The sequence below is a fragment of the Sphingomonas sp. S-NIH.Pt15_0812 genome (assembly GCF_003951315.1).
Classification (GTDB): Bacteria; Pseudomonadota; Alphaproteobacteria; order Sphingomonadales; family Sphingomonadaceae; genus Sphingomonas.
In genome coordinates, this window is the sequence record NZ_QLJH01000026.1 from 1 (window position 1) to 48,305 (window position 48,305).

The window sequence follows — 48,305 nt, forward strand, 5'->3', positions numbered from 1 at the left end:
TTTACCGGCGGCTGACGGTCCATCCCGTTCCAAACGCCGGAGACTAGCCCGCGATCCCGCGCGGCTGGCGCAGCCGACCGTGCATGATCGTCGGGAGCGTCGACCAAGGGCCGATCAGCGCATCGCCGCCCGCCACCATCGCCGCATAGCTGGCGCGCACCCGCTGTTGCAGCGCCTGGTCCGCCTCATAGGCGTCGAAGGTCGCATCGGTATAGCTGCGCTGACGCTTGCGGCGGATCAGGTCGCGCGCGACATCGGCGGGCGTGTCGAGATAGATCGACAGGTCGGGGCGCGGCAGGCCGAACTGCTCGACCTCCAGCCGCGCGATCCAGTCCATCAGCGCGGGCGCCTCCTCGGCCGGCACCTGTGCCGCCTGATAGGCCATGTTGGAGGCGATGTAGCGGTCGAACACCACCAGGTCATGCGCCGCCGCCGCCGTGGCGATCGCCGCGGCCGACTCGAACCGGTCGAGCGCGTACAGCACCGCCGCCGCGCGCGGCGAGGCGGCATGGGGCAGACGCCCGGCCAGATAGTCGCCCAGCACATGGCCGCCGATCGTGTCGGCATAGCGGGGAAAGGACAGGAGGGTGGCGCTGCGCCCGGCGTCCCGCGCCAGCGCGACGATCTCCGCCGCCGTGGTCGCCTTGCCCGCGCCGTCGCCGCCCTCGATCGCCAGCAGGAAGCCGGTCATGACTGGGTCTGCGACTGGTGGCGGGCGTGGTGGCGGATCACCTCGTCGATGATGAAGCGCAGGAACTTCTCGGAAAATTCCGGATCGAGCTGCGCCTCTTCTGCCAGGCGGCGGAGCCGGGCGATCTGCCGTTCCTCGCGCGCCGGATCGGCGGGGGGCAGGCCCTTTTCCGCCTTGTAGACGCCGACCGCCTGAGTGACGCGGAACCGCTCCGCCAACATGCACACCAGCGCCGCGTCGATATTGTCGATCGACTGGCGATATCCGCTCAGCACATCGTCGCTGGTGGACGGGGTCGGGGCTGGGTTCATGGCTCGGGCTCCTTCCGCCGCCCTTTGCGATATGTGACCTCCGGATTCCATGTTTTTCGTGTGACGGTAAAACTTGCGTTCGTGCGCGCGGACGGCCACTTGGGCGGGGATGACCGCGACCGTCCACCGCCTCAAGACCACGGCCCCCTCGCTGGAGCCGATGCTGCAGCTCGTCGCCAGCGACATGGACGCCGTCAACGCGGTGATCGTCGGCCGGATGCAGTCCGACATCCCGCTGATCCCGGAGCTGGCCGGCCATCTGATCGCGGGCGGCGGCAAGCGGATGCGGCCGATGCTGACGCTCGCGAGCGCGCAGTTGATCGGCTATACCGGCACCCGCCACCACCGCCTCGCCGCCTCGGTGGAGTTCATCCATACCGCGACGCTGCTGCACGACGACGTGGTCGACGGGTCCGACCTGCGGCGCGGCCGGCGCACCGCCAACATCATCTGGGGCAACCCCGCCAGCGTGCTGGTCGGCGACTTCCTGTTCAGCCGCTCGTTCGAACTGATGGTCGAGGACGGCAACCTGAAGGTGCTGAAGATCCTGTCCAACGCCTCCGCCGTGATCGCGGAGGGCGAGGTGAACCAGCTGACCGCCGCGCGGCGCGTCGACCTGGGCGAGGATCGCTATCTCGACATCATCGGCGCCAAGACCGCGGCGCTGTTCGCCGCCGCCTGCCGCATCGCGGCGGTGGTGGCGGAACGGTCGGAGGCGGAGGAGATGGCGCTCGACGCCTATGGCCGCAATCTCGGCATCGCCTTCCAGCTGGTCGACGACGCGATCGACTATGTCTCGGATGCGGGCACGATGGGCAAGGATGCCGGCGACGATTTCCGCGAGGGCAAGATGACGCTGCCCGTCATCCTGGCCCATGCGCGCGGATCGGCCGAGGACCGCACGTTCTGGAAGGACGCGGTCGAGGGGCGGCGCGACACCGATGCCGACTTCGCCCATGCCGTCACCCTGATCCGCCAGACGCGCGCGGTCGACGACACGCTGGCCCGCGCCCGCCACTACGGCCAGCGCGCGATCGATTCGATCGCGGGCTTCGCCGACGGCCGCGCCAAGGATGCGATGATCGAGGCGGTCGAGTTCGCGGTCGCCCGCGCCTATTGATCGATCCCGCCCCGCCGGTTGACAGAGCCGCCCCGGGGGACCAGAGGCCGGCTTCGGAGTGACGGTCACTCCGTTTCGGAAGCGAGAACATGTCCAGCGACAGTTCCAGTAGAGCCGCACGCTCCTCGGTGGTCGCCCGGTAGCTTTCGTCCGGCTCGCCCGCCCGCGGATCGTGCGGTGGCGAGGTTGAGACGATGACGAACGATCCCATCGCCGGCGCGCGGGCCGGCATTGCCTTTCTCCAGGCGGCGAACGGTCCCGCCCCCTATCCGGCCGATATCGCCGAGCATCTAAGCCGCGAAACGCCGCAGGCCGCCGCGGCGATGCTGCGCACGCTCGACCCCGCCGATGCGGTGCGGGTGCTGGAACAGCCCGAATATCATGGCGCGGCGCGCACGCTCGCCGCCCTGTCCTTCGCCGAGAGCGCGACGCTGATCGCCGCCATGGCCGAGGATCGCGCCGCCGACCTGCTCGCCGACCTGCCGCCCGGCGATGCGGAGGCGGTGCTGGCGCTGCTGCCGCCGCCGGTCCGCCAGTCGCTGCGCCGGTTGCTCGCCTGGCCGACCGACAGCGCGGGCGGGCTGATGACGACCGAGTTCGTCGCCGTGGCGGAGGGGATCACCGTCGCCCAGGCGTTGGACCATATCCGCACCGTCGAGCGCAGCCGCGAGACCATCTATGCGCTCTACCTGCTCGACCCCGCCGGCCGGCTGACCGGCGCGCTGTCGCTGCGCCGGCTGATCGCCGCCGAGCCCGATTCGATCGTCCACGACCTCGCCCCGCCCGATCCGGTGACGATCGCCCCCGATGCGGACCGCGAGGACGTGGCGCGCCAGATCGCGCGCCACGACCTGCTGGCGGTGCCGGTGGTCGATGCGCATCGCCGGCTGCTCGGCATCGTCACGGTCGACGACGTGCTCGACGTGATCGTCGCCGAGGCGACCGAGGACAGCGAGCGGTTCGGCGGCGTCGCCGCGCTCGGCCGCCCCTATCTCGACACCGGCTTCGTCGCGATGATCCGCAAGCGCGCCGGCTGGCTGTGCGCGCTGTTCCTGTCGGAGATGCTCACCGCCAGCGCGATGCAGCATTTCGAAAGCGAGCTGGAACGCGCGATCGTGCTGACCCTGTTCATCCCCCTCATCATGAGCTCGGGCGGCAATAGCGGCAGCCAGGCGACCTCGCTCATCATCCGCGCGCTGGCGCTGCATCAGGTGCGCTTGCGCGACTGGTGGCGCGTGGCGTTCCGCGAACTGCCGACCGGGCTGGTGCTGGGCGCGATCCTGGGGCTGGTCGGCATGGCGCGGATCGCGCTGTGGCAGGGGCTGGGATTCTATGATTACGGGCCGCATTGGCCGCTGATCGCCGCGACGGTGGGGGCCGGGCTGATCGGCATCGTCACCTTCGGCTCGCTGGCCGGATCGATGCTGCCCTTCGCGCTGCAACGGCTGGGCTTCGACCCCGCCAGCGCCTCCGCGCCGTTCGTCGCGACGCTGGTCGATGTCACGGGGCTGGTGATCTATTTCTCGATCGCGCTGGTCATCCTGCACGGCACGCTGCTGTAGCGTGCCGTGCCGGGGGTAATCAGTCCTCCGCCGCGATGCGGATGCGCAGGCCGTCGAGCGCGTCGGTGAAGGGGATCTGGCAGGACAGGCGCGAGGTGGCGTCGCGGTCGCTGGTCGAATCGAGCAGGTCGTCCTCGTCCATGCTCATCTTGGGCAGGCGGTCGGTGAAATCGGGGTCGACATGGACATGGCAGGTCGCGCACGAACAGCAGCCGCCGCACAGCGCCAGCAGCTCGTCGATGCCGCCGTCGCGGATCACCTCCATCACCGAAAGGCCCGATTCGCCAACCAGTTCGCGTTCTTCCCCTTCGCGCGTCGTGACGATAAGCGTGGGCATCATGCAGTCTCCAGATCTTCGCCGCCGTCATGGCGTCCGCATCGCCAGCGATCAAGCGTCATGGGGCTGAGCGCCGAGCAGCTTCGCGCCGGACTGGACGCGCTCGGGGCGATCGAGCCGGCGATCGCCGCGGCGATGGCGCGCATCGGCTATCCGGAACCGCGGATCCGCGAGCGCGGCTATGCGACGTTATTGCGCACGATCGTCGGGCAACAGGTCAGCGTCGCCTCCGCCAATGCGGTGTGGCGGCGGCTGAACGAAGTGCTGGGCGATGCCGGCGACCCAGCGCGGGTGATGGCGGCCAGCGACGAAGACCTTCGCGCCGCCGGCCTGTCGCGGCAGAAGAGCGGCTATGCGCGCAGCCTGGCGGACGAGGTGACGAGTGGCCGGCTCGATCTCGCCAACCTGCCCGAGGATGACGAGGCGGCGATCGCGGCGCTGGTCCGGGTGAAGGGGATCGGCCGCTGGTCGGCCGAGGTCTATCTGCTGTTCGCGGAGGGGCGACCGGATATCTGGCCGGCGGGCGACCTGGCGGTGCAGATCGAGATCGGCCGGATCCTGGGCCATGACGCACGGCCGAGCGAGGCGCTGACCCGGTCGCTGGCGGAGGCGTGGCGGCCGCATCGCGGCGCGCTGGCGATCTTCACCTGGCACCATTATGGCGCCGGCCCGGACGCCGCCCCCGTCTGATCGGGCAGGCGGCGCGCCGGGGGATGCGGTTCAGCCGAAGGCGACGGTGGCGCGGCGGCGGCGATAGCGGACGCCGGCCCCCAGCATCGCGAAGCCGACCAGCATCATCGCCCAGCTCGACGGCTCGGGCACGGCGGTGGCATAGCCGATGACATTGTCGATGCCGAAGGCGGTGCTGGCATCCGCGCCGCCCTCATTGTCGAGGCGGTAGAAGCCCAGCGCCTCGATCGGCGTGTCGAAGCTGAAACCCAGGAAGCCGGCCTCGTTCAGGCTGCTCAGCGTGAAGCTGCCCGTCTCGCCCGTGTCGGTCAGGAAGCCGACGGTTTCGCCCGCGTCGCTGCTCGCGCCCAGGAAATAGGGACGCAGGTCGAAGCCGAGCGCCTGGGTGGTCGAAGTGAAGCTGAAGACGGTGGTGATCGCCGTATCCGCCAGCACCTGGACGAAGGCGGAGCCGTTGACGCTGCCGAACGTGCCGGCATCGATACCGGTCACCGGCGCGACCTGATCGACATTCTCGCCGTTCTCGCCCGACACCTGGAAGATCATCAGCGGATTGGTGCCGCCGGAGAAATCGGTGGTGTAGGCCGGCGTGCCGCCCAGGGCGACGAACTGCGCACGATCGGTGAAGATGGTGGCGGCCTGCGCCGTCGCGGGCGCGATGATCGCCGCCGCGCCGATGGCGGCGATCGCCCATGGCTTGAAATTCGTCATGTCCGACTCCCGTGTTGCTGGAGCCGTTAATGCCGGGGAAAGGTTAATTACCCGTTACCCATCTGGAACGACTGGCTATTCCGCCGCCCAGCGGGTCAGCAGGCTATGCGCGATGGCATAGGGCGGCGGCGGTACGAAGGGGCCGGGCGCGCCCGCCAGCACCGCCCGCACCACCGAGCGGGGAACCCAGATCGCGTCCTCCAGCTCGGTCGTGTCGATTGCCAGCCGGTCGCTGGTGGCGGTGGCGATGCAGGCGATCATCAGCGATGACGGGAAGGGCCAGGGCTGGCTGGCGACGTAGCGGACATCGGTGACGGCGATGCCCGCCTCCTCCGCCACTTCGCGCGCCACCGCCTCCTCGATCGATTCGCCCGGTTCCAGGAAGCCGGCCAGCGCCGAATAGCGGCCGGGCGGAAAGGCGGGCTGACGGCCGAGCAGCGCGCGGCCGTCATGCTCGGCGATCATGATGACGACCGGGTCGACGCGCGGGAAATGCTCCGTCCCGCAATGCGGGCAATGCCGTCCCCAGCCGGCGCGGAACGGTGCGGTGGCATGGCCGCAGACCGCGCAGAAGCCATGCCGCGCATGCCAGTCGAGCACCGAGCGCGCCGCCGCATAGGTCGCAGCCTCGCCCGCCGCCAGCGCGTGGAGCGCGGCGATCATCTCGAACGAACGGCCGCGTGCGGGCCGGCCGGTGATCGCGGCGAAATGCGGCACGCCCGCCGCGTCCAGCCCGAGCAGCACCAGCGACTCCGCCGCCCGGTCGCCCAGCGTCGCCCAGCCGAGCCGCCCGCCGTCGATCGCGGGGGCGTAATCGTTCAGGACCAGCAATCGCGCGCGGGGATCGGCCATCGCCGCCGCGAAGCGGGCCGGATCGTGGCGGATCGGATCGGCGCGGTCGAGCAGACCGCCGGTGAAGCCGATCATTCGCCGTGCAACCGCTTGGCATCGCGGAGCAACGCCGCGCCGACCTGTGCCGCCAGCGGCACGTCGCCGCCCATGATATTGACCATCACCGTTCCTCTGATTCCCCGGGTCGGATCGACCCAGCCGATCGATCCCGCCGCCCCGGCCCAGCCGAATGTACCCTTGCCCGGCCCCCCGGCTTCGTCGGCCAGCCGCACCGATCCGCCCGCGCCGAAGCCCTGGGCCGCGCCCGGCCTGTCGCCGGTGACCATGCCCGCGCCGCCGAAGACGACGCCCGCCGGCAGCAGGTTGGACAGGGCGAGCCGCACCGTCTCCGCCTTCATCACCCGCACGCCGTCCAGCGTGCCGCCATTCTGGAGCATGTGGAGGAAGCGGTCGTAATCGCGCGCCGAGGAGACGAGGCCGGCCCCGCCATAGGGGAAGCTGGGGGGCATCAGGAACACCGATGTCCGGCCGGGATCGAGCGGCGCCAGGGTCCCGCCGATCACGGCGTAATTGGTCGCCAGCCGGCCGGCATCCCCGGCCGGAACGGTGAAGACGGTCGAGTCCATCTTCAGCGGCGTGAAGAAGCGGGTCCGGAGGAAGCGGTCGAACGGCATCCCGCTCGCCACCTCGATCACCCGGCCCAGCACGTCGAACCCGATCGAATAGCGCCAGCGCGTGCCCGGCTCGGCGACCAGCGGCACGGTCGCGACCCGGTCGGCGAATTCGGCGAGCGTCGCGGGACGGGTCGCGCGCATCTTGGCTTCGGCCGTCGCGTTGATCGCTAGCGGCACCAGGCCCAGCCGCTCATATTCGCGCAGCAGCGGCCCATGCGCGTTGATCGAATAGCCCAGCCCCGATGTATGGGTCAGCAAATGCCGGATGGTGATCGCCTGCCTGGCCGGCACCGACTCGAGGCTGGTGTCGGGATGGGTCAGGACGCGCATCTTCGCGAAGGCCGGGATATACTTCGCCACCGGATCGTCGAGGCCGATCCGCCCCTCCCCGACCAGCTTCATCACCGCCATGCCGGTGATCGGCTTGGTCATCGAATAGATGCGCCAGAGCGTGTCCGGACCGGCGGCGGGCGCAGCGGGCGTATCGGCGATCCGCCCCGCGGTCACGAACAAGGTCGCCGAGTCGCCGCGCCCGAACGCGCCGACGATCCCCGGCATCCGACCCTCGCGGACATAGGAGTCGAACACGGCCTGCGTATCGGCGAGCAGCGGCCGGGCCGGCGCCGGGCCGGTCGGCGATGTCTGTGCCACGGCCGGCGCGGCGAGCGTCAGCAGCAGGGGAAGCAGGCGGATCATCCCGGTCACGTCATGCTCCCATCATCCAAGGCCTCCGCCGCCATGACCGCCTGCGCCGCCTTGGCGAACAGCGTCGGCAGGCCGGCGGCGGCGAGATCGGCGACCGGCCACCATTCGCCCGCGCCCTGCGCCTCGCCGCGCCCGACCGCAAGCGCCAGCGTCAGGTCGAAATGGGTGAAGCCATGTTCGACCTTGCCCTCCAGCATCCGCCAGTTGATCGCGGCGGGTGCCTCCGCCAGCGCGGGCGCCGGATCGGTCCAGGGACCGGTCGGCAGCGCGCGCATCCCGCCGAGCAGGCCCCTGTCGGGCCGCCGCACCAGCCAGACCGAGCGCGTGCCCTTCCGACGTTCCAGCCAGAAGATCGTGCCCTGGCGGCGCGGCTTGGCCTTCTTCGCCGCCTTGACCGGCAGGCGCGCGGGATCGCCCGCCGCAAAGGCCTCGCAGGATTCGCGCAACGGGCAGAGCAGGCAGCGCGGCTTGCGCACGGTGCAGAGCGTCGCGCCCAGGTCCATCATCGCTTGCGCGAAGTCGCCGGCGCGCGCGTCCGGGGTGATCCGGTCGGTCGCCCCCCGGATCGCCGGCCGCGCCGCTGGCAGCGGCGTGTCGATCGCGAACAGCCGCGCCACCACCCGCTCGACATTGGCGTCGACCACCACCGCCCGCTCGCCGAACGCGATCGCCGCCACCGCCGCCGCCGTATAGGCGCCCAGTCCCGGCAGTTCGAGCAGCCCCGCCTCGGTGCGCGGGAACCCGCCCGCCGCCGCCACCGCCCGCGCCGCCTTCACCAGGTTGCGGGCGCGGGCATAATAGCCCAACCCCGCCCAGGCGGCCATGATCGCCTCGTCCGGCGCGGCCGCCAGCGCCTCGACGCTGGGCCAGCGTTCGGTCCATTCGCGGAAACGCGGTGCGACCGCCGCGACCGTGGTCTGCTGGAGCATCACCTCCGACAGCCAGACGCGATAGGGATCGGGCGTCTCGCCCGGTTTCGCGCGCCACGGCAGGTCGCGGGCGTGCGCATCATACCAGTCGAGCAACCGGTCGGCGATCGAAGAGCGCTTGGCGTTCACCGCCCGCCTATGGCATGGGACACGCCATGAGCAAGCATCCCGGCACGCCCCCGGCCGGAAGTCCCCCGAAAACCGCCAAGCCTCCCAAGGCCATGAAGGCCAGGCCGGAGGCCGAACGGTCCAACCGCTCGCGCGCGGTGTCCGAACTGCTGCCCGCGATCGGCGGCGCGGCGTTCCGCCGCTTCGGCTTCGTCCAGTCCTCGATCGTCAGCCGCTGGCCGGAAATCGTCGGCGAGCGACTCGCCCGCGCCTCGATGCCCGAATCGATCCGCTTCCCCGTCGGGCAGAAGCAGGACGGCACGCTGACCCTGTGCGTGCGCGGCGCGCATGCGCCGATGATGCAGCATGTCATTCCCGAGATCGTCGAGCGGGTGAACCGCTTCTTCGGCTATGCCGCCATCGCCCGGGTGACGATCCGCCAGGGCGAGATCGCCGCGCCCGTGCCGCGCCGCGCCCCCGCCTCGCTCCAGCCGCGCGCCGTGCCGGTCGAGATGGGCGAGGGGCTGAAGGCGATCGCCGATCCCGAACTGCGTGCCGTGCTCGAATCGCTTGCCGCCGGTGTCGCCGCGACCCGGGGCCTACCAAGGGTGTCCTGATGCGTCTGTTGCCCGTTGCGCTTGCCTTGCTCGCCCTGCCCCTGACGCTGGCCGGCGCCGCGCCGGTGCGCGACTGGTCGAGGACCGCGACGATGAACGCGGACGGCGCCTATGTGATCGGCAATCCCGCCGCGCGGGTGAAGCTGCGCGAATGGGCCAGCTATACCTGTCCGCATTGCGCGCATTTCAGCGCCGAGTCGGAGCCGGTGCTGACCAACCGCATGATCCGCTCGGGCTCGACCAGCCTGGAGGTGCGGCACATGGTCCGCGATCCGCTCGACCTGGGCGCGGCGATCCTGACGCGCTGCGCCGGGCCGCGCGGCTTCGCGGGGGCGCATCGGGCGGTCTTCGCCGCGCAGGACCAGTGGTTCAAGAAGGGCGCGGACTATGCCCAGGCCCAGGCCGAGCGGCTGGAGAAGCTGCCCAATCTGGTCGCGGTGCGCCAGCTGGCCGATGGGGCCGGGCTGACCGCGATCCTGACCGCGCGCGGACTGACCCCGGGCGCGATCAATGCCTGTTTCGCCGACCAGAAGGCGGTCGACCGGCTGCTGAAGCTCAGCGACTCGGTGCCGGCCGAGGTCACCGGCACGCCCAGTTTCTACATCAACGGCAAGCTGATCCCCAACGCCACCTGGGTCCAGCTCGAACCCGCCCTTCGCGCCGCCGGCGCCAAGTAAATGCCAGGAGCCACCATGAAGTTCGCGCCCCTTCTTCTAGCCCCCCTTCTTGCGGCCGCCGCGCTCTCCGCCTGTTCGGGCCAGAGCGGCGGGGGCAATGACAGCGCGCCCGCCGCCCCCGTCGCCGCCACCGCGCCGCCCGCCGGCAAGCAGTGGACCGACGTCGTGTCGAAGACGCCCGAAGGCTATGTCGTCGGCAACCCCAATGCGCCGATCAAGGTGGTGGAATATGGCTCGCGCCTGTGCCCGGCCTGCCGCGCGCTGGCGACCGAGGGCTTCGCGCCGCTGATGAAGAACTATGTCGCGCCGGGCAAGATCAGCTTCGAATTCCGCGAGTTCCTGATCCACGGCGCGTCGGACCTGCCGCCGGCGCTGATCGGCGGTTGCGGCGGCCCTGCCCCCTTCTTCCCGATGCTGGAGCAGATGTACGCCAACCAGAACGCCTTCCTCGACAAGTTGCAGGCGCTGCCCAAGCCGGTGCAGGACCAGATCCAGGCGGCAAAGCCGCAGGATGCGATCCGGATGCTGGGCGAGCAGATGGGCATCATCGACTTCGCCAAGCAGCGCGGCATCCCCGAGGCGAAGGCGCGCCAGTGCCTGTCCGACATGACCCGGATCGACGCGCTGACCAAGCAGACCCAGGACAAGGGCGCGGACGGCACCGTCACCGGCACGCCGACCGTGATCGTCAACGGCACCAAGGTCGAGGGCTTCGGCTGGGCCGATGTCGAGAAGGCGCTGAAGCGCGCGGGCGCCTGATCGACCCATCCGGCCCTGCCGCCCCTGCGGCATGGCCGGCACCCGACGCCATGACTTCGACCCGACATCGTCCGCACGGCGCGGGGCGCGCGTGAGCATCGGCGCGCCCTCCCATTGGGCGGCGCGGCTGCACGCCTTCGGCACGCGCGTCCGCGCCACCGAATTGCTGTTCGTGCTGGTCGCGGTCGCCATCGGCATGGGCGCGGGCCTGCTCACCGTCCTGCAGGGCGCGCTGGCGCGGACGGTGCAGCATCTTCTCTACCGGATGCCCGGCCCCACGCGGCTGAGCGGCATGCCCCAGCTCGCCTGGTGGCAGTTGCTGATCCTGCCCGTCGGCGGATGCGTGCTGGTGGGGTTCAACCGACTGGTCGGGACGCAGCGCCGGGCGCTGGTCGACACGGTGGAGGCCAACGCGCTGCATGGCGGCGTGCTGTCCGGCCGGGACAGCGCCATCGTGTCGGGGCAGACCATCCTGTCGAACGGCTTCGGCGCGTCGGTGGGGCTGGAGGCGGCCTATGCGCAGCTTGGCGGCCTGATCGCCTCGCTGGCCGGGCGGTGGCTGCGGTTGCGGCGGATCGATATCCGCACGCTGGTCGGGGCCGGCGCGGGCGGCGCGATCGCGGCGGCGTTCGGCGCGCCGCTGGCGGGCGCGTTCTACGCATTCGAGGTGGTGATCGGCGCCTATACGCCCGCCACGATCGCCCCGGTCGTCGCGGCATCGCTGGCCGGCGCGCAGGTCGCCCGGCGCCTGGGCGTCGTTCCCTATATCGTCGATGTCGATCGGGGTCCGGCGATCCAGACCTTCGGCTATCTCGTCTACGGGTCGCTGGGCGTGCTGTGCGCGGCGATCGGCATCGCGCTGATGCGCCTGGTCGGGGCAACCGAGGCGCGCACGCGCGCGCATCTGCCCGGCTGGTCGCGGCCGATCGTCGGCGGCATGCTGCTGGCCGGGCTGGCGGCGATCTCGCCACAGGTGCTGTCCGCCGGGCATAGCGCCTTGCATATCGATCTGGTCCAGGCGCTGCCGCTGGCGGTCGTCGCGACGCTGTTGGCGACCAAGGCGCTGGCGTCGATCGTGTCGCTGGGTTTCGGCTTTCGCGGCGGCCTGTTCTTCGCCTCCCTGTTCCTGGGGACGCTGGTCGGGCATTTCTATGCCGACGCGCTCGCGGCGATCGCCGGCGTGGAGGTCCTGGACGCGGGCAATGCCGCGATGGTCGGCATGGCCGCGCTGGCGGTGGCGGTGATCGGCGCACCGTTCACGATGACGATGCTGGTGCTGGAGGCGACCGGCAATTTCAGCCTGACCGGCGCGGTGCTGGCCGCGTCGCTGGTGTCCTCGACGATCGTGCGGCAGTTCTTCGGCTATTCCTTCTCCACCTGGCGGCTGCACCTGCGCGGGGAGACGATCCGCAGCCTGCGCGACGTGGGATGGGTCAAGTCGCTGACGGCGGGGCGGATGATGCGGCGGCAGCCCAACATGATCGCCGGCAGCGCCACCGTCGCCGAATTCCGCCGCCGCTTTCCGCTGGGGGCGACCAAGCGCGTCATCCTGCTCGATGCCACCGACCATTATGCGGGCATCGTCGACCCGGTCGCGGTGCATGACGGTGCGGTCGGCGCGGACCGGCCGGTCATCGACCTGGCGCAGGGGCGCGACCAGGTCCTGCGGCCGGACATGGACATCCGGGCCGTCATGGCGCTGTTCGACGCGACCCGGCGCGAGGAGCTGGCGGTGGTCGACGATCAGGGTGCGGTGCTGGGCCTGGTGACCGAGGCGCATGTCCGCCGCCGCTATGGCGAGGAGGTGGAGAAGAGCCAGCGCGAGCTGTTCGGCGAGGCCTGACGCCCCGCCCGGCAGGTCCGCCCGGCCGATCGACTATGCCGCGAACAATTCCAGCTGCTGCTGCTTCTTCGGCGCGACCAGCGGCTTCAGATCCTCACGCTCGGCCAACGACACCGGCCGCCAGTCCTCGGCGATCAGGAACGGGCGCAGCTTGGCGATCGACACGGTCAGCCGCGCGACATCGTCCAGCCGCAGCCGCCGCCAGCGCCGGCTCGCCAGGATCGCGTCGACCGCCTTCACCCCCAGGCCCGGCACGCGCAGCAACGCCTCGCGCGGGGCGCGATTGACGTCGACCGGGAAACGGTCGCGGAACTTGAGCGCCCAGGCCAGCTTGGGATCGATGTCGAGCGGCAACATGCCCGTCTCCGCATCCGCCGCCGCGACCACCTCATGCGGCTGATAGTCGTAGAATCGCATCAGCCAGTCCGACTGGTAGAGGCGATGCTCACGCATCAGAGGCGGCCGTTGCAGCGGCAGCACCGCCGACGCGTCGGGGATCGGGCTGAACGCCGAATAATAGACGCGGCGCAAGCCGAAGCGGTCGTAGAGCGTCGACGCGCGCAGCACGATATCGCCATCGGTCGCGGCATCCGCGCCGACGATCATCTGGGTCGACTGACCGGCCGGGGCGAATTTCGGCGCGTTGCGATATTTCTTGCCCGCATCGCGCTGGTCGGCGATCGCGCCCTTCACCTCGGCCATCGCGCCCTCGATCCGGGCGCCGTCCTTCTCGGGCGCGAGCCGCTTCAACCCGCCCGCCGTCGGCAGCTCGACATTGATCGAGACGCGGTCGGCATGCAGCCCGGCCTGGTGGATCAGCTCGGGATCGGCGTCGGGGATGGTCTTGAGATGGATATAGCCGCGGAAGTGATGATCCTCGCGCAGCGACCGCGCGACCTCGACCATCTGTTCCATCGTATAGTTGGGCGACCGGATGATGCCCGAGGACAGGAACAGCCCCTCGATATAGTTGCGCTTGTAGAAGGACAGGGTGAGATTCACCACCTCCTGCGCGGAGAAGCGGGCGCGGCGGACGTTCGACGACTTGCGGTTGATGCAATAATGGCAGTCGAAGATGCAGCTGTTGGTCAGCAGGATCTTGAGCAGCGAGATGCAGCGGCCATCGGGCGCATAGGCATGGCAGATGCCCATTCCCTCGGTCGAACCCAGCCCCTTACCGTCGCGGCTGTTGCGCTTGGCGGTGCCGGACGACGCGCAGGACGCGTCATACTTCGCGGCATCGGCGAGAATCGCCAGCTTTTCACGGGTGTCGAGCTGCGCCATCCCGTTCCAAATATGTTCTGACGTCCCCGGTCGCAAGGCGCGACCCGCCCGCCCGGTAACCTGCTTTACCGCCGGGAAAGGCGGAAAAAAGGGGGGCGACCCGTGGGGCCGCCCCGTAGTTCAGGGAATGTGTCGCGCGGACAAAAGGGGGAGAACCGCGGCGACCTTCTCCTTCTGACAGCCAGATGTTGCGAAACTATGTCCGTGGCGCGGGAAAGTGTAACCGGATGTATCCTATTCGGCGGCGAGCAGCGTTTCCGCCGCCTGAAGATCGACCGAAACCACCCGGCTGACCCCGCGCTCGATCATCGTCACGCCGAACAGACGGTGCATCCGGCTCATCGTCACCGCATTATGGGTGACGATCAGGTAGCGCGTGTCGGTATCCTGGACCATGCGGTCGAGCAGCCCGCAGAACCGGTCGATATTGGCGTCGTCCAGCGGCGCGTCGACCTCGTCCAGCACGCAGATCGGCGCGGGGTTGGTCAGGAACAGCGCGAAGATCAGCGCGACGGCGGTCAGCGCCTGTTCGCCGCCCGACAACAGGGTCAGCGATTGCAGCCGCTTGCCGGGTGGCTGCGCCAATATCTCCAGCCCCGCCTCCAGCGGATCGTCCGAATCGACCAGCGCCAGATGCGCCGCGCCGCCATCGAACAGGGTCGCGAACAGCCGCCGGAAATGCGCGTCCACCGCCTCGAACGCGGCGCGCAGCCGTTGCCGCCCCTCGCGGTTCAGCGTCGCGATCGAGCCGCGCAGCGCCGCCACCGCCTCGCCCAGTTCGACGCGTTCCGCCGCGGCGCTGGCCCCCGCCGCGTCCAGTTCGGCCAGTTCGCGCTCGGCGACCAGATTGACCGGGCCGATCCGCTCGCGCTCCTGCACCAGCCGCTCATGCGTGGCGGTCTCCGCCACCGGATCGCCCACCTCCGCGCCGACGAACCCGAGTCGCTCGGGCAGCACCGGGGCGGGGCATTGGAAACGCTCGCCCGACAGGCGGCCGATCTCGACCCGGCGCTGCTCCTGGCTCTCCACCCGCGCCGTCGCCGCCGCCCGCGCCTCGCGCGCCGTGCCCAGCCGGTCGATCGCCTGGCGGTGCGCCGCCTCCGCCGCATGGAGCGCCGTCTCCGCGGTCGCCTCGGCGGTGGCGAGCAGGTCGGCCGCGCGGCGGTCATCGTCATGCGTGGCGGTCAGCGTGGCGATCCGTCCAGCCAGCGCGGCTGGCTGGTCGGCGAGCGACTCGGCTTCGATGGCGATCTCGGCATCGCGGCGATCCATCGCGACGATCCGCTTCGCCGCCTCGCCCGCGCGGGTGCGCCAGTCGCGCGCCTCCGCCTGCGCCGCGACCAGCCGCTCGCGATCGGCCGCCAGCCGCCGGTCGAGCGCCTGGCGCGCGGCCTGCGCCTCCATCACCGCCGTGCGCCGCTGCGTGGCCATGTGGCGCAGCGCCTCGACCTCGGCGGCGGTGGCGCGTCCGTCCGGCAGGGCGGCGACGGTGGTTTCGGCCGCCGCCTGATCCGCCGCCGCCTCCGCCCGCTCCCCGGCGATGCGCGCGGCACGCTGGTCCAGGTCGGCGCGCTGCCCGGCAAGCCGATCAAGCGCGGCGGCAGCGCTGTCCTCCGCCCGCCCCGCCTCGCGCATCGCCTGCTCGGCGCGCGCCAGCGCATCGCGGGCGGTGCGCGCCGCGATCCGCGCGGCCTCGATCGCCGCGTCCACCTGCGCCCGCGCCCTCGTCGCCCGGTCGAGCGCCTCGGTCGCCGCCGGACGGGCGTCGCGGAGCCGGGTCAGCCGGTTCAACCGTTCCAGCCGCTCCGCCGCCGCCGCGCCCTGCCCGCTGGCGCGATAGCCGTCCCAGCGGCGCAAGGTCCCGTCTCGCGTCACCAGCCGCTGCCCGACCGCCAGCGCCTGTCCGGCATCCGTCGCCGCCACCAGCACCTGGCGCAACCGGCGGGCGAGCAACGGGGGCGCGGCGACATGATCCGCCAGCGGCTCGGTACCCGGCGCGGGGCCCGGATCACCCGGCTCGACCGGCATCGGCATCCACACATCGGGACTGGATTCGAGATCGTCGCCCAGCGCCGCGCCCAACGCACGCTCATAGCCGGGGGCCGGCACCAGCTGGTCGATCAGCCGGACGCCGCCACTGCGCCTGGTCGCCCGTTCCAGCGCCGCCACTTCGCTGTCGAGCGCCGCCAGATCGGCGCGCGCGGTCGCGCGCGCCGTCTCCGCCGAATCGCGATCGGCCATGCCCGCCCGCTCGGCCGCCTCCGCCGCCGCGTGCGCCTCGCGTGCCGTCTCCGCCGCCAGCCCCGCTGCCACGCGACGCTCGGCCGCCGCCTCGCGCTGTGCGGTCAGCGGCGCGGGCAACGGCAAGGCGGCGAGCGCCGCCGCTGCCTGGACCGCCTCGCGCTTGACGCGCGCCAGCCGGGTCGCGGCGGCCTCGCCGGCGGCGCGCGCCACCCGCGCCTCCGCCACTTCGCCTGCCTGCCGGCTCATGCCCTGCGCCAGCGCGACCTCGGCATCGCGCGCGGCCCGCTCCGCCTCTTCCAGCGCGGCGCCCCGGTGCGGCGCATCCTGCTCGCCAGCGGCGATGGCGGCGGCCAGCGCCTCCCCCTCCGCCGCCAGCCGGGCGAGCGCCGCCGCCGCATCGCCGGCCAGCGATCCCTCGCGCGCACGGTCCTCCGCCAATCGCATGGCCGCCGCCGCCAGATCGGCGATGCGGCGCTCGACCGCCTGCCGCTCGCCGGTCAGCGCCGCCAGCGCATGCGCCGCCTCCGTCACCCGCTCCCGCGCCGCCAGCGCCGCGCCGCGCGCCGCCGCCACCTCGGTCGCCGCGCGACGCTGGGCGGCGGCGTCGGACTGTTCCGCCGCCGCCGCCGCCTCCACAGCCGCCGTACAGGCCCGCGCCGCCGCCTTGGCCGCATCCGCCTCGGCCGCGGCGGCGCGCCAGCGGGCGAAGATCATCCGCGCCTCCGCCAGCCGGATGCGGTCGGACAGTCGGCGATAGCGTTCGGCCGCCCGAGCCTGTCGCCGCAGCACGGCGGCGCGCGCCGCCTGGTCGGCGAGCACCGTGTCGAGCCGCTCCAGATTGGCCTCGGTCTGGCGCAGCCGCGACTCCGCCTCGCGCCGGCGGACGTGCAGGCCGGCGATCCCGGCCGCTTCCTCCAGCATCGCGCGACGCTCGGCCGGCTTGGCGGCGATCACCGCGCCGATCCGGTTCTGGCTGACCAAGGCGGGCGAATGCGCGCCGGTCGCGGCATCGGCGAACAACAGCCCGACATCGCGCGCCCGCACGTCGCGCCCGTCGATCCGATAGGCGGAGCCCGCGCCGCGCTCGATCCGCCGCACCACCTCCGTCTCGCGGCCGTCGACCTCGGCCAGGATCGACACTTCGGCGAAGTCGCGCGGCGGGCGCGTCGCGGTGCCGGCGAAGATCACGTCCTCCATGCCGGACCCGCGCATCGACCGGGCGCTGTTCTCGCCCATCGCCCAGCGCAGCGCCTCCAGCAGGTTCGACTTGCCGCAGCCATTGGGCCCGACCACGCCGGTCAGCCCGTCGCGGATCACCAGATCGGCGGGTTCGACGAAGCTCTTGAAGCCGGCCAGGCGAAGGCGGGTGATCCGCATGGGATGGGGATGTGGCGCATCGGCCGCCGGCCGTCGACCGCTTCTTTCACGGCGATGCTGCAACCTCCCGTCGCGGCGCGCGATTCTGTCCGCACCAGCAAGCGCAAAGGCCCCGGATGCGAGTCGTCACCCTGCCCGAACCCGACGATTTCGACGCCTGGCGCGCCGCCGCGCGCGATCTGGCCGCTGCCGACATGCCCGCCGATGCGATCGTCTGGCAGGTGGGATCGCAACCGACCGACCTGTTCGGCAGCGCGGAGCCGACCCCGGCGCCGGCCAGTCCCGCGCCGGGCGGCTTCTCCGTGCCGCGCGCGTTCCTCGACCTCGGCCGGCATGTCGTGATGGCGAACGACCCCGCCCGTTTCTCGCTGCTCTACACATTGCTCACCCGCCTGCGCCGCGAGCCCCGGCTGATCGAGGATCAGGCCGACCCGCTGGTCCGCAAGTTGGAGACGCTGGCCAAGGGGGTGCGCCGCGACATCCACAAGATGCGCGCTTTCCTCCGCTTCCGCGAAGTCGCGGACGAGGACGGCACGCCGCGCTTCGTCGCCTGGTTCGAGCCGGAGCATCATATCGTCCGCGCCAACGCCGCCTTCTTCGTCAACCGCTTCGCCGCGATGCGCTGGTCGATCCTGACGCCGGAGGTGTCGCTCCACTGGGACGGGCAGTCGCTGAGCGAGGGTCCGCCCGCGACCAAGGCCGATGCGCCGGACGGCGACCCGACCGAGGAGGTGTGGAAGACCTATTATAGCAGCATCTTCAACCCCGCCCGGCTGAAGGTCGGCGCGATGCTGAAGGAGATGCCGCGCAAATATTGGAAGAACATGCCGGAAACCGCGCTGGTGCCGCAATTGCTGGCCGGCGCGCAGGCGCGGGAGGCGAAGATGATCGAGACGGCCCCACGGACCGAAGGACGCGGCATCACCGGCGACAATCGCCGCCTGGCCTGGGAGGCACTGCGCGAGGAGGCGGCGGGCTGCACCCGTTGCCCGCTCTACAAGCCGGCGACGCAGACCGTGTTCGGCGAGGGGCCGGTCGATGCCGCATTGATGTTCGTCGGCGAGCAGCCCGGCGACCAGGAGGATCTGTCCGGCCGGCCCTTTGTCGGTCCCGCCGGACAGATGTTCGACCGCGCGCTGGCGGCGGCGGCGATCGACCGGTCCACCGTCTATGTCACCAATGCGGTCAAGCATTTCAAGTTCGAGCCGCGCGGCAAGCGCCGCATCCACGCCAAGCCCGGCGCCGGCGAGATCGATGCCTGCCGCTGGTGGGTCGAGCAGGAGCAGATGCTGGTCCGCCCGCGCGTCACCGTGGCGCTGGGCGCGACGGCGGCGCGCTCGCTGTTCGGGCGGGTGATGACGATCGGCAAGGAGCGCGGCCGCGAGTTGCGGTTGGCGGATGGCGGAGCGGCCTGGATCACCGTCCATCCCAGCTATCTGCTCCGCCTGCCCGACCCGGCTCAGGCGGAGGTGGAATATGCGCGCTTCGTGGAGGATCTGAAGCTGGCGGCGGCGGCGCTGGGGTGAGGGCGACCCGGCCGGAAGATTATCGCAGCCGTCTTGGGTCGATCTGAACCTTGATGCCATCGGTCGGTTGATGATCGTTCATGGCCAGTCCGGCGCGGCCGTCCCTCCGATGTCGTCGCCGGCTGCGATCGGGAGCGGGCACGATGCGTCACATCCAGCTTCTTCTCATCCCCGCCGCACTGCTCACGGCGATGCCCGTAGAGGCCGGGCCCAAGCCGGCCAGCATAAGCTGGGCGAAGCCGGGCGTATCGTTCGACGCCTATCGGCAGGACACGCTGGACTGCGCCAACCGCACCTATGGGTTGAACGTCAGCATGAAGCCGCGGACGGCATCGGCGCTGGCGGCGCTGAACAATGCGCAGCTCACCGCCATCGTGACCGGGCTGAACACCGGTTCGCAGGTCGGCAGCCAAGACTATCAGGGCGGCGCGGACGGCTATCGCGCGGTGATGAACGTCGTGGCCCCCGGCCGGACGCTGCTGCGGACCTCCACCTATACCGAGACCTTCCGCCATGCCGCCTATCGCGACGTGGTGGACCAGCTCCAGTCGGTGCTCGACTATTGCCTGATGTCGCGCGGCTATCATCGGTTCACGCTGCGCCGGTCGGACATGGCCGCGCTGCGCCGACTACCGACAGGGTCGGAGGAACGCGCCCGCTATCTGCACGGGCTGGCCGCCGCGCCCTCGCCCCCGTCGTGATCGGCGTTCACATCTCGCGCGGGTCCGGTCCCAACCGGCCGTCGGGCGAGTCGAGTTCGTCGATCGCGGCGATGTCCTCCGCGTCCAACGTCCAGTCGGCCGCCGCCAGATTGTCGCTCAGATGCTCGGCGCTCGACGCCTTGGGAATCACCGAATAGCCCTTGGCCAGATGCCAGGCGATCACCACCTGCGCCGCCGACCGGCCGTGCCGTTCGGCGATGGCGGTGATGCGCGGGTCGGTGAGCAGGGCCTTGCCCTGGCCGATCGGGCTCCAGCTCTGCGTCACGATGCCATGCGCCTGGTGATAGGCGACGCTGTCCCGCTGTTGGAAGGTCGGATGCAGCTCGATCTGGTTCACCGCCGGGGTGACGCCGGTCGCGTCGATGATCGCATCGAGATGCTCGGGCAGGAAGTTGGACACGCCGATCGACAGCGCCTTGCCCGCCTCGCGCAGGCGGACCATCGCCTGCCATGCCGCGACATAGAGGTCCGCGCCCGGCACCGGCCAGTGCATCAGATACAGGTCGACCGAGTCGCGCCCGAGCAGCGCCAGGCTCTCGTCCAGCGCCGCCTCGGCATCGTCCTGCCGATCGTTCCACAATTTGGTGGTGACCCACACGTCGCTGGCCTTCACGCCATCGCCGACGCCGCGCTCGTTGCCATAGATGGCGGCGGTGTCGACCAGGCGGTAGCCCAGGTCGATCCCCTGGCGGACGATGGCCGCCGCCTGGGGATCGGAAATCTGCCACGTGCCCATGCCCAATTGGGGCATGGCGCGGCCGTCGTTCAGGGTCAGATCGGTCATGCCCGCGCCAACCGACAGGCGTACCGACCAGTTCCCGCCCGGCTGATGCGGATTGACCCCTTGGACGCGCTCGGCCAAGCGGCGGGCCATGGTCGAAAAGATATTGGGGACGCTCGCCGCGTTCGTCATCGCGGTGATCTCGGGCGGCGGCTATTGGGGCATCGCGCTGCTGATGGCGATCGAGAGCGCGTGCATCCCGCTCCCCTCCGAACTCATCATGCCGTTCGCCGGCTATCTGGTGTCGACCGGACGGTTCGACCTGTTCCTGGCGGCGACGGCGGGGGCGATCGGCTGCAATCTCGGCTCGATCGTCGCCTATGAGGTCGGCAAGCGCGGCGGCCGGCCGGTGGCGGAACGCTGGGGCCGCTACCTGCTGATCGGCGCGGACGAGCTGGATGCGGCGGACCGCTTCTTCCGCCGCTGGGGTCCGGCGGCGGTGCTGATCGGCCGGTTGCTGCCGGTGATCCGCACCTTCATCGCCTTTCCGGCCGGCGTCGCGCGGATGCCGCTGATCCCCTTCCACCTCTATACCTTCATCGGCTCCTGGCCCTTCTGCCTGGGCCTCGCCTGGGTCGGCATGACATTGGGCGACAAGTGGAACAGCGATCCGCGCCTGAAGGCGGCGTTCCACCAGGCGGACCTCGCCATCGGGCTGGTGCTGGTCGCGGCGATCAGCCTCTATGTCTGGCACCGGGTGCGGGGCATCCGCAAGAACCGCGCCTGACCTGCCAGAGCAGCACCGTCATCAGCGGCAGCGCGACCGCCAGATAGGCGGACAGGCCGCTCCATGGCGACCAGCCCAGCCATTCGCTCGGCCAGGTCTGCAATGCGCCGGGGCGGAAGCGTTGCTCGATCACATAGGTCCAGACGGGCCAGCGATAGTCCGGCGGCGCGAAGATGTCGGCGGCGGCGATCACGAGGTTGACCGCCATCGACAGCGCCAGCAGCGCGGCGGTCGCGACCCGCCCCCACCGCTCCCGCTCCGCCCAAAAGGGCGCCAGCCCCAGCGCGAGCATCCCGATCGCCGGCACGGCATGGCGCGGCCCGGTGGAATTGCCGCCGTCCCAATAGAAATAGGCGGCGTTGACCAGCAGCACGATCGCCACCACGCCACCCGCCATGGCGGCGAGCCCGCGCGTCCGTGCATCATCCGCCAGCCGCGCCAGTCCCGGCACGCCGAGCACCAGGATCGGCGCGACCCAGACCAAGCCGCGTCGGTCGCCCAGCACGATCTCCAGCAGCACCTTGGGCCGGGGCCAGGTCAGGCCGAACAGCCCCTGCTGCATGCCCGCGAAACCGGTCACCCCGGCATAGGCGATTCGGAACGGCGTCCCGAAGGCGAGCAGGTTGTAGAGGGCCAGCGGCACCAGCATCGCCACGCCGCCCAGCGCCGCGAAACCGAGCACGCGCCAGCGCTCGGCGCATGGCCAGGCGCGCGCCGCCGCCCAGAGCGCGATCGCGCCGCCCGCCAGCACCGCCTGATATTCGACGACCACCGCCCAGCCCAGCGCCATGCCGCCCGCCAGCGCCAGTCCGACGCGGCGCTCGCCCGGCCCGGTCGCGCGCCACAGGCACCAGCCGGCGATGACATAGAGCGCCGCCACCACCGCATGGCCGGTGATCGTGCCCGACCATCCCCAGATCGGCGTGCCCAGAGCATAGCCCAAAGCCGCGACCAGTCCCGCCCCCGCCTGACCGGTCAGCGCCATGCCCCAGTCGAACAACAGCACCGCCGCCAATGCGGTCAGCCATGCCGGCCCCGTCGCCACCGCGACGCGCATCCGGAGGCGCAGGAAGCGGGCCAGGGTCGGATCGTAGAAGGAAAGATTCAGTCCGGCGGCGGTCGTGCCGCTCCACCGGTCGACGATAGCGACGGCGGGCAGCGCCATCAGCGTCATGCCGGGGGCCTTGTCGAGATAGGCGTGGGGGCCGAACTGCGCCTTGTCGATCGTCAGCGGCGCATATTCGTCGATCGTCGCATCGCCCTGTTCGACCAGGCTGAGCGCGGCGAACATCCGCGTGGCGTTATTGGGATTGAGCTCCCACGATCCGAACCAGGCGACCGACAGCCAGACCAGCAGGAACAGCAGCGGCCGGACGCCGCGCGGTGCCGTCGTTCCTCGATCCACCACGCCCTGCCCCCGCGATTTCGCTCGGCAGCATGGCTATCCGCCCGGCCGGCAGGGGTAAAGGGCGGTGCCGTCTATGCGAAGGCGGACATGCGGTGGCCGGCGAAGCTGTCGCCGGTCAGGCCTTGCAGGCGGCGGCGGGTATTGGCCGCCAGCAGGTTGACATAGATGCGGCACGTCTCGTTCAGCCGCTGCGCTTCCTCGGCCAGCTCGCGCAGGTCGATGCCGGCCGGACCGGTGCCCGCCGCGGCGACCGCGTCGATGCCAGACAGCTTGTCGGCGGTCGCCCGCTCCAGCGCGCGCGCGTCGTTCGCCTTCAGCGCGGCGATCTCGGCATGAAGGGCCTCGATCACCCGGACGAGCGCGTCACGCCTGTTCATTGGACTTCCACTCCAGCTTGAGCGCGATCAGCCGATCGGCGATGGTCGAGGGGGATAGCGGGAACTTGCCGTCCGCGATCGCCCGGCGGATCTGGGCGACGCGATCGGTATCGACCGGCGGCGCGGCGGCCATCGACTTGGCGAGGCGCGTCGATTCCGTGGCGACGGGCACGGCGGCGGGTTCGGGCGACGCACTGGTCACCACCTTCGCGACGGGCGCGATGGGGGTCGAAGCGGTGATCCGCGACGTCCCACCTGCCTTCCAACCAATCGAGTCCACCATGTCCAGCCTTTCGGGTTACACCGACAAGCCAGGAAACGGCCGGTCGCGCGCCGGCTTTAGCGAAATAATTCAGTCACCCCAGCTCGGCAGCGTCGCCCGGCCGGCCGCAAGCGCCATCGCCTGCACGGGCGCCTTGGCGTCCTCCACCCGGACCAGGAAGCGCGCGCCGGGCGCGGCATCGGCCATCGCCACGCCCTCGCGGCTGATCGCGAAGCCCTCCGACCCCGCCTCGATCACCACCGGGTCGCCGCGCCGGATCACCGGCTCCGCCTTGACCGGCGGGACGACGCGCGGCGCGGCGGCGGCGACGCTCACCACCGGCACGCTGCGACGGACCGGCACGAACAGCCGCCAGTCGGGACCGGTGCAGGAGATCGTCACCGCGTCATGCGCATCGCTGCGCCAGGCGATCGCCGCCATCGGACAGGCGCGCAGCCGCAGGCGCGCATCGATCGGGGTGCGCGCGCCACCCTCCTCGCCCAGCGCATGTCCGGTGAAGCCGGCGACCGCGCGGTCGAGCGCGGCGATATCCTGAAAGGCGGCGGGAGCAGCGGCGGCGAGCAGCAGGGCGACGATCATGGGTGGGTCCTTTCGCCGGTGAAGGCGAGGGTGAGGGTGACGGCGGCGGGCCCGGTCGCGGTGGCGACCGACACGCGGGCGGGATCGAGCGGGGCGACCTGCGCGGCGACGGCGCGGGCGCGATCGGCGGCGAGGAGCGCGGGCGAACCGGTCGCGGGATCGACATCGGTGGCGGCCGCCCCCGCCCCGCCGGTGACGGTGATCGAGACGCGCGGATCGGCCAGCGCCGCACGCGCCCATTCGCGCACCCCGTGCGCGGCACCGGGCAGCGCCGCCGAGCGGGGCGCGAAGCCATCGATCCGCATCGCCGCGACGGGCAGCGGCGGCGCCTCGGCGTCGAAGCCGGCGCGGACGCCATGCGCCAGCCGCGCGGGATCGACCTTGCCGGCCTGCAGCAGCACGAAGAAGCCGAGCAGCAACAGCGCCAGATCGGCCAGCGTCACCAGCCAGAGCGGCCGGCCGGGGATTCGTTCGGGAAAGTCGGTCATGCCACGCTCGCCAGCGCCAGCGGGGCCTCGCGCCGGGCGAGCGCCACCAGCGGCGCTTCCAGTCGCGCGCGTTCGAACGCCTCGGCCCGTGCCGCGCCGCGCAGGCGGCCGGCGATCGGTTGCAGCACTAGATTGGCAAGCACCGCGCCATAGAGCGTGGCGAGCAGCGCCACCGCCATGCCGGCGCCGATCGTCGCGACATCGTCCATGGCGGCGAACATGCGCGCCAGGCCGATCAGCGTGCCGACCATGCCCATCGCCGGCGCCGCTTCCGCCGCCGCCGCCCAGAGCTCCGCCGCCGCGCAATGCCGCTCGGCTCGGGTGCGGCGGCGATCGGCGACCAGCAGCGCCACCGCCTCGCTGTCCGCACCGTCGACGATCGCGGCGACGGCGGCGGCGACATCGGGGTCGGTCAGCACCGATCGGTCGAGCGCCATCACCCCGTGCCGCCGCGCGATCCGCGACAGGGCGGCGACCTGCTGGAGCAGCGGCTCGGCGGCGAACGGCGTGCGCGCCAGCGTGGCGAGCGCGCGTAGGCCGCGCGCGACGTCGCGAAGCGGCGTACGCAGCAGGGCGGCAAGGGTCGTACCGCCGCCGACGATCGCCAAGGCGACCGGATCGAAGAACATCGCGAATTCCATCGTGGGTGGATCAGCAAGGATCGGGCCAAGCAGGATTTCCAATGGCCTGGCAGGGACTTGCCCGCCAACCGGCAATAGGACCCGCGCCCGCTTGCCGCCGACCGGCAAATTCCTGCCGGAGGGGCGGAACCCTTCCCCCATGCTGTTCCCCGGCAAAGGCCGGGGCCCAGTTGGAAAGGTGGTTGTAACGGAGAGCCGAGCGTCATCGCTATCGTCTCCCAACTGGGCCCCGGCCTTCGCCGGGGAACAAGAGAGGATAGAAGACACCTCACTCAACAAACTGGCACGACCATTGCTTAGTCACTCTCGAACGCCAATCCGGGCGTCCAGGGAGGCCCAAGTGGCAGCAGACACATTGTTCGGCGTGCATGGAGCCGCGCTCCAGATACGGTCGCAGCGCATGGGCGTGCTGGCGTCGAACATCGCCAACGCCTCCACCCCCGGCTTCAAGGCGCGCGACATCGATTTCGGCGCGGCGCTGTCGTCGATGGAGGGCGGTAACCAGGGGGCGGTCGCGGGCGCGATGAAATATCGCGTGCCGCTCCAGACCTCGATGGACGGCAACACGGTCGAACTGAACGAGGAGCAGACCGCCTTTGCCGAGAATGCCGTCCAATATCAGACGACGCTCTCTTTTCTGAACGGCCGCATCGCCCAGGTCACCCGCGCGCTGAAGGGCGAATAAGCCATGTCCAACCCGCTCTCCATCTTCCAGGTTTCGGGCCGCGCCATGTCGGCGCAGCTCGTTCGGATGAACACCACCGCGTCGAACCTGGCCAATGTCGGCAATGCCGCCGGTTCCGCCGAGGCGGCCTATCGCACCATGAAGCCGGTGTTCCGCACCAGCTTCGACGCCGCCAGCGGCATGGCGACCGTCGATGTCGAAAAGGTCGTGACCGCGGGCGAAGCGCCGACCAAGCGCTACGACCCCGCCAATCCGATGGCCGACAAGGACGGCAATGTCTTCGACGCGGCGGTCGATGAATCGCGCGAACTGGTCGACATGATGGAGACCGCGCGCAGCTACCAGAACAATGTCGAGGTGATGCAGACCGCCAAGTCGCTGATCATCGACACCCTCAAGCTCGGGCGCTGACGATGACGACCTCGACCGCTTTCGACTCCACGCTCGCCGGCCTCGGCATTTCGCGCAGCAGCAGCGCCGCGAAGGTCCAGTCCTCGGCCTCCACCTCACTCGGCCAGTCGGACTTCCTGAAGCTGATGACCGCGCAGATGCAGAACCAGGATCCGTTCAACCCGGTCGACAATACCCAGATGGTCGCGCAGATGGCGCAATTCTCCTCGCTCGCCGGCATTTCCGAGATGTCGACGACGCTGAAGGCGATCCAGGACAAGCTGGGCGCGACCACCGCCTCGGACGCCATGGCCTATATCGGCAAGACCGTGCAGACGCCGGGCGGCACCGCCTATGGCCGCACCGGCGGCGGCCTGACCGGCGCGGTCGAGCTGGGCGACGCCGCCTCGCGCGTCACCGTCAGCATCGCCGACCCGAGCGGCAACGTGCTGAAGCAGATGGACCTGGGGGCAAGCCCCAAGGGCACCGTCGCCTATGACTGGGACGGCAAGACGCAGGATGGCGGCGAGGCGGGCAGCGGCCCCTTCACCGTCACCGTCGCGGCCCAGTCGGCGGGCAAGACCGTGCCCGCCACCAACCTCGTCTGGGCGCCGGTCGGTTCGGTCTCGACCACCAGCGGCGCCACCGTCCTCACGCTTCCCGGTCTCGGCGAAGTCCCCGTCAGCGCCGTTCGCCAGATCGGCTGAGCCCCTTTTCCAGGAGCAATCCCCATGTCCTTCTACACCTCGCTCTCCGGTCTCCAGGCGTCGCAGTCGGAGATGTCGACCATCTCGCACAACCTGGCGAACGTCGCGACCAACGGCTTCAAGAAGAGCCGCACCGAATTCGCCGACGTCATCGCCTCCTCGGTGTCGCTCAACCCGGCGCAGCAGGTCGGCTCGGGCACCGTGGTCAAGGCGAACCGCCAGCAGTTCGGCCAGGGCAACCTGATCCAGTCGGCCAACTCGCTCGACCTCGCCGTGTCCGGCGACGGCTTCTTCGTGGTGAAGCCGGAGGTCGGCGGCGCGAAGGTGAACTTCACGCGCAATGGCGGCTTCTTCGTCGACTCCAGCCGCTATGTCGTCGACTCGCAGGGCGGCCATCTCCAGGTCTATCCGGTCGACGGGTCGGGCGCGGTGGTCGCGACCGGCATCGATTCGGCAACCAGCCTCCAGCTGCCCGCCACCAGCGGCGTCGCGGTGCCGACCAAGAACGTCACCATGTCGCTCAACCTCAACGCCAATGCGTCGATCCCGACCGCCAAGGCGTTCGACCGGTTCGATCCGTCCAGCTACAACCAGTCGGCGCAGACCACCATCTACGACACCGCGGGCAACGCGATGACGCTGACCAACTATTTCGTGCGCGAGACGACGCCGCAGACCGCCAATGACGGTTCGACCTGGAAGGTCTACAGCTTCGTCGGCGACAAGCAGCTGACCAGCAAGGGCGCGGAGGCCACGACGCTGACCTTCAACGCGTCGGGCGCGATCACCGACCCGGTGACGCAAATCCCCTATGACGAGTTCACCACGGCGGGCGCGACCGCGCCGCAGCAGTTCGGCTTCCAGTTCGGCGTCGACACGACGCAGCTGTCGCAGCCGTTCAACGTCACCGATCGCGGCCAGGACGGCAAGCCGGTCGGCCAGATCCAGGGCGTGTCGATCGACGAGACCGGGCTGGTCAAGGCCAGCTTCTCGAACGGCGACACCCAGGCGCTGGGCCAGGTGATGCTCGCCAATTTCTCCAACCCCGAGGGGTTGCGCCAGCTCGGCTCCAGTTACTGGCAGTCGACCGGCGTGTCGGGCGAGGCGAAGCTGGGCGCGGCCGGGGCCAACGGCTTCGGCAACCTGATGAGCGGCACGATCGAGCGGTCGAATGTCGACATCACCGAGGAACTGGTCAACCTGATCGCGGCGCAGCGCGACTTCCAGGCGAACGCCAAGGCGCTCGATACCGCCAGCCAGATCTCGCAGACGATCTTCAACATCCGCACCTGATCGGACGCGTAAGGGAGGTACGGGGTGGACAAGCTGGTCTATACCGCGGCGACGGGCCTGCGCGCGCACATGGCGGCGCAGGCGGCGATCGCCAACAATATGGCGAACGGCTCCACCACCGGCTTCCGCGCCGACCGGGTGGTGTTCGACCGCATCGAGCTGAAGGGCGGCGGCGCGCAGATCGCGGCGCGGATGCCGAGCGCCGAGGAAGTGACCGATGCCGATCGTACCGCCGGCGCGATCCAGCAGACCGGTCGTCCGCTCGACGTGGCGGTGGCCGGCGATGCCTGGATCGCGGTGCAGGCCGCCGACGGACAGGAAGCCTATACGCGGCGCGGCGACCTGGAGATCGCGCCGTCGGGCGTGCTGCAGACCGGCGACGGCCATATCGTCATGGGCCAGTCCGGCCCGATCACGCTGCCGCCCGCCTCCTCCGTGTCGATCGGCGCGGACGGCAGCATCACCATCGTGCCGCAGGGCGCGGACGCCTCGCAGACGCAGATCGTCGACAAGCTGAAGCTGGCCTCGGCCAAGGGCACCGACACGGTCAAGGGGCTGGACAACCTGCTCTATGTCCGGGGCGGCGGCACGCTGCCCGAGGATCTGGACGCACGCGTGCAGGGCGGCGCGCTGGAAGGCTCCAACGTCAACATGACCCAGGCGCTGGTCGACATGATCGAGAACCAGCGGAGCTACGAAGTCACCGCCAATCTGATGAAGTCCGCCAAGGACATGGACGAGAGCAGCACCTCGCTGCTGCGTCTGCCGAGCTGAGGGAAGAACCATGACCAACGCCGCCATGCACATCGCGCGCACCGGGCTCGACGCCCAGGACATGCGGATGCGCGTCATCTCGAACAACCTGGCCAACGTCAACACGACCGGCTTCAAGCGCGACCGCGCCAATTTCGAGACGCTCTCCTATCAGGTGGTGACGACGCCGGGCGCGCAGTCGACCGCCGAGACGCGCTATGCCACCGGCCTCAACCTCGGCACCGGCGTCAAGGTGCAGGGCACCGCGCGGATCGACACGCAAGGGTCGATGCAGCAGACCGGCAACAGCCTGGACCTGGCGCTGGACGGCGACGGCTATTTCCAGGTGCAGCTGCCCGGCGGCACGCTCGGCTATACGCGCGCCGGCAATTTCTCCCGCTCCGCCGAGGGGCTGCTGGTGACCAGCGAGGGCTATCAGGTCCAGCCCGGCATCACCATTCCGGAGAACGCCACCGCGATCACGATCGGCACCGACGGCACCGTCTCGGCCACCGTGCCGGGGCAGAACGAGCCGACCCAGCTCGGGCAGATCCAGGTCGCCAGCTTCCCCAACGCCAGCGGCCTGCAGGCGACCGGCGACAATTACCTGACCGAGACCGCCGCGTCCGGCGCGGCGAACCTGGGCGTCGCCGGCCTGGATGGGCGCGGCAAGGTGCGCCAGGGATCGCTGGAGGCGTCGAACGTCAACGTCGTCGAGGAACTGGTCGACATGATCGAGACGCAGCGCGCCTATGAGGTCAACAGCAAGATGATCTCGGCCGCCGACGACATGCTGAAATACGTCAACCAGAACCTCTGATCGGGACCCCAGCCCATGTCGCCCCGCCTCGCGCTCGTGCCGATCGTCGTGCTCGCCCTCGCGCCTTCGCCCGTCCAGGCCGGGCTGTTCGGCAAGAAGGCCCCGCCGGAGGATTTCTCCGCCGCCCGCGCCGCGCCGCCCGTCCCGGTCGAGCCGGCGACCGGCTCGATCTTCGCCGCGTCGCAGGGCTATGCGGCGCTCTATGAGGGCTGGCGCGCGCGCCGGGTCGGCGATCCGCTGACCATCGTGCTGGTCGAGCAGACGGCGGCGTCCAAATCCGCCTCCTCCAAGCTCGACAGCCAGGGGTCGGGCCGGATCACGCCGCCGACCACCGGCCTGCTCAACCTGTTCCCGCCCTCGTCGGCCACGGCGAGCGGCGGGCGCGCGTTCAACGGCAAGGGCGCGGCGGACCAGGCCAATTCGCTGTCGGGCGAGGTGTCGGTGACGGTGGCCGAGGTCTATCCCAACGGCACGATGCTGGTCCAGGGGCAGAAGCGCCTGACGCTCAATCGCGGCGACGAGTTCGTCCGGATCAAGGGGATCGTCCGCACCGCCGATGTCGATCGCGAGAACCGCGTGCTGTCGACGCGCGTGGCGGACGCGCAGATCGCCTATACCGGCAAGGGCGACGTGGCCCGCGCCAGCCGCCAGGGCTGGCTGTCGCGCTTCTTCTCGGTGGTGAGTCCGTTCTGATGGCGGACCACCACTTTCCCCCCTTCTACCACCCCGGCGGAGGCCGGGGTCCAGTTACGGGTCGCTTTGAACGACTCGCAGACGTCCCCCGACTGGATCCCGGTCTTCGCCGGGATGACGACAAGGGGTCTTCGCCAAGGTCTTGCAGCGGGCGGATCGGAAAAACACCGCTGGCTAACGCTTTGATAACCAAGCACCCGGCAAAAGTTGCCGCCATGCTCCGAGTCTTTTTCGCCGCGCTCGCCGCGCTGATCCTCGCCACCCCGGCGACCGCCGACCGGATCAAGGATCTCGGCGGGTTCCAGGGCATCCGCTCGAACCAGCTCACCGGTTACGGCGTGGTCGTCGGCCTGCCCGGCACCGGCGACGACAATCTGGACTATACGGTCCAGTCGCTCAAGGCGGTCGCCTCGCGCTTCGGCCTGCAGCTGCCGCCCAATGCCAATCCGGGGATGAAGAATGCGGCGGTGGTGATGATCACCGCCGAGCTGCCGCCCTTCGCCAAGCCGGGCCAGCGGCTGGACATCACCGTCGCCTCGATGGGCAAGGCCAAGAGCCTGCGCGGCGGCAGCCTGATCCTGACGCCGCTGCTCGGTGCCGACGGGCAGATCTATGCGATGGCGCAGGGCAATCTGGCAGTCGGCGGCCTGGGCGCGGAGGGCGCGGACGGGTCGAAGATCGTCGTCAACGTCCCCTCCACCGGCCGCATCCCCGAGGGCGCGACCGTCGAGCGCGCGGTCGCCACCGGCTTCGACACCGCCCCCACCCTCACCTTCAACCTGGCGCGCGCCGACTTCACCACCGCGCAGAATGTCGCGGGCGCGATCAACCAGAAGCTGGGCCTGGGCGTGGCCGAGGCGATCGACGCGGTGTCGATCGCGGTGCGCGCGCCGACCGGCGCGGACCGGCGCGCGACGCTGATGTCGATGATCGAGAATCTCGACGTCGTCTCCGCCGAGCCGCCCGCCAAGGTGATCGTCAATGCGCGCACCGGCACCGTCGTGATCAACTCCGCCGTGCGCGTCGGCCCCGCCGCCGTCACCCATGGCAAGCTGACGGTGCGGATCGACGAGAACCAGCGGATCAGCCAGCCCGCCCCCTTCAGCCAGGGCCAGACCGCGCTGGAGCGCAAGTCCAACGTCGCGATCGACGAGGAGAAGAAGCCGATGTTCCTGCTCGCCCCCGGTCCGCGTCTCGCCGATGTGGTGAAGGCGGTGAACGCGATCGGCGCATCGCCCGCCGACCTGGTCGCCATCCTGGAGGCGCTGAAGGAAGCCGGCGCGCTCAAGGCGGAGCTGATCGTCCTGTGACCGACATCACCACGCCCGCACCGCTCGCCACCGCCGCCTCGACCGGCCCCGCCGATGCGCGGCGGCTGGCGACGGGCGCCAATCTCGACAAGGCGGCCAAGCAGTTCGAATCGGTCTTCACCGGCATGATGCTGAAGTCGATGCGCCAGGCGAAGCTGGCCGACCCGCTGTTCGACAGCAAGGCGCTCGACACCTTCCGCGACATGCAGGACCAGATGACCGTCAAGGCGATGGCGGAGCATACGCCCTTGGGAATCGGTAAAGCGATGCGCGAGTTCCTGGCGAAATCGCAAGCCGATCTTAAGACTCCCGAACGATAAGGGCGGGTCATGAGCGACCTCCTGTCCATCGGCGCCTCGGGCGTCCGCGCCTATCAGAGCGCGCTGTCCGTGACCGGCGAGAACATCGCCAATTCGGGCGCGGCCGGCTATGTCCGGCGCAGCGTGCGGCTGACCGAAATGGGCGCGGGCGCCGGGCTGGTCGATGTGCCGGCGGCGGGCAATGGCGTGCTGATGACCGGCATCGTCCGTTCCACCGACGTCTATGCCAGCCAGGCGGTGCGGAGCGCATCCGCCGACCTGTCGCGCACCACGGCGGGCGTGCAATGGCTCGACCGGATCGAGAAGACGCTGACCGGCAACGAATTGTCGGCGCGCATGACCGGCTTCTTCGGCAGCGCCAATACGCTGGCCGCCGAACCCGATTCCACCGCGCTGCGTCAGGGGATGCTGAGCGCCGCCGAGTCGCTCGGCATCGCCTTCACCGCCACCGGCCAGTCGTTCGACCAGATCGACCAGGACATGGACGCGGCGGGCCGCCAGGCGACGACCCAGCTCAACGCGCTGGGCCGCGCGCTGGTCCAGATCAATGACGGCCTGGGCCGCACCACGCCCAACACCGCCGCCGCCGCGCAGTTGACCGACCAGCGCGATCAGATCCTCGACCAGATGAGCGCGATCGTCGATATCGACGTGACCACCGACTCGCTCGGCCGCACCAACGTCAAGCTGGGCGGCGCGAACGGCCAGGCCTTCGTCAACCAGAACCTGTCCGGCGCGGTCGCCTATCAGCGGGCCAAGGGCGAGGTCGTGCTGGCCGTGTCGATGAACGGCGGGGTCGGCATCCTGTCGCCCAGCGGCGGCGCGCTTGCCGGCATCGTCGACGGGGCGCAGCGCGTCTCGGCCGCGCGCGAGAAGGTGGAGGATGTCGCCGCCGACTTCGTGGCCCGGGTCAACGCCAACCAGAAGGCGGGCGAGGACCAGACCGGCGCCGCCGGGCAGGCGATGTTCACGGTCGGCACTCGGCCCACCGACATCGCCGTCGCGCTGACCAGCGGCGCGCAGATCGCGGCGGCCGATCCGGGCGGCGGCAGGCGCGACTCGAGCAAGCTGACCGATCTGGAGGGGCTTCGCGGGGCCAAGGGCTGGGAAGCCTCGCTGACCGCGACGATCACCAACAATGCCAGCACGCTCGACCAGCGCAACACCATCGCCGCCGCGCAGGGCGGGATCCGCGACGGCGCGATGTCGGCGCTGACCAGCACCACCGGCGTCAATCTGGACAGCGAGGCGGTGGAGCTGATGCGCTATCAACAGGCGTATCAGGCCTCCAGCCGCGTCATCCAGATCGCGCGCGACACCCTCCAGACCATATTGGATATTCGCTGATGGGCGTGCAGCTTTCCACCGCCAGCTTCTACGACAGCAATGCGCGACGCCTGTCGTCCATGTCGGCGCGCGCGCAGACGTTGCAGACCGAGATCGCCACCGGCAAGCGGATCACCACCCCGTCGCAGGACCCGGCGGTGGCGCAGCAGCTCGCCGAACTGGCGCGCAAGGACAGCGACGCCGCCGCTTACGGCGCGAACATGACGCTGGCCGGATCGCTCCTGACCCAGGCGGACGGCGTGCTGGGCCAGATCGCCACCCAGCTCCAGCGCGCGCGCGAGCTGACCACCCAGGCGGCGACCGGCACCCAGAATTCCGAGACGCGCAAGATCATCGGCACCGAGCTGGAGTCGATCGTCGGCGCGATCGCCGGCCTGGCCAATACGCGCAACGTACGCGGCCAGCCGCTGTTCGGCACGCCGGACGGCACGCCCGCCGTGGTGCAGAATCCCGGCGGCGGCTTCACCTATGCGCCGATCAACGTGTCCGAAGTGCCGATCGCCGATGGCCAGAGCGTGCAGGCGACCGAGAGCGCCGCGCGCATCTTCACCCAGGCCGACGGCACCGACACGTTGAAGATGCTGTCCGATCTCGCCGCCGCGCTAAAGGACAATGCCACCGACGGCAGCGCCGCCAATGCCGCGCTCGACAAGATCAGCGCCGCGACCGACCAGGTCTCGCTGGTTCAGGCGTCGATCGGCGCGCGATCGGCGCGGGTCGAGCTGCAACAGTCGCTGGCGACCACCGCCAATACCGATCGCGGCGACCTGCGCTCCAAGCTGGAGGACACCGACGTGACCTCGGCGGTGATCGAATTGCAGCAGCTGATGACCGCGCTGTCGGCGACCCAGGCCAGCTTCACCAAATTGTCCGGCCTGTCGCTGTTCGATTATCTGCGCTGAGTCGCCGGCACCAGCATGACGGTCCCCTGACCCCGGATCGTCATCGCGCGCGCCGCGACGGAGCGGAATTGGGCGCCGGGCACCCGGCAAATTTTTCCGGGTGGTAACGGATTGGCGAGGAAGTCCGGTTAACCCGTTGAACATCAAGCCGGCCTTGGCCGGATACCGGGGGTGTCGCGTTCATGTTTCCAGCCATCGGCCTCGTGGTCCTGCTCGTCATGGTGTTCGGCGGCTTCGCCTTCACGGGCGGCGCGCTCGGCCCCGTCATGGAGGCGATCCCGCACGAGATGCTCATCATCGGCGGCGCGGCGGCGGGCGCGCTCATCATCGGCAATTCGGGCGCCGAGCTGAAGGCGATGGGCGGCGGCCTGGCCAAGGTGTTCAAGGGCCCGAAATACAAGAAGCAGGATTATCTCGACACCATCTTCCTGGTGTCGAAGCTGATGAAGATGCTGCGCATGGAGGGGCCGATCGCGGTGGAGCCGCATGTCGAGGACCCCGCCTCCTCCGCCGTCTTCGCCGAATATCCCAAGCTGTTGAAGGACCATACGCTCATCGCGATGATCGCCGACACGCTGCGGCTGGTGGTGGTGTCGTCGGGCACGCTCGACGTCCATGCGGTCGAGGACGTGATGGACCATGCGATCAAGACCCACCACCACGAGGTGGAGGGGCCGCAGCACACGCTGACCAGCCTGGCCGATTCGCTGCCCGCGCTCGGCATCGTCGCGGCGGTGCTGGGCATCGTGAAGACGATGGGCTCGATCGACAAGCCGCCCTCGGTGCTGGGCGGGATGATCGGGTCGGCGCTGGTCGGCACCTTCATGGGCGTGCTGCTCGCCTATGGCATCGTCTCGCCGCTGGCGGGCCGGCTGAAGCAGGTGATCGACGCCGACGCCGCCATCTATGACGTGGTGAAGCAGATCATCATCGCCTCGCTCCACGGCCATCCGCAGCCCCTGGTGATCGAGGCGGCACGCGCCGGCATCGCGCACAAGAACCAGCCCGGCTTCGCCGAGGTGTTCGATGGGCTGAGGGGCAAGTAACATGGCGAAGGCGGCACCGCACGGCCACAACATCCCGCCCAAGATCATCGTCAAGAAGATCTATATCGAGGGCGGCGGCGGCCATCATGGCGGCGCGTGGAAGGTCGCCTATGCCGATTTCGTGACCGCGATGATGGCGTTCTTCCTGCTGCTCTGGCTGCTGGGCGCCACGACCGAGAAGCAGCGCAAGGGCATCGCCGACTATTTCGCGCCGACCTTGATCGACACGCATGCGATCGGCATCGGCGGCTCGGGCCTGCTCGGCGGCGAATCGCTGATGTCGAACAACAAATTGGGACCCAAGGCCGCCGCCGCGCGCGTCGCGTCGATGGGCCTGGCCGCGCCGATCGAGCAGCAGGGTCCCGAAAGTGGCCTCGGCAAGAAGGGCTCGCTGCGCAGCACGCCGGCCAGCCGGGCCGAGGATCTGAAATCCTTCGAGGCGATGCGCCGCCAGGTGATGGCCAAGATCGCCGGGTCGAAGCAGCTCGCCAGGCTCGCCAACCATATCCGCTTCGTCCGCACCGCCGACGGCCTGCGCATCGACCTGGTCGACGACGCGGATTATTCGATGTTCGCCAGCGGCACGACGGTGCTGGACGGGCGCGCGGGCGATCTGATCGGCATGATCGCCCAGTCGATCGCGCCGATGGGCAATCCGATCATGATCCGCGGTCATACCGACAGCGTGCCTTATGGCGACCCGCGCGCGATGAACAACTGGATGCTCGCCACCGGCCGCGCCGAGGCGACCCGCCGCCGCCTGGCGCTGGGCGGCCTCCCCGAAGCGCGGTTCGACCGGATCGAGGGCGTCGCCGACCGCGAGCCGATGATCGCCAACAACCCCGCCGACCCCCGCAACCGCCGGGTGGCGATCACCTTGCTCTATCGACGGGGCGTGTTCGGGCAGTGAGCGGGGCCCGATCGACGTTCGGCGCGCCTCAGAAGTTGGCGGACACGCCCATCCAGAAGGTCCGGCCGTAATTGACGGTGCTATAGGTTGCATCGTCCAGCCGCTTGTCGCCGATATTGTAGATGCCGCCCTGGACCCGGAACCCGCGACCCAGGTCATGGCTGCCCAGCAGGTCCGCCGTCAGATAGGCGGGGGCGGATTCACCGGTGATCCGCGCCTGATATTCGCGGCCATAATAGTTGATCGAGGTCCACACCCGCGTCGCCTGGCTGATCTCCCAGTCGCCGCGCACATTGCCCTTCCATTTCGGTGTCAGGGCCAGCGGCGCGCCCTTGTTCGGGCCGCTCTTCTGCTCGGAATCGAGATAGGTCATGTTGCCGCGCACCGAGAAGGCGGGATCGATCCGCCAGCGTCCGCTCACCTCGACGCCCAGGATCGATGCGCGGTTGACGTTGATTCGATCGAGCACCTGCAACCCCTCCCAGCGCCGGCTGGTGGTCACCGTCGACAGCTGGTCGCGGAAATCATTGTAGAAGATCGTCGCGCCCGCCGAGATACCGGTCCGGTTCGACCACATGGCGGTCGCTTCGTAATTGGTGCTGCTCTCCGGCTTCAGGTCGGGATTGCCGAACTGGACGAAGCGATTGCGCCGGACCACGGCATAGCCGGGGATGACGGCGCGCAGTTCCGGCGCCTTGAAGCCGCGCGCGACGCCGCCCTTCAGCGTCCAGCGGTCGGTGACGTGCCACACGGCATAGGCGCGCGGATTGACGTGCCGGCCATATTTCTGATGGTCGTCCAGCCGGACACCGCCGGTCAGGCTCAGCGCCGGCGAGACCCGCCATTCCGTCTCCGCGAAGATGCCGCGCTGGACCACGGAATAGCGCTCATATTCCCGCTCGTTGGGCTTGCCGCGATTGGCCTGGTTCCAGTCGCGCAGGCCGGTGCGCAGCCATTGCACGCCGATGGTGGTGGTGTTGCGGGTGGTCGGCAGGACCAGCTTGGCGTCGAACACCTGGTTGCGCACCTCCGGCCGGCGTCCGAAGACATCGGTCTGGGCGGGCGTCGCCAGTCCTTCGCGGCTGGAAGTCTCGTCCAGATAGGACAGGAAGGAGGCGAGCCGGCCCCAGCGGCCATTATGCATCAGCGACCAATAGTCGCGATTATTGTCCTGCTGGCGCGTCGACCAATTGGGGCTGATGCCCTGCCCGTTGCGCAGCCGCGACACGCCGCCCTCCAGGATCAGTTCCTGGTTCGCCGCCGGGGTCAGCACCGCGCGTCCGGTCGCGCTGCGGTTGCGCGCGCGGGCGAAGCCGTTGGTGACCAGGACATTGTCGTCCGCCGCCCGGCCCAGATAGCTGCTCCAGGCCTGCACGCCCAGCAGCCCGCCGATCACCGGCCCGCTGATATAGCCCTGCACGAAACCTTCATTGCCCTGGTCGCCATGCTGGCGCAGCGAATAGTCATAGGACAGGGTGCCGCTCCACACCGGGGTCGGCCGGCGGGTGATGACGTTGATGACGCCGCCGATCGCGTCCGAGCCGTAGAGCGACGACATCGGTCCGCGCACCACCTCGATCCGCTCGATCGCGGCGGCGGGCGGGGTCAGGCTCTGCTCATAGCCGCGATTGCCGTTGACCCGCGATTCGCGCGCGCTCTGCCGGCGGCCGTCGACCAGGATCAGCGTATAGTCGCCCGGCATGCCGCGCATCTGGATGTCGCGTTCGTTGGCGTTGCCGTTGACGACGACGCCCTCCACGTCGCGCACGGCGTCGGCCAGGTTATGGATCGCGCGACGGCGCAGGTCCGCGCCGTCGATGACCGTGACCGAGGCCGGCGCATCCTCCTGCTTCTGTTGAAAGCCGGTGGCGGTCACGACGATATCGTCGCCGCCGCCGGTTTCGGACGCGGTCGGCGTGGTGCTTTGCGCCTGTGCCGGCGCGGCGGCGATCATGGCCGCCAGCGACAGGGCAACAGAATAGGACCGCGTCGACGGACGCGGGAAACGGTTAGGCAGCATGAATTCCCCCTACGGAATGAGCCTCTCCCAACGCGTTCCCGCTAATGCGGATGCGAACCGGTATCAACTAAAAAATAACGTAGATTTTACTTTTGGATTGGTATGGGGACTGCGCTCTGGACGCGAGCGCGGCCTACACGATCAGCGCGATGCCTGGAGGCGCTGCGTAATGATTTGATATTTCTCCGGAGTCGTGTCGCGCATCGCCGCATCGCGCGACGACGGAATATCGTCGAACGGGATGGGCTCGGCAAACTGACCGACCGTCAGATCCCACCTTGTACCGTCGATGCGATTGTAGAAGTGCGTGCCGCCAACGGTCCCGGTAGCAAGGATATCTCCCCCGAAATGATCCTGCACGATCAATGCCGTGACGCTGCAATGATTTTTCGCGGGGTTTTCAGCGGACCAGCTTTCCGGAGGACTGGCGGTTTCGGCGGACCATGATGTTCGAAGTTTGCGATACAGGTCGATCTGCGTGTCGAAGGATTTTGCTGGCATATCGTTCATACCGTATCCGATGGGGTCCAGGCCGCCACCTCTACTTTCGGGTGATGCGACGCGAAAGCCGGACCCGCCGTTTCCCGATGCCGTTCGAACCGGCATTGCGCCTTTCCAGCACGGACGCCCCTCACCCCCCGGCCACCGGCTCCTCGATCCGTGCCAGCGCCTCGCGCTCGATCGTCGCCAGTTCGACCAGCGTCTGGTCGATGGCGTGGCGTTGCACCTCCAGTTCGTCGATCCGCTCGCGGCAGCGACCGGCCAGGCGGCGCATCTGCTCCACATGCTGCGGATCGGCATCGTACAGATCGAGGAACTCCTCGATCTCGCGCAGCGAGAAGCCCAGCCGCTTGCCGCGAAGGATCAACTGCATCCGCGCCGTGTCGCGCCGCGTATAGACGCGCGTCGAACCGATGCGCAGCGGCTGGATCAGCCCGCGATCCTCGTAGAAGCGCAGGGTGCGTTGCGTCACGCCCAGGCTGGTCGCCACCTCCTGGATGCCGCGCAGGTCCCGATCATCTTGGCTCACCGGCCACTCCCCCATTGTCCCCCGACCGCGCCGCCCGCGCGACCTCTTCCTCGACCAGCTCCTTCTTGGACAGCTTGCCGATCAACGTCTTGGGCAGGCTTTCGCGGATTTCCACCTCGCGCGGAAGCTCGATCTTGCTGATCTTGTCGCGCAGGAAGTCGCGCAACCCCTCCGCCGTCGCGGATGCGCCGGGGGTCAGCGTCACGAACGCCTTGGGCGCCTGGCCGCGATAGCGGTCGGCGACGCCGATCACCACCGCCTCGGCGACCTCGGGATGCTCGTACAGCGCCTCCTCGATCACCCGCGGATAGACATTGTAGCCGCCGCACAGGATCATGTCCTTGATCCGGTCGACGATGAACAGATAGCCGTCCGCGTCGAGATAGCCGACATCGCCGGTGCGCAGCGCGCCCTCGGCGAACACCGCCTCGGTCTCGGCGGGCTTGTGCCAATAGCCGGCCATCACCTGGGGCCCGCGCGCGCAGATCTCGCCCTTCTCGCCGGTCGCGACGATGCGCGTCGGATTCTCGCGGTCGCGGATCTCGATCGTCGTGCCGGGAAAGGGCAGGCCGGCCGATCCCTCCTTGTTCACGCCCTCGAACGGGTTGCAGGTGATGATCGGCGACGCCTCCGACAGGCCGTAACCCTCGACCAGCTTGGCGCGGGTATGGTGTTCGAAGGCGTGGCGCACCTCGATCGGCAGCGGCGCGCCGCCCGAGATGCAGACCTTGATCGCCGACAGGTCGGGCCGCTCGCCCTCGGGCAGATTGGCGAGCGCGTTGTAGATGGTCGGCACCGCCGGGAAATAGGTCGGCCGCGTCCGCTTCAGCGTGGCGAGCAGCTGCTTCAGCTCGAACCGGGGCAGCAGGATCATCTCCGCCCCCGTCCGCGCCGAGAAGGTGAGGACGTTGGTCAGCGCGAAGACGTGGAACAGTGGCAGCACGCCCAGCACCCGATCCTGCTCCGCCGCCTCGCCGCCGACATGCGCGACCATCGCATCGGCGTTCGACACCAGGTTGGCATGGCTCAGCATCGCCGCCTTGGGCACGCCGGTGGTGCCGCCGGTATATTGCAGCACCGCCACGTCGTCGGGCGCGACCGCGACCGGCACGGGAGTCGCGCCGCGCGCCATCAGGTCGCGGAAGTAGAGGTGCCGCGCGTCGCGGGGCGCGCGGCCGATCTCGCGGCGCTTGACCAGCCGGTAGCCGATCCGCTTCGCGAACGGCAGCGCGTCGGCGATCGGGCAGCTGACGACATGGCGCAGCATCGTCTCGCCCGCCACCTTGAGCACGCGCGCCTGGATCTCGGCCAGATCGCAGGTGACGATGATCTCCGCGCCCGAATCCGCGATCAGATGGTGCAGCTCGCGCTCGACATAGAGCGGGTTGACGTTGACGACGATGCCGCCGACCTTGAGCGTCGCGAAGAACAGGATGGGGTAATAGGGCGTGTTGGGCAGGCAGAGCGCGACCCGCGTTCCCTTCACGACGCCCAGGGATTGCAGCCCCGCCGCCGCCCGATCGACCGCCGCGCCCAATTCGCCCCAGCGGGTGATCCGGCCCATGAAGTCGATCGCGGCGCGATTGCCGAAGCGTCGGACCGAATCGTCGAGCAGGGCGCCCAGCAATCGCGGTCGCACGTCGAGCGGCGCGCCCTGCTTGATCGCGGGCGCAAGCCCCCCGTTCAAGCCATCTCCCGCGTCCGCCGTGCCTGTCGCGATTCCGTTCATCCTCGCATCCTCTCCATCCCGAGCATCGGACATATTGTCCGTCTGCACCACTTGACGTAATGGGAAGCTATCGCACCTATAGGACATACCGCAAGCCCAAGCGGCTGCGGCCGGAGCATCAGAGAGGATTTCATGACCAACGTCGTCATCGCCGGTTATGCCCGTTCGCCCTTCCACCTCGCCGGCAAGGGCGCGCTGGCGCGGGTCCGTCCCGACGACCTGGCCGCGCAGACGATCCGGGGGTTGATCGACCGGTCCGGCGTCGATCCGGCGCTGATCGAGGATATCGTGCTGGGCTGCGCCTTTCCGGAAGGCGAGCAGGGGCTGAACGTCGCACGGATGATCGGCCTGCTCGCCGACCTGCCGCTGTCGGTCGGCGGCATGACGGTGAACCGATTCTGCGGATCGTCGATGAGCGCCATCCATATCGCGGTCGGCCAGATCCAGATCGGCGCGGGCGAGGCGTTCATCTGCGCCGGGCTGGAGTCGATGAGCCGCATCCCGATGGGCGGCTACAACCCCCTGCCCAATCCGATGCTCGCCAAGGCCAAGCCCGGCGCGTACATGGGCATGGGCGACACCGCCGAGAATGTCGCGCAGAAATACCAGATCACCCGCGCCGAGCAGGATGGCTTCGCGGTGAAGAGCCAGAAAAAGGCCGCCGCGGCGCGCGCCGCGGGCAAGCTCGCCGACGAGATCGTGCCGATCGTCACCAAGGCCGGCACGGTGAGCGAGGACGGCACGATCCGCCCCGACACCGACGAGGCGGCGCTCGCCGGCCTCAAGCCCGCCTTCCACCAGGACGGCTCGGTGACCGCCGGCACCTCCTCGCCGCTGACCGACGGCGCGAGCGCGGTGCTGGTCACCTCGGAAGACTTCGCCCGCCAGCACGGCCTGACCATCCTGGCGCGGATCAAGTCGGTCGGCATTTCGGGCTGCGAGCCGGAGACGATGGGCCTGGGCCCGATCGGCGCATCCAGAAAGGCGCTGGAGCGCGCAGGCGTTTCGGTGGCGGACCTCGACGTGGTCGAGATCAACGAGGCCTTCGCGTCGCAGGCGATCGCCTGCATCCGCGACCTGGGGCTGAAGGACGAGACGATCAACCTGGACGGCGGCGCGATCGCGATCGGCCATCCGCTGGGCGCGACCGGCGCGCGCATCGTCGGCAAGGCGGCGGCGCTGCTGGCGCGCGAGGGCGGCCGCTATGCGCTCGCCACCCAGTGCATCGGCGGCGGCCAGGGCATCGCCACCGTGCTGGAGCGTGCATGACATGAGCGAGGCTGTGAAAAAGGTCTGCGTGATCGGCGCGGGCGTGATGGGCGCCGGCATCGCCGCGCATGTCGCCAATGCCGGCATCCCCGTGCTGCTGCTCGACATCGTGCCCAAGGATGCGACCGACCGCGACGCGGTCGCCAAGGGCGCGGTGGCGAAGATGCTCAAGACCGATCCCGCCCCCTTCATGTCCAAGGGCGCGGCGAAGCTGGTCGAGACCGGCAATATCGAGGATCATCTCGACCGCGTCGCCGAATGCGACTGGGTGGTCGAGGCGATCGTCGAGCGGCTCGACATCAAGCAGGCGCTCTATGCGCGGCTGGAGCAAGTGAAGCGGCCGGGCACCGCCGTGTCGTCCAACACCTCGACCATTCCGCTGGAACAGCTGGTCGCGGGCCGGTCCGACCAGTTCAAGGCCGATTTCCTCATCACCCATTTCTTCAATCCGCCGCGCTACATGCGGCTGATCGAGATCGTACGCGGCCGGCACAGCGACGCCGCCGTGGCCGGCAAGGTCGAGGATTTCGTCGACCGGTTCCTGGGCAAGCGGATCGTCCGCGCCAAGGATACGCCCGGCTTCATCGCCAATCGCATCGGCACCTATTGGCTGGCGATTGCGATCAACGCCGCGATGGACCAGGGGCTGACCGTCGAGGAGGCCGACCAGATCGGCGGCCGGCCGATGGGCGTGCCCAAGACCGGCATCTTCGGGCTGATCGACCTGGTCGGCGTCGACCTGATGCCGCTGCTGGCGAAGAGCCTGTCCTCGACCCTGCCGGCGGGCGATCCCTATTTCGACACGGTGCGGCCGCTGCCGCTGGTCGACCGGATGATCGCCGAGGGATTTACCGGCCGCAAGGGCAAGGGCGGCTTCTACCGGCTCGACAAGGGCGCGGACGGCACGCGCACCAAGCTGGCGCTCGACCTCGCCACCGGCGAATATCGCCCGCAGGTCACGCCCGAGAAACTGCCGGGCCAGGCGGAGCGCGACCTGGCGGCGCTGGTGACGGCGCCGGGCAAGGCGGGGGCCTATGCCTGGGAGATACTGGGCAAGGTGCTGTCCTATGCCGCGATGCTGGTCGGCGAGGCGGCCGACGATATCGTCGCGATCGATGACGCGATGAAGCTTGGCTATAACTGGAAGTTCGGCCCGTTCGAGCTGATCGACCGCATGGGGCCGGGCCAGCTGGCCGCGCGGCTCAAGGCCGAGGGTCGGCCGGTGCCGGCGATCCTGGCAGCGGTGGGCGACCGCCCCTTCTACCGGATCGAGGACGGCAAGCGGCAATATTGGACGCTGGCCGGCGACTATGCCGATGTGGTGCGGCCGGCGGGCGTGCTGCTGCTGGAGGATATCAAGCTGCGCGGGCAGCCGCTGGCCAAGACCGGCTCCGCGGCCCTGTGGGATATCGGCGACGGCGTCGTGGCGCTGGAATTCACCGGGAAGATGAACGCGCTGGACGAAGAGGTGACCAAGCTGATCCAGCAGGCGATCCCGCTGGTGAAGGCGAAGTACAAGGCGCTGGTCATCTATAACGAGGGGTCGAACTTCTCGGCCGGGGCCAATCTGGGCCTGGCGATGTTCGCGGTGAACATCGCCGCGTGGAGCGAGATCGACAAGCTGATCGCCGCCGGGCAACAGGCATTCAAGGCGCTGAAATACGCCCCCTTCCCGGTCGTGTCGGCCCCCGCCGGCATGGCGCTGGGCGGCGGGTGCGAGGTGCTGCTCCACTCGGATGCGGTGCAGGCCCATGCCGAAAGCTATATCGGCCTGGTCGAATGCGGCGTCGGCCTGCTGCCCGGCTGGGGCGGCAATGGCGAGATGCTGGACCGCTTCGCCAAGGCGCCGATGATGCCCAAGGGGCCAATGCCGGCGGTCGCCAAGGCGTTCGAGACGATCTCGACCGCCAAGGTGTCCAAGTCGGCGGCGGAGGCGAAGGAGCTGATGTTCCTGCGTCACTCCGACGGCATCACCATGAACCGCGACCGGCTGCTGGCCGATGCCAAGGCGCGCGCGCTGGCCCTGGTCGAGGGCTATGCCCCGCCGGAGAAGCCGACCTTCCGCCTGCCGGGCGAGAGCGGCCGGGTCGGCATCGCCGGCGTCGTCGCCGACTTCCGCAAGAAGGGCGTGGCGACCGATTATGACGTGGTGGTCGCCGAACGGCTGGCGACCGTGCTGACCGGCGGCGAGGCCGATCTGGTCGACACCGTCACCGAGGACCAACTGCTCAAGCTGGAGCGCCAGGCGTTCCTGGCGGGCGTCAAGGACAGCCGCACCCAGGCGCGGGTCGAACAGATGCTGACGACCGGCAAGCCGCTGCGCAACTGAGGATCAGGACGATGCAAATCTATACCGCCCCGTTGCGCGACATGCGCTTCGTGCTGCACGAACTCTTCGCCGACCAGCCCTTCGGGCCGCTGGCGCTCTCCGACGACTTCACCCCCGACCTGTACGACGCGATCCTCGAAGAGGCGGCGCGGATGGCGCAGGAGGTGCTGCTGCCGCTCAACGCCAGCGGCGACCTGGAAGGCTGCACTTATGAGAATGGCGTGGTGCGCACGCCCAAGGGCTTTCCGGAGGCCTATGCCCGCTTCCGCGAGGGCGGCTGGGCGGCGCTGTCGTCCGATCCGCGCTGGGGCGGACAGGGCCTGCCGGAGACGGTGAACAAGCTGGTCGAGGAGATGACCTGCTCGGCCAACCTGTCCTTCGGCCTCTATCCCGGCCTGACCCATGGCGCGACCACCGCGATCGAGGGCCATGGCAGCGACGCGCTGAAACAGGCCTATCTGCCCAAGATGGTCAGCGGCGAATGGGCCGGCACCATGTGCCTGACCGAATCGCATTGCGGCACCGACCTCGGCCTGCTCCGCACCCGCGCGGTGCCGCAGGCGGACGGCAGCTATGCGGTGACCGGATCGAAGATCTTCATCTCGTCCGGCGACCATGACCTGACCGACAATATCGTCCATCTGGTCCTGGCCCGCCTGCCCGATGCGCCGGCCGGCGTGAAGGGGATCAGCCTGTTCCTGGTGCCGAAGTTCCTGCCCAAGGACGATGGCAGCCCGGGCGCGCGCAACGGCGTCGCGGTCGCCGGCATCGAGCACAAGATGGGCCTCAAGGCCTCGGCGACCTGCCAGATGAACTTCGACGGGGCGACCGGCTGGCTGGTCGGCGAGCCGAACCGGGGCCTGGCGGCGATGTTCACGATGATGAACACCGAGCGCGTCTCGGTCGGCGTGCAGGGGCTGGGCGTGGGCGAGATCGCCTATCAGTCCGCCGTCGCCTATGCGCGCGACCGGTTGCAGGGCCGCGCGCTGACCGGCCCGGCGCGACCCGACCTGCCCGCCGACCCGATCATCGTCCACCCGGACGTGCGCCGGATGCTGATGACGATGCGCGTCTATGCGGAGGGGTGCCGCGCGCTCGGCCAATGGACCTCGCAGGCGCTGGATGCCGAGAAGCACGGCACCGATCCCGAGGGCCGCGCCCGCGCCACCGACTTCGTCGCGCTGATGACGCCGGTGGTGAAGGCGCTGTTCACCGACCTCGCCTCCGAGGCGGCGAACCTGGCGGTGCAGACCTATGGCGGCCATGGCTATATCCGCGAGCATGGCGTCGAGCAGTTCGTCCGCGATGCGCGCATCTGCCAGATCTATGAGGGGACGAACGGCGTCCAGGCGCTCGACCTGCTCGGCCGCAAGATGCCGGCGAATATGGGCCGCGCGCTCCGCCCCTTCTTCCACAGCGTCTCCGGCCTGCTGGAGGAGCTGACCGGCACGACGGACAAGGTGCTGTCGATCCACGCCACCGCGCTCCACCAGGCATTCGGCGCGTTGCAGCTGACGACGGGCATGCTCGCGCAGAAGGGGTTGAAGGACCCGGACGAGATCGGCGCGGCGGCGACCGATTACCTGCGGATGCTGGGGCTGGTGGGCATCGGCTATTGCTTCCTCAAGGCCGAGCGGATCGCGCAGGACCGGCTGGCCGAGGGAACGGAGGACGAGGCCTTCTACCGCGCCAAGCTGGCCACCTCCGGCTTCTTCTTCGACCGCATCCTGCCCCAGGCGACGACCGGCTTCCTGGTCATCAAGTCGGGCAAGCGGTCGACCATGGCGCTGCCCGCCGACGCCTTCTGATGCTCGTGCTCCTGCGAACGCAGGAGCACGGCCACCCGATGCTTCGCGCACGCCCGCAAAAGACAGCCCTGCTGACCTTGACAGATCAATGGAAAAACATAGGGTCAGGAAGCTTCCCCATGCGTCAGGCAACACCCCTTTAAGTCAAGCCCGGCGCACTGGTGCAATCGGCCGATCGTACATATACGGCGGCCACCAAACGGCCCTGATAGGACCAAGAGGAGAGGATGATGTCGGCACCTGCCCTGTTCGCCACCCTGATCGCATCGGTCGTGGCGCTCGCGCCCGTGGCGGCGTCGGCGCAAGCCGGGCCCAATGCCGCGATCGGCATGTGGAAGACCGAGACCCGCGGCGGCGTGGTCGAGATCCAGCGCTGCGGCGCATCGATCTGCGGCCGGCTGGTCACGTCCGAACTGCTGCGCACCCAGCCCAATCTGAAGGACGCCAACAACAAGGACGCGTCGCTGCGCAACCGTCCGTTGAAGGGCCTGATGCTGCTCAGCGGCTTCAAGGGCGATGGCGATGCCTGGTCGGGCGGCACCATCTACAATGCCGATGACGGCAAGACCTACAACGCCAAGCTGACGCCCATCGGCAACGACCGGCTGAAGGTGCGCGGCTGCGTGTTCGTGCCGCTCTGCAAGACCCAGACCTGGACGCGCGTGCGCTGATCCGGACTGCGGATTTCCATCACCGAACTGACCAAAGGAACTGCTTCATGTCGCTGCGCCTGAAGGTGTCGCTCGCCACCTCCGCCGCCCTGTCCCTGTTCGCCTTCGCCGGCGTCGCGCAGGGTCAGGCCTTCTACCTCCAGGAACAGTCGGCACGCGGCGCCGGTCGCGCCTTTTCGGGCGAGGCGGCCGATACCGGCGCGCAGTCGCTGTGGTGGAACCCGGCCGCGATCGGCGGGCTGGACCAGGGCGATGCGGCGATCGCCGCCTCGGCCATCCTGCCCAAGGGCAAGGTGGTCGACAATGGCACGCTGATCCGCCGGCCGGGCCAGCCCGCCGCCGCGATCGGTGGCCAGTTGGTATCCAAGGATCCGATCAACAACGGCGTGCTGCCGTCCGGCGCGATCGCCTATCCGTTGACCGACCGCATCTCGATCGGCCTGGCGGTGACCTCGCCCTACAGCTTCACCACCGATTACGACGCCGATAGCTGGGCGCGCTATTCCGCCGATCGCACCAAGCTGCTGACCGTCGACATCCAACCCTCGATCGGCGTCGCGTTGACCGACTGGCTGCGCGTCGGCGGCGCGGTGAACGTCGAATATACCGACGCCAGCCTGGGCAATGCCCTGCCCAACCTGTCCGCCGCGCTGCCGGACGGTGCGCAGAAGCTGGAAGGCCATGGCTGGGACCTGGGCTGGACCGCCGGCGTGCAGATGCACAACGACTTCATCACCGTCGGCATCGCCTATAAGTCGCGCATCCAGCATAATCTGAAGGGCGATCTGGAGGTCAGCGGCCTGGTCGGCCCGCTCGCCGCGCAGAACCGCACGATCGATGGCGCGACCGCGGAGTTCTACACGCCCGCCCAGACCATCGTCGGCGCCCGGCTGCGCGCCACCAACGCGCTGACGCTGAACGCGCAGGCGGTCCGCTATAACTGGAGCAAGTTCGACGCGATCCGGCTGGGCGCCCCGATCAACCAGGCGTTGCCGCAAAACTATCGCGACAGCTGGAGCCTGGCGGGCGGCGTCGACTATGCCGTGTCGCCGGCGCTGACGCTGCGTGCGGGCGTGCAGCATGCCACCACCCCGACCCGGAACGGCCAGCGCGATGCGCGCGTGCCCGACTCGAACCGCTGGAACTATGGCGCTGGCGCGACCTTCAACGTCACCTCGCGCTTCTCGATCGACGCCGCCGGCAATTATGTCGACTTCAAGAACGCACCGATCGACCGGATCACCGCCGCC

At 69.6% G+C, this 48,305-nt stretch carries 48 protein-coding genes; 28 read left to right on the plus strand and 20 right to left on the minus strand.

Going from position 1 to position 48,305, the window contains the following annotated elements; translation table 11 throughout:
• Positions 1 to 43 precede the first annotated feature (43 nt).
• Together BRX43_RS15215 and BRX43_RS15220 are read right to left on the minus strand one after the other, a co-directional pair.
• A complete protein-coding gene (locus BRX43_RS15215; protein WP_125995947.1) occupies positions 44 to 691 on the minus strand; it encodes a thymidylate kinase in 648 nt (215 codons plus the stop codon).
• The gene (locus BRX43_RS15220; protein ID WP_125995948.1) at positions 688 to 1,002 is read right to left on the minus strand and encodes a chorismate mutase; all 315 of its coding nucleotides are present in this window, start codon (positions 1,000 to 1,002) and stop codon (positions 688 to 690) included. The genes BRX43_RS15215 and BRX43_RS15220 overlap by 4 nt, the downstream gene beginning before the upstream one ends.
• Positions 1,003 to 1,111: 109 nt before the next feature.
• Here BRX43_RS15220 and BRX43_RS15225 point away from each other — a divergent pair, with 109 nt between their 5' ends.
• A complete protein-coding gene (locus tag BRX43_RS15225) occupies positions 1,112 to 2,122 on the plus strand; it encodes a polyprenyl synthetase family protein (RefSeq protein ID WP_125995949.1) in 1,011 nt (336 codons plus the stop codon).
• 194 nt (positions 2,123 to 2,316) lie between these two features.
• Entirely contained in the window at positions 2,317 to 3,684 is a 1,368-nt protein-coding gene (mgtE, locus tag BRX43_RS15230) for a magnesium transporter (protein ID WP_125995950.1), read from the plus strand.
• 19 nt (positions 3,685 to 3,703) lie between these two features.
• Here the strand turns inward: mgtE and BRX43_RS15235 are convergent, their stop codons facing one another.
• Complete coding sequence (locus BRX43_RS15235; RefSeq protein WP_125995985.1) at positions 3,704 to 4,021, minus strand: 2Fe-2S iron-sulfur cluster-binding protein; 318 nt, start codon at positions 4,019 to 4,021, stop codon at positions 3,704 to 3,706.
• Positions 4,022 to 4,081: 60 nt separating this feature from the next.
• On the opposite strand from BRX43_RS15235, the gene BRX43_RS15240 reads away from it, so the two are divergent.
• The gene (locus tag BRX43_RS15240) at positions 4,082 to 4,711 is read left to right on the plus strand and encodes a DNA-3-methyladenine glycosylase (protein ID WP_125995951.1); all 630 of its coding nucleotides are present in this window, start codon (positions 4,082 to 4,084) and stop codon (positions 4,709 to 4,711) included.
• A gap of 30 nt (positions 4,712 to 4,741) precedes the next feature.
• Here BRX43_RS15240 and BRX43_RS15245 read toward each other — a convergent pair whose 3' ends face one another.
• From BRX43_RS15245 to BRX43_RS15260, 4 genes are all read right to left on the minus strand, one after another.
• A complete protein-coding gene (locus BRX43_RS15245; protein WP_241214984.1) occupies positions 4,742 to 5,422 on the minus strand; it encodes a PEPxxWA-CTERM sorting domain-containing protein in 681 nt (226 codons plus the stop codon).
• 75 nt (positions 5,423 to 5,497) lie between these two features.
• A complete protein-coding gene (nudC, locus tag BRX43_RS15250) occupies positions 5,498 to 6,349 on the minus strand; it encodes an NAD(+) diphosphatase (RefSeq protein WP_125995952.1) in 852 nt (283 codons plus the stop codon).
• Complete coding sequence (locus BRX43_RS15255) at positions 6,346 to 7,644, minus strand: serine hydrolase domain-containing protein (protein ID WP_125995987.1); 1,299 nt, start codon at positions 7,642 to 7,644, stop codon at positions 6,346 to 6,348. Before BRX43_RS15255 ends, nudC begins: the two co-directional genes overlap by 4 nt.
• Before the next feature lie 5 nt (positions 7,645 to 7,649).
• Entirely contained in the window at positions 7,650 to 8,711 is a 1,062-nt protein-coding gene (locus BRX43_RS15260) for an A/G-specific adenine glycosylase (protein WP_241214985.1), read from the minus strand.
• Between the two features lie 92 nt (positions 8,712 to 8,803).
• On the opposite strand from BRX43_RS15260, the gene BRX43_RS15265 reads away from it, so the two are divergent.
• Genes BRX43_RS15265 through BRX43_RS15280 form a run of 4 tightly spaced genes read left to right on the plus strand, consistent with a single transcriptional unit; the run spans position 8,804 to position 12,586 of the window.
• Positions 8,804 to 9,307, plus strand: a complete 504-nt coding sequence (locus BRX43_RS15265; RefSeq protein ID WP_241214989.1) for a DciA family protein — start codon at positions 8,804 to 8,806, stop codon at positions 9,305 to 9,307.
• Complete coding sequence (locus tag BRX43_RS15270; protein WP_125995954.1) at positions 9,307 to 9,984, plus strand: thioredoxin domain-containing protein; 678 nt, start codon at positions 9,307 to 9,309, stop codon at positions 9,982 to 9,984. The genes BRX43_RS15265 and BRX43_RS15270 overlap by 1 nt, the downstream gene beginning before the upstream one ends.
• 15 nt (positions 9,985 to 9,999) lie before the next feature.
• Positions 10,000 to 10,743, plus strand: a complete 744-nt coding sequence (locus BRX43_RS15275; protein ID WP_125995955.1) for a thioredoxin domain-containing protein — start codon at positions 10,000 to 10,002, stop codon at positions 10,741 to 10,743.
• Positions 10,744 to 10,774: 31 nt separating this feature from the next.
• A complete protein-coding gene (locus tag BRX43_RS15280) occupies positions 10,775 to 12,586 on the plus strand; it encodes a chloride channel protein (protein ID WP_125995956.1) in 1,812 nt (603 codons plus the stop codon).
• A gap of 33 nt (positions 12,587 to 12,619) precedes the next feature.
• Here BRX43_RS15280 and BRX43_RS15285 read toward each other — a convergent pair whose 3' ends face one another.
• The gene (locus BRX43_RS15285; protein WP_125995957.1) at positions 12,620 to 13,870 is read right to left on the minus strand and encodes a putative DNA modification/repair radical SAM protein; all 1,251 of its coding nucleotides are present in this window, start codon (positions 13,868 to 13,870) and stop codon (positions 12,620 to 12,622) included.
• Between the two features lie 234 nt (positions 13,871 to 14,104).
• On the minus strand, positions 14,105 to 17,491 hold the full coding sequence (locus BRX43_RS15290; RefSeq protein ID WP_125995958.1) for an AAA family ATPase: 3,387 nt from the start codon (positions 17,489 to 17,491) through the stop codon (positions 14,105 to 14,107).
• Between the two features lie 116 nt (positions 17,492 to 17,607).
• Between BRX43_RS15290 and BRX43_RS15295 the strand changes: the two genes are divergently transcribed.
• Together BRX43_RS15295 and BRX43_RS15300 are read left to right on the plus strand one after the other, a co-directional pair.
• The gene (locus BRX43_RS15295; protein ID WP_125995959.1) at positions 17,608 to 19,017 is read left to right on the plus strand and encodes a UdgX family uracil-DNA binding protein; all 1,410 of its coding nucleotides are present in this window, start codon (positions 17,608 to 17,610) and stop codon (positions 19,015 to 19,017) included.
• A gap of 143 nt (positions 19,018 to 19,160) precedes the next feature.
• Entirely contained in the window at positions 19,161 to 19,718 is a 558-nt protein-coding gene (locus BRX43_RS15300) for a hypothetical protein (protein ID WP_125995960.1), read from the plus strand.
• 7 nt (positions 19,719 to 19,725) lie between these two features.
• On the opposite strand, the gene BRX43_RS15305 is transcribed toward BRX43_RS15300, so the two are convergent.
• Positions 19,726 to 20,523: an aldo/keto reductase gene (locus BRX43_RS15305; RefSeq protein WP_125995989.1), complete on the minus strand. Its 798-nt coding sequence runs from the start codon at positions 20,521 to 20,523 to the stop codon at positions 19,726 to 19,728.
• A gap of 88 nt (positions 20,524 to 20,611) precedes the next feature.
• Between BRX43_RS15305 and BRX43_RS15310 the strand changes: the two genes are divergently transcribed.
• Positions 20,612 to 21,247: a DedA family protein gene (locus BRX43_RS15310; RefSeq protein WP_125995961.1), complete on the plus strand. Its 636-nt coding sequence runs from the start codon at positions 20,612 to 20,614 to the stop codon at positions 21,245 to 21,247.
• Here BRX43_RS15310 and BRX43_RS15315 read toward each other — a convergent pair.
• From BRX43_RS15315 to BRX43_RS15340, 6 genes are all read right to left on the minus strand, one after another.
• On the minus strand, positions 21,195 to 22,655 hold the full coding sequence (locus tag BRX43_RS15315) for a hypothetical protein (protein ID WP_206433240.1): 1,461 nt from the start codon (positions 22,653 to 22,655) through the stop codon (positions 21,195 to 21,197). The two genes, BRX43_RS15310 and BRX43_RS15315, sit on opposite strands and share 53 nt — an antisense overlap.
• A 71-nt stretch (positions 22,656 to 22,726) precedes the next feature.
• Complete coding sequence (locus tag BRX43_RS15320; RefSeq protein WP_125995962.1) at positions 22,727 to 23,032, minus strand: flagellar protein FlgN; 306 nt, start codon at positions 23,030 to 23,032, stop codon at positions 22,727 to 22,729.
• Positions 23,019 to 23,315, minus strand: coding sequence for a flagellar biosynthesis anti-sigma factor FlgM (gene flgM, locus BRX43_RS15325; RefSeq protein WP_125995963.1), 297 nt, complete (start codon positions 23,313 to 23,315; stop codon positions 23,019 to 23,021). The genes BRX43_RS15320 and flgM overlap by 14 nt, the downstream gene beginning before the upstream one ends.
• Before the next feature lie 69 nt (positions 23,316 to 23,384).
• Positions 23,385 to 23,894 carry a flagella basal body P-ring formation protein FlgA gene (locus BRX43_RS15330; RefSeq protein ID WP_125995964.1) on the minus strand — a complete coding sequence of 170 codons (510 nt, stop codon included), beginning with the start codon at positions 23,892 to 23,894 and terminating at the stop codon, positions 23,385 to 23,387.
• On the minus strand, positions 23,891 to 24,382 hold the full coding sequence (locus tag BRX43_RS15335) for a flagellar motor protein MotB (RefSeq protein ID WP_125995965.1): 492 nt from the start codon (positions 24,380 to 24,382) through the stop codon (positions 23,891 to 23,893). The genes BRX43_RS15330 and BRX43_RS15335 overlap by 4 nt, the downstream gene beginning before the upstream one ends.
• Positions 24,379 to 25,023, minus strand: coding sequence for a MotA/TolQ/ExbB proton channel family protein (locus BRX43_RS15340; RefSeq protein WP_125995966.1), 645 nt, complete (start codon positions 25,021 to 25,023; stop codon positions 24,379 to 24,381). The genes BRX43_RS15335 and BRX43_RS15340 overlap by 4 nt, the downstream gene beginning before the upstream one ends.
• 340 nt (positions 25,024 to 25,363) lie before the next feature.
• On the opposite strand from BRX43_RS15340, the gene BRX43_RS15345 reads away from it, so the two are divergent.
• The 13 genes from BRX43_RS15345 to BRX43_RS15405 all read left to right on the plus strand — a co-directional run bounded on the left by BRX43_RS15345 (position 25,364) and on the right by BRX43_RS15405 (position 36,199).
• The gene (locus BRX43_RS15345; protein ID WP_125995967.1) at positions 25,364 to 25,708 is read left to right on the plus strand and encodes a flagellar basal body protein; all 345 of its coding nucleotides are present in this window, start codon (positions 25,364 to 25,366) and stop codon (positions 25,706 to 25,708) included.
• A 3-nt stretch (positions 25,709 to 25,711) separates the two neighbouring features.
• On the plus strand, positions 25,712 to 26,119 hold the full coding sequence (gene flgC, locus BRX43_RS15350) for a flagellar basal body rod protein FlgC (protein WP_125995968.1): 408 nt from the start codon (positions 25,712 to 25,714) through the stop codon (positions 26,117 to 26,119).
• 2 nt (positions 26,120 to 26,121) lie between these two features.
• The gene (locus BRX43_RS15355; protein WP_125995969.1) at positions 26,122 to 26,805 is read left to right on the plus strand and encodes a flagellar hook capping FlgD N-terminal domain-containing protein; all 684 of its coding nucleotides are present in this window, start codon (positions 26,122 to 26,124) and stop codon (positions 26,803 to 26,805) included.
• A 24-nt stretch (positions 26,806 to 26,829) separates the two neighbouring features.
• Positions 26,830 to 28,098, plus strand: coding sequence for a flagellar hook protein FlgE (locus BRX43_RS15360; protein ID WP_125995970.1), 1,269 nt, complete (start codon positions 26,830 to 26,832; stop codon positions 28,096 to 28,098).
• A 24-nt stretch (positions 28,099 to 28,122) separates the two neighbouring features.
• On the plus strand, positions 28,123 to 28,872 hold the full coding sequence (gene flgF / locus BRX43_RS15365; RefSeq protein ID WP_125995971.1) for a flagellar basal body rod protein FlgF: 750 nt from the start codon (positions 28,123 to 28,125) through the stop codon (positions 28,870 to 28,872).
• 10 nt (positions 28,873 to 28,882) lie between these two features.
• The gene (gene flgG / locus BRX43_RS15370; RefSeq protein ID WP_125995972.1) at positions 28,883 to 29,671 is read left to right on the plus strand and encodes a flagellar basal-body rod protein FlgG; all 789 of its coding nucleotides are present in this window, start codon (positions 28,883 to 28,885) and stop codon (positions 29,669 to 29,671) included.
• Between the two features lie 15 nt (positions 29,672 to 29,686).
• Entirely contained in the window at positions 29,687 to 30,364 is a 678-nt protein-coding gene (locus BRX43_RS15375) for a flagellar basal body L-ring protein FlgH (RefSeq protein WP_125995973.1), read from the plus strand.
• A 215-nt stretch (positions 30,365 to 30,579) separates the two neighbouring features.
• Positions 30,580 to 31,674: a flagellar basal body P-ring protein FlgI gene (locus BRX43_RS15380; protein WP_125995974.1), complete on the plus strand. Its 1,095-nt coding sequence runs from the start codon at positions 30,580 to 30,582 to the stop codon at positions 31,672 to 31,674.
• Positions 31,671 to 31,994 (plus strand): rod-binding protein, encoded by a 324-nt coding sequence (locus tag BRX43_RS20945; RefSeq protein ID WP_241214986.1) that lies wholly within the window; start codon positions 31,671 to 31,673, stop codon positions 31,992 to 31,994. Before BRX43_RS15380 ends, BRX43_RS20945 begins: the two co-directional genes overlap by 4 nt.
• A 9-nt stretch (positions 31,995 to 32,003) precedes the next feature.
• A complete protein-coding gene (gene flgK, locus BRX43_RS15390) occupies positions 32,004 to 33,341 on the plus strand; it encodes a flagellar hook-associated protein FlgK (protein WP_125995975.1) in 1,338 nt (445 codons plus the stop codon).
• Positions 33,341 to 34,243 carry a flagellar hook-associated protein 3 gene (locus tag BRX43_RS15395; RefSeq protein WP_241214987.1) on the plus strand — a complete coding sequence of 301 codons (903 nt, stop codon included), beginning with the start codon at positions 33,341 to 33,343 and terminating at the stop codon, positions 34,241 to 34,243. The genes flgK and BRX43_RS15395 overlap by 1 nt, the downstream gene beginning before the upstream one ends.
• Positions 34,244 to 34,425: 182 nt before the next feature.
• Entirely contained in the window at positions 34,426 to 35,289 is an 864-nt protein-coding gene (gene motA / locus BRX43_RS15400) for a flagellar motor stator protein MotA (RefSeq protein ID WP_125995976.1), read from the plus strand.
• A 1-nt stretch (position 35,290) separates the two neighbouring features.
• Positions 35,291 to 36,199, plus strand: coding sequence for a flagellar motor protein MotB (locus tag BRX43_RS15405; protein ID WP_125995977.1), 909 nt, complete (start codon positions 35,291 to 35,293; stop codon positions 36,197 to 36,199).
• A 28-nt stretch (positions 36,200 to 36,227) separates the two neighbouring features.
• Here BRX43_RS15405 and BRX43_RS15410 read toward each other — a convergent pair whose 3' ends face one another.
• From BRX43_RS15410 to BRX43_RS15425, 4 genes are all read right to left on the minus strand, one after another.
• The gene (locus BRX43_RS15410; RefSeq protein WP_206433241.1) at positions 36,228 to 38,219 is read right to left on the minus strand and encodes a TonB-dependent receptor; all 1,992 of its coding nucleotides are present in this window, start codon (positions 38,217 to 38,219) and stop codon (positions 36,228 to 36,230) included.
• A 141-nt stretch (positions 38,220 to 38,360) separates the two neighbouring features.
• Positions 38,361 to 38,729: a hypothetical protein gene (locus BRX43_RS15415; protein ID WP_206433242.1), complete on the minus strand. Its 369-nt coding sequence runs from the start codon at positions 38,727 to 38,729 to the stop codon at positions 38,361 to 38,363.
• A gap of 121 nt (positions 38,730 to 38,850) precedes the next feature.
• Positions 38,851 to 39,249 (minus strand): MerR family DNA-binding transcriptional regulator, encoded by a 399-nt coding sequence (locus BRX43_RS15420; protein ID WP_241214988.1) that lies wholly within the window; start codon positions 39,247 to 39,249, stop codon positions 38,851 to 38,853.
• Complete coding sequence (locus BRX43_RS15425; RefSeq protein WP_277600167.1) at positions 39,236 to 40,936, minus strand: long-chain fatty acid--CoA ligase; 1,701 nt, start codon at positions 40,934 to 40,936, stop codon at positions 39,236 to 39,238. Before BRX43_RS15425 ends, BRX43_RS15420 begins: the two co-directional genes overlap by 14 nt.
• A 174-nt stretch (positions 40,937 to 41,110) precedes the next feature.
• Between BRX43_RS15425 and BRX43_RS15430 the strand changes: the two genes are divergently transcribed.
• The 5 genes from BRX43_RS15430 to BRX43_RS15450 all read left to right on the plus strand — a co-directional run.
• On the plus strand, positions 41,111 to 42,247 hold the full coding sequence (locus tag BRX43_RS15430) for a thiolase family protein (RefSeq protein WP_125995980.1): 1,137 nt from the start codon (positions 41,111 to 41,113) through the stop codon (positions 42,245 to 42,247).
• A 1-nt stretch (position 42,248) separates the two neighbouring features.
• The gene (locus BRX43_RS15435; protein ID WP_125995981.1) at positions 42,249 to 44,576 is read left to right on the plus strand and encodes a 3-hydroxyacyl-CoA dehydrogenase/enoyl-CoA hydratase family protein; all 2,328 of its coding nucleotides are present in this window, start codon (positions 42,249 to 42,251) and stop codon (positions 44,574 to 44,576) included.
• Positions 44,577 to 44,587: 11 nt separating this feature from the next.
• Positions 44,588 to 46,384: an acyl-CoA dehydrogenase C-terminal domain-containing protein gene (locus tag BRX43_RS15440; protein WP_125995982.1), complete on the plus strand. Its 1,797-nt coding sequence runs from the start codon at positions 44,588 to 44,590 to the stop codon at positions 46,382 to 46,384.
• Positions 46,385 to 46,614: 230 nt separating this feature from the next.
• A complete protein-coding gene (locus tag BRX43_RS15445) occupies positions 46,615 to 47,055 on the plus strand; it encodes a DUF2147 domain-containing protein (RefSeq protein WP_125995983.1) in 441 nt (146 codons plus the stop codon).
• 47 nt (positions 47,056 to 47,102) lie between these two features.
• Positions 47,103 to 48,305: porin (locus BRX43_RS15450; protein ID WP_125995984.1), on the plus strand; the 1,203-nt coding region annotated here is incomplete at its 3' end.

What these genes read in the sequence shown, in the direction of transcription:
- BRX43_RS15215 (WP_125995947.1), bottom strand. Translation starts at nt 691, where the DNA reads ATGACCGGCTTCCTGCTGGCGATCGAGGGCGGCGACGGCGCGGGCAAG.
- BRX43_RS15220 (WP_125995948.1), bottom strand. Translation starts at nt 1,002, where the DNA reads ATGAACCCAGCCCCGACCCCGTCCACCAGCGACGATGTGCTGAGCGGA.
- BRX43_RS15225 (WP_125995949.1), top strand. Translation starts at nt 1,112, where the DNA reads ATGACCGCGACCGTCCACCGCCTCAAGACCACGGCCCCCTCGCTGGAG.
- mgtE (WP_125995950.1), top strand. Translation starts at nt 2,317, where the DNA reads ATGACGAACGATCCCATCGCCGGCGCGCGGGCCGGCATTGCCTTTCTC.
- BRX43_RS15235 (WP_125995985.1), bottom strand. Translation starts at nt 4,021, where the DNA reads ATGCCCACGCTTATCGTCACGACGCGCGAAGGGGAAGAACGCGAACTG.
- BRX43_RS15240 (WP_125995951.1), top strand. Translation starts at nt 4,082, where the DNA reads ATGGGGCTGAGCGCCGAGCAGCTTCGCGCCGGACTGGACGCGCTCGGG.
- BRX43_RS15245 (WP_241214984.1), bottom strand. Translation starts at nt 5,422, where the DNA reads ATGACGAATTTCAAGCCATGGGCGATCGCCGCCATCGGCGCGGCGGCG.
- nudC (WP_125995952.1), bottom strand. Translation starts at nt 6,349, where the DNA reads ATGATCGGCTTCACCGGCGGTCTGCTCGACCGCGCCGATCCGATCCGC.
- BRX43_RS15255 (WP_125995987.1), bottom strand. Translation starts at nt 7,644, where the DNA reads ATGATCCGCCTGCTTCCCCTGCTGCTGACGCTCGCCGCGCCGGCCGTG.
- BRX43_RS15265 (WP_241214989.1), top strand. Translation starts at nt 8,804, where the DNA reads ATGAAGGCCAGGCCGGAGGCCGAACGGTCCAACCGCTCGCGCGCGGTG.
- BRX43_RS15270 (WP_125995954.1), top strand. Translation starts at nt 9,307, where the DNA reads ATGCGTCTGTTGCCCGTTGCGCTTGCCTTGCTCGCCCTGCCCCTGACG.
- BRX43_RS15275 (WP_125995955.1), top strand. Translation starts at nt 10,000, where the DNA reads ATGAAGTTCGCGCCCCTTCTTCTAGCCCCCCTTCTTGCGGCCGCCGCG.
- BRX43_RS15280 (WP_125995956.1), top strand. Translation starts at nt 10,775, where the DNA reads ATGGCCGGCACCCGACGCCATGACTTCGACCCGACATCGTCCGCACGG.
- BRX43_RS15285 (WP_125995957.1), bottom strand. Translation starts at nt 13,870, where the DNA reads ATGGCGCAGCTCGACACCCGTGAAAAGCTGGCGATTCTCGCCGATGCC.
- BRX43_RS15290 (WP_125995958.1), bottom strand. Translation starts at nt 17,491, where the DNA reads ATGCGGATCACCCGCCTTCGCCTGGCCGGCTTCAAGAGCTTCGTCGAA.
- BRX43_RS15295 (WP_125995959.1), top strand. Translation starts at nt 17,608, where the DNA reads ATGCGAGTCGTCACCCTGCCCGAACCCGACGATTTCGACGCCTGGCGC.
- BRX43_RS15300 (WP_125995960.1), top strand. Translation starts at nt 19,161, where the DNA reads ATGCGTCACATCCAGCTTCTTCTCATCCCCGCCGCACTGCTCACGGCG.
- BRX43_RS15305 (WP_125995989.1), bottom strand. Translation starts at nt 20,523, where the DNA reads ATGACCGATCTGACCCTGAACGACGGCCGCGCCATGCCCCAATTGGGC.
- BRX43_RS15310 (WP_125995961.1), top strand. Translation starts at nt 20,612, where the DNA reads ATGGTCGAAAAGATATTGGGGACGCTCGCCGCGTTCGTCATCGCGGTG.
- BRX43_RS15320 (WP_125995962.1), bottom strand. Translation starts at nt 23,032, where the DNA reads ATGAACAGGCGTGACGCGCTCGTCCGGGTGATCGAGGCCCTTCATGCC.
- flgM (WP_125995963.1), bottom strand. Translation starts at nt 23,315, where the DNA reads ATGGTGGACTCGATTGGTTGGAAGGCAGGTGGGACGTCGCGGATCACC.
- BRX43_RS15330 (WP_125995964.1), bottom strand. Translation starts at nt 23,894, where the DNA reads ATGATCGTCGCCCTGCTGCTCGCCGCCGCTGCTCCCGCCGCCTTTCAG.
- BRX43_RS15335 (WP_125995965.1), bottom strand. Translation starts at nt 24,382, where the DNA reads ATGACCGACTTTCCCGAACGAATCCCCGGCCGGCCGCTCTGGCTGGTG.
- BRX43_RS15340 (WP_125995966.1), bottom strand. Translation starts at nt 25,023, where the DNA reads ATGGAATTCGCGATGTTCTTCGATCCGGTCGCCTTGGCGATCGTCGGC.
- flgC (WP_125995968.1), top strand. Translation starts at nt 25,712, where the DNA reads ATGTCCAACCCGCTCTCCATCTTCCAGGTTTCGGGCCGCGCCATGTCG.
- BRX43_RS15355 (WP_125995969.1), top strand. Translation starts at nt 26,122, where the DNA reads ATGACGACCTCGACCGCTTTCGACTCCACGCTCGCCGGCCTCGGCATT.
- BRX43_RS15360 (WP_125995970.1), top strand. Translation starts at nt 26,830, where the DNA reads ATGTCCTTCTACACCTCGCTCTCCGGTCTCCAGGCGTCGCAGTCGGAG.
- flgG (WP_125995972.1), top strand. Translation starts at nt 28,883, where the DNA reads ATGACCAACGCCGCCATGCACATCGCGCGCACCGGGCTCGACGCCCAG.
- BRX43_RS15375 (WP_125995973.1), top strand. Translation starts at nt 29,687, where the DNA reads ATGTCGCCCCGCCTCGCGCTCGTGCCGATCGTCGTGCTCGCCCTCGCG.
- BRX43_RS15380 (WP_125995974.1), top strand. Translation starts at nt 30,580, where the DNA reads ATGCTCCGAGTCTTTTTCGCCGCGCTCGCCGCGCTGATCCTCGCCACC.
- flgK (WP_125995975.1), top strand. Translation starts at nt 32,004, where the DNA reads ATGAGCGACCTCCTGTCCATCGGCGCCTCGGGCGTCCGCGCCTATCAG.
- BRX43_RS15395 (WP_241214987.1), top strand. Translation starts at nt 33,341, where the DNA reads ATGGGCGTGCAGCTTTCCACCGCCAGCTTCTACGACAGCAATGCGCGA.
- motA (WP_125995976.1), top strand. Translation starts at nt 34,426, where the DNA reads ATGTTTCCAGCCATCGGCCTCGTGGTCCTGCTCGTCATGGTGTTCGGC.
- BRX43_RS15405 (WP_125995977.1), top strand. Translation starts at nt 35,291, where the DNA reads ATGGCGAAGGCGGCACCGCACGGCCACAACATCCCGCCCAAGATCATC.
- BRX43_RS15410 (WP_206433241.1), bottom strand. Translation starts at nt 38,219, where the DNA reads ATGCTGCCTAACCGTTTCCCGCGTCCGTCGACGCGGTCCTATTCTGTT.
- BRX43_RS15415 (WP_206433242.1), bottom strand. Translation starts at nt 38,729, where the DNA reads ATGAACGATATGCCAGCAAAATCCTTCGACACGCAGATCGACCTGTAT.
- BRX43_RS15430 (WP_125995980.1), top strand. Translation starts at nt 41,111, where the DNA reads ATGACCAACGTCGTCATCGCCGGTTATGCCCGTTCGCCCTTCCACCTC.
- BRX43_RS15435 (WP_125995981.1), top strand. Translation starts at nt 42,249, where the DNA reads ATGAGCGAGGCTGTGAAAAAGGTCTGCGTGATCGGCGCGGGCGTGATG.
- BRX43_RS15440 (WP_125995982.1), top strand. Translation starts at nt 44,588, where the DNA reads ATGCAAATCTATACCGCCCCGTTGCGCGACATGCGCTTCGTGCTGCAC.
- BRX43_RS15445 (WP_125995983.1), top strand. Translation starts at nt 46,615, where the DNA reads ATGTCGGCACCTGCCCTGTTCGCCACCCTGATCGCATCGGTCGTGGCG.